50 protein-coding genes and 1 pseudogene (1 of these 51 cut by a window edge) are annotated in these 56,662 nt (G+C 64.3%); 20 read left to right on the top strand and 31 right to left on the bottom strand.

Going from position 1 to position 56,662, the window contains the following annotated elements; translation table 11 throughout:
• Window positions 1-729, top strand: the end of a protein-coding gene (locus AC0L3B_RS32945; protein ID WP_204513107.1) for a tripartite tricarboxylate transporter permease. The gene continues 780 nt to the left of window position 1, outside the view; only the last 729 of its 1,509 coding nucleotides appear in the window; its start codon lies beyond the left edge, outside the window; it ends in the stop codon at window positions 727-729.
• 16 nt (window positions 730-745) lie between these two features.
• Here the strand turns inward: AC0L3B_RS32945 and AC0L3B_RS32940 are convergent, their stop codons facing one another.
• Window positions 746-2,440 carry a bifunctional diguanylate cyclase/phosphodiesterase gene (locus AC0L3B_RS32940; protein WP_026233055.1) on the bottom strand — a complete coding sequence of 565 codons (1,695 nt, stop codon included), beginning with the start codon at window positions 2,438-2,440 and terminating at the stop codon, window positions 746-748.
• A gap of 221 nt (window positions 2,441-2,661) precedes the next feature.
• Between AC0L3B_RS32940 and AC0L3B_RS32935 the strand changes: the two genes are divergently transcribed.
• A complete protein-coding gene (locus AC0L3B_RS32935; protein WP_473381720.1) occupies window positions 2,662-2,922 on the top strand; it encodes a hypothetical protein in 261 nt (86 codons plus the stop codon).
• Window position 2,923: 1 nt separating this feature from the next.
• Here the strand turns inward: AC0L3B_RS32935 and AC0L3B_RS32930 are convergent, their stop codons facing one another.
• The 3 genes from AC0L3B_RS32930 to mtgA all read right to left on the bottom strand — a co-directional run bounded on the left by AC0L3B_RS32930 (window position 2,924) and on the right by mtgA (window position 4,734).
• Complete coding sequence (locus AC0L3B_RS32930; RefSeq protein ID WP_473381719.1) at window positions 2,924-3,565, bottom strand: hypothetical protein; 642 nt, start codon at window positions 3,563-3,565, stop codon at window positions 2,924-2,926.
• 143 nt (window positions 3,566-3,708) lie between these two features.
• Window positions 3,709-3,891, bottom strand: a complete 183-nt coding sequence (rpmF, locus tag AC0L3B_RS32925; RefSeq protein WP_007598106.1) for a 50S ribosomal protein L32 — start codon at window positions 3,889-3,891, stop codon at window positions 3,709-3,711.
• A 168-nt stretch (window positions 3,892-4,059) separates the two neighbouring features.
• Window positions 4,060-4,734 (bottom strand): monofunctional biosynthetic peptidoglycan transglycosylase, encoded by a 675-nt coding sequence (mtgA, locus tag AC0L3B_RS32920; protein ID WP_085385516.1) that lies wholly within the window; start codon window positions 4,732-4,734, stop codon window positions 4,060-4,062.
• Window positions 4,735-4,894: 160 nt separating this feature from the next.
• Here mtgA and AC0L3B_RS32915 point away from each other — a divergent pair, with 160 nt between their 5' ends.
• On the top strand, window positions 4,895-5,818 hold the full coding sequence (locus AC0L3B_RS32915; protein WP_085361935.1) for a polyprenyl synthetase family protein: 924 nt from the start codon (window positions 4,895-4,897) through the stop codon (window positions 5,816-5,818).
• A gap of 7 nt (window positions 5,819-5,825) precedes the next feature.
• Window positions 5,826-6,518 carry a DUF1345 domain-containing protein gene (locus AC0L3B_RS32910; RefSeq protein WP_085349782.1) on the top strand — a complete coding sequence of 231 codons (693 nt, stop codon included), beginning with the start codon at window positions 5,826-5,828 and terminating at the stop codon, window positions 6,516-6,518.
• A 16-nt stretch (window positions 6,519-6,534) separates the two neighbouring features.
• Here the strand turns inward: AC0L3B_RS32910 and AC0L3B_RS32905 are convergent, their stop codons facing one another.
• Window positions 6,535-8,352, bottom strand: coding sequence for a caspase family protein (locus AC0L3B_RS32905; protein WP_085349781.1), 1,818 nt, complete (start codon window positions 8,350-8,352; stop codon window positions 6,535-6,537).
• A 177-nt stretch (window positions 8,353-8,529) separates the two neighbouring features.
• Window positions 8,530-8,958, bottom strand: a complete 429-nt coding sequence (locus AC0L3B_RS32900) for a GFA family protein (protein WP_473381718.1) — start codon at window positions 8,956-8,958, stop codon at window positions 8,530-8,532.
• A 91-nt stretch (window positions 8,959-9,049) separates the two neighbouring features.
• On the opposite strand from AC0L3B_RS32900, the pseudogene AC0L3B_RS32895 reads away from it, so the two are divergent.
• From AC0L3B_RS32895 to AC0L3B_RS32885, 3 genes and pseudogenes are all read left to right on the top strand, one after another.
• Window positions 9,050-9,413: pseudogene (locus tag AC0L3B_RS32895) on the top strand (nuclear transport factor 2 family protein).
• Between the two features lie 191 nt (window positions 9,414-9,604).
• Entirely contained in the window at window positions 9,605-10,474 is an 870-nt protein-coding gene (gene bla, locus AC0L3B_RS32890; RefSeq protein WP_473381728.1) for a class A beta-lactamase, read from the top strand.
• A gap of 49 nt (window positions 10,475-10,523) precedes the next feature.
• Window positions 10,524-12,131: a Na+/H+ antiporter gene (locus AC0L3B_RS32885; RefSeq protein ID WP_085385517.1), complete on the top strand. Its 1,608-nt coding sequence runs from the start codon at window positions 10,524-10,526 to the stop codon at window positions 12,129-12,131.
• 26 nt (window positions 12,132-12,157) lie between these two features.
• Here the strand turns inward: AC0L3B_RS32885 and AC0L3B_RS32880 are convergent, their stop codons facing one another.
• From AC0L3B_RS32880 to AC0L3B_RS32855, 6 genes are all read right to left on the bottom strand, one after another.
• Window positions 12,158-12,979 carry an N-acetylmuramoyl-L-alanine amidase gene (locus tag AC0L3B_RS32880; RefSeq protein WP_473381717.1) on the bottom strand — a complete coding sequence of 274 codons (822 nt, stop codon included), beginning with the start codon at window positions 12,977-12,979 and terminating at the stop codon, window positions 12,158-12,160.
• Window positions 12,980-12,982: 3 nt separating this feature from the next.
• The gene (locus AC0L3B_RS32875; protein WP_377787810.1) at window positions 12,983-14,320 is read right to left on the bottom strand and encodes a Rieske 2Fe-2S domain-containing protein; all 1,338 of its coding nucleotides are present in this window, start codon (window positions 14,318-14,320) and stop codon (window positions 12,983-12,985) included.
• An 86-nt stretch (window positions 14,321-14,406) separates the two neighbouring features.
• Window positions 14,407-15,303: a TauD/TfdA dioxygenase family protein gene (locus AC0L3B_RS32870; RefSeq protein WP_204513101.1), complete on the bottom strand. Its 897-nt coding sequence runs from the start codon at window positions 15,301-15,303 to the stop codon at window positions 14,407-14,409.
• 147 nt (window positions 15,304-15,450) lie between these two features.
• On the bottom strand, window positions 15,451-16,734 hold the full coding sequence (ispG, locus tag AC0L3B_RS32865; protein WP_018455912.1) for a flavodoxin-dependent (E)-4-hydroxy-3-methylbut-2-enyl-diphosphate synthase: 1,284 nt from the start codon (window positions 16,732-16,734) through the stop codon (window positions 15,451-15,453).
• Between the two features lie 12 nt (window positions 16,735-16,746).
• Window positions 16,747-17,700 carry a DMT family transporter gene (locus AC0L3B_RS32860; protein ID WP_007615962.1) on the bottom strand — a complete coding sequence of 318 codons (954 nt, stop codon included), beginning with the start codon at window positions 17,698-17,700 and terminating at the stop codon, window positions 16,747-16,749.
• Between the two features lie 35 nt (window positions 17,701-17,735).
• Window positions 17,736-18,230, bottom strand: a complete 495-nt coding sequence (locus AC0L3B_RS32855) for a Fur family transcriptional regulator (RefSeq protein ID WP_377787807.1) — start codon at window positions 18,228-18,230, stop codon at window positions 17,736-17,738.
• A gap of 157 nt (window positions 18,231-18,387) precedes the next feature.
• Here AC0L3B_RS32855 and AC0L3B_RS32850 point away from each other — a divergent pair, with 157 nt between their 5' ends.
• The 3 genes from AC0L3B_RS32850 to AC0L3B_RS32840 are packed head-to-tail and all read left to right on the top strand — an operon-like array spanning window position 18,388 to window position 21,611.
• On the top strand, window positions 18,388-18,870 hold the full coding sequence (locus AC0L3B_RS32850) for a MarR family winged helix-turn-helix transcriptional regulator (RefSeq protein ID WP_026233050.1): 483 nt from the start codon (window positions 18,388-18,390) through the stop codon (window positions 18,868-18,870).
• A complete protein-coding gene (locus AC0L3B_RS32845; protein ID WP_247475069.1) occupies window positions 18,863-20,038 on the top strand; it encodes an HlyD family secretion protein in 1,176 nt (391 codons plus the stop codon). Before AC0L3B_RS32850 ends, AC0L3B_RS32845 begins: the two co-directional genes overlap by 8 nt.
• 16 nt (window positions 20,039-20,054) lie before the next feature.
• Window positions 20,055-21,611 (top strand): MDR family MFS transporter, encoded by a 1,557-nt coding sequence (locus AC0L3B_RS32840; RefSeq protein WP_473381716.1) that lies wholly within the window; start codon window positions 20,055-20,057, stop codon window positions 21,609-21,611.
• Between the two features lie 38 nt (window positions 21,612-21,649).
• Here the strand turns inward: AC0L3B_RS32840 and AC0L3B_RS32835 are convergent, their stop codons facing one another.
• The 6 genes from AC0L3B_RS32835 to pcaF form a co-directional block, all read right to left on the bottom strand.
• A complete protein-coding gene (locus tag AC0L3B_RS32835) occupies window positions 21,650-22,714 on the bottom strand; it encodes a phosphotransferase (RefSeq protein WP_377787802.1) in 1,065 nt (354 codons plus the stop codon).
• Window positions 22,715-22,790: 76 nt separating this feature from the next.
• Window positions 22,791-24,482, bottom strand: a complete 1,692-nt coding sequence (locus AC0L3B_RS32830) for a methyl-accepting chemotaxis protein (RefSeq protein WP_377787799.1) — start codon at window positions 24,480-24,482, stop codon at window positions 22,791-22,793.
• Between the two features lie 208 nt (window positions 24,483-24,690).
• Complete coding sequence (gene pcaG / locus AC0L3B_RS32825) at window positions 24,691-25,281, bottom strand: protocatechuate 3,4-dioxygenase subunit alpha (RefSeq protein WP_018455904.1); 591 nt, start codon at window positions 25,279-25,281, stop codon at window positions 24,691-24,693.
• Window positions 25,282-25,983 (bottom strand): protocatechuate 3,4-dioxygenase subunit beta, encoded by a 702-nt coding sequence (gene pcaH, locus AC0L3B_RS32820; RefSeq protein WP_018455903.1) that lies wholly within the window; start codon window positions 25,981-25,983, stop codon window positions 25,282-25,284.
• Between the two features lie 91 nt (window positions 25,984-26,074).
• Entirely contained in the window at window positions 26,075-26,968 is an 894-nt protein-coding gene (locus tag AC0L3B_RS32815) for a dioxygenase family protein (RefSeq protein WP_018455902.1), read from the bottom strand.
• A 192-nt stretch (window positions 26,969-27,160) separates the two neighbouring features.
• Entirely contained in the window at window positions 27,161-28,369 is a 1,209-nt protein-coding gene (pcaF, locus tag AC0L3B_RS32810) for a 3-oxoadipyl-CoA thiolase (protein WP_018455901.1), read from the bottom strand.
• A gap of 216 nt (window positions 28,370-28,585) precedes the next feature.
• Between pcaF and mutS the strand changes: the two genes are divergently transcribed.
• Entirely contained in the window at window positions 28,586-31,324 is a 2,739-nt protein-coding gene (gene mutS, locus AC0L3B_RS32805; RefSeq protein WP_473381715.1) for a DNA mismatch repair protein MutS, read from the top strand.
• 101 nt (window positions 31,325-31,425) lie between these two features.
• On the opposite strand, the gene AC0L3B_RS32800 is transcribed toward mutS, so the two are convergent.
• From AC0L3B_RS32800 to AC0L3B_RS32775, 6 genes are all read right to left on the bottom strand, one after another.
• Complete coding sequence (locus tag AC0L3B_RS32800; protein ID WP_473381727.1) at window positions 31,426-33,102, bottom strand: methyl-accepting chemotaxis protein; 1,677 nt, start codon at window positions 33,100-33,102, stop codon at window positions 31,426-31,428.
• Between the two features lie 358 nt (window positions 33,103-33,460).
• Window positions 33,461-34,270 (bottom strand): hypothetical protein, encoded by an 810-nt coding sequence (locus AC0L3B_RS32795; protein ID WP_018455898.1) that lies wholly within the window; start codon window positions 34,268-34,270, stop codon window positions 33,461-33,463.
• A 67-nt stretch (window positions 34,271-34,337) separates the two neighbouring features.
• The gene (locus AC0L3B_RS32790; RefSeq protein WP_027566043.1) at window positions 34,338-34,847 is read right to left on the bottom strand and encodes an OsmC family protein; all 510 of its coding nucleotides are present in this window, start codon (window positions 34,845-34,847) and stop codon (window positions 34,338-34,340) included.
• 69 nt (window positions 34,848-34,916) lie between these two features.
• On the bottom strand, window positions 34,917-35,702 hold the full coding sequence (locus tag AC0L3B_RS32785) for an ABC transporter ATP-binding protein (protein WP_368508913.1): 786 nt from the start codon (window positions 35,700-35,702) through the stop codon (window positions 34,917-34,919).
• A gap of 4 nt (window positions 35,703-35,706) precedes the next feature.
• Window positions 35,707-36,549, bottom strand: coding sequence for an ABC transporter permease (locus AC0L3B_RS32780; RefSeq protein ID WP_204514043.1), 843 nt, complete (start codon window positions 36,547-36,549; stop codon window positions 35,707-35,709).
• A gap of 231 nt (window positions 36,550-36,780) precedes the next feature.
• Complete coding sequence (locus AC0L3B_RS32775) at window positions 36,781-37,752, bottom strand: aliphatic sulfonate ABC transporter substrate-binding protein (protein WP_085349765.1); 972 nt, start codon at window positions 37,750-37,752, stop codon at window positions 36,781-36,783.
• Window positions 37,753-37,939: 187 nt separating this feature from the next.
• Between AC0L3B_RS32775 and AC0L3B_RS32770 the strand changes: the two genes are divergently transcribed.
• Window positions 37,940-40,729, top strand: coding sequence for a [protein-PII] uridylyltransferase (locus AC0L3B_RS32770; RefSeq protein ID WP_085361945.1), 2,790 nt, complete (start codon window positions 37,940-37,942; stop codon window positions 40,727-40,729).
• Between the two features lie 24 nt (window positions 40,730-40,753).
• On the opposite strand, the gene AC0L3B_RS32765 is transcribed toward AC0L3B_RS32770, so the two are convergent.
• Window positions 40,754-41,653: a LysR family transcriptional regulator gene (locus tag AC0L3B_RS32765; protein ID WP_377828574.1), complete on the bottom strand. Its 900-nt coding sequence runs from the start codon at window positions 41,651-41,653 to the stop codon at window positions 40,754-40,756.
• A 189-nt stretch (window positions 41,654-41,842) separates the two neighbouring features.
• Here AC0L3B_RS32765 and AC0L3B_RS32760 point away from each other — a divergent pair, with 189 nt between their 5' ends.
• A complete protein-coding gene (locus tag AC0L3B_RS32760; RefSeq protein ID WP_473381714.1) occupies window positions 41,843-42,211 on the top strand; it encodes a nuclear transport factor 2 family protein in 369 nt (122 codons plus the stop codon).
• Between the two features lie 94 nt (window positions 42,212-42,305).
• Here the strand turns inward: AC0L3B_RS32760 and AC0L3B_RS32755 are convergent, their stop codons facing one another.
• A complete protein-coding gene (locus AC0L3B_RS32755; protein ID WP_018455889.1) occupies window positions 42,306-42,836 on the bottom strand; it encodes a methylated-DNA--[protein]-cysteine S-methyltransferase in 531 nt (176 codons plus the stop codon).
• A gap of 90 nt (window positions 42,837-42,926) precedes the next feature.
• Between AC0L3B_RS32755 and AC0L3B_RS32750 the strand changes: the two genes are divergently transcribed.
• The 3 genes from AC0L3B_RS32750 (at window position 42,927) to AC0L3B_RS32740 (ending at window position 46,109) form a co-directional block, all read left to right on the top strand.
• Window positions 42,927-43,289: a DUF1304 domain-containing protein gene (locus AC0L3B_RS32750; protein ID WP_231189569.1), complete on the top strand. Its 363-nt coding sequence runs from the start codon at window positions 42,927-42,929 to the stop codon at window positions 43,287-43,289.
• A 135-nt stretch (window positions 43,290-43,424) separates the two neighbouring features.
• Window positions 43,425-44,651, top strand: a complete 1,227-nt coding sequence (locus AC0L3B_RS32745) for an ABC transporter substrate-binding protein (protein WP_026233046.1) — start codon at window positions 43,425-43,427, stop codon at window positions 44,649-44,651.
• 231 nt (window positions 44,652-44,882) lie between these two features.
• Complete coding sequence (locus tag AC0L3B_RS32740) at window positions 44,883-46,109, top strand: ABC transporter substrate-binding protein (protein WP_085385519.1); 1,227 nt, start codon at window positions 44,883-44,885, stop codon at window positions 46,107-46,109.
• Window positions 46,110-46,193: 84 nt separating this feature from the next.
• Here AC0L3B_RS32740 and AC0L3B_RS32735 read toward each other — a convergent pair whose 3' ends face one another.
• Window positions 46,194-46,619: a DUF1330 domain-containing protein gene (locus tag AC0L3B_RS32735; RefSeq protein WP_018455884.1), complete on the bottom strand. Its 426-nt coding sequence runs from the start codon at window positions 46,617-46,619 to the stop codon at window positions 46,194-46,196.
• Between the two features lie 167 nt (window positions 46,620-46,786).
• On the opposite strand from AC0L3B_RS32735, the gene AC0L3B_RS32730 reads away from it, so the two are divergent.
• Both AC0L3B_RS32730 and AC0L3B_RS32725 read left to right on the top strand, forming a co-directional pair.
• On the top strand, window positions 46,787-49,000 hold the full coding sequence (locus tag AC0L3B_RS32730; RefSeq protein ID WP_018455883.1) for a transglycosylase domain-containing protein: 2,214 nt from the start codon (window positions 46,787-46,789) through the stop codon (window positions 48,998-49,000).
• A gap of 355 nt (window positions 49,001-49,355) precedes the next feature.
• Window positions 49,356-50,015 carry a hypothetical protein gene (locus tag AC0L3B_RS32725; protein ID WP_456652918.1) on the top strand — a complete coding sequence of 220 codons (660 nt, stop codon included), beginning with the start codon at window positions 49,356-49,358 and terminating at the stop codon, window positions 50,013-50,015.
• A 174-nt stretch (window positions 50,016-50,189) separates the two neighbouring features.
• On the opposite strand, the gene AC0L3B_RS32720 is transcribed toward AC0L3B_RS32725, so the two are convergent.
• The 4 genes from AC0L3B_RS32720 to AC0L3B_RS32705 form a co-directional block, all read right to left on the bottom strand.
• Window positions 50,190-51,029 (bottom strand): M48 family metallopeptidase, encoded by an 840-nt coding sequence (locus AC0L3B_RS32720; protein ID WP_026233044.1) that lies wholly within the window; start codon window positions 51,027-51,029, stop codon window positions 50,190-50,192.
• Window positions 51,030-51,246: 217 nt separating this feature from the next.
• On the bottom strand, window positions 51,247-52,575 hold the full coding sequence (locus tag AC0L3B_RS32715) for a polyhydroxyalkanoate depolymerase (RefSeq protein WP_018455880.1): 1,329 nt from the start codon (window positions 52,573-52,575) through the stop codon (window positions 51,247-51,249).
• A gap of 121 nt (window positions 52,576-52,696) precedes the next feature.
• The gene (locus tag AC0L3B_RS32710; protein WP_018455879.1) at window positions 52,697-53,515 is read right to left on the bottom strand and encodes an ABC transporter permease; all 819 of its coding nucleotides are present in this window, start codon (window positions 53,513-53,515) and stop codon (window positions 52,697-52,699) included.
• 109 nt (window positions 53,516-53,624) lie between these two features.
• The gene (locus AC0L3B_RS32705) at window positions 53,625-54,428 is read right to left on the bottom strand and encodes an ABC transporter ATP-binding protein (RefSeq protein ID WP_085349757.1); all 804 of its coding nucleotides are present in this window, start codon (window positions 54,426-54,428) and stop codon (window positions 53,625-53,627) included.
• 104 nt (window positions 54,429-54,532) lie between these two features.
• Between AC0L3B_RS32705 and AC0L3B_RS32700 the strand changes: the two genes are divergently transcribed.
• The gene (locus AC0L3B_RS32700; protein WP_018455877.1) at window positions 54,533-55,843 is read left to right on the top strand and encodes an ActS/PrrB/RegB family redox-sensitive histidine kinase; all 1,311 of its coding nucleotides are present in this window, start codon (window positions 54,533-54,535) and stop codon (window positions 55,841-55,843) included.
• 103 nt (window positions 55,844-55,946) lie between these two features.
• Window positions 55,947-56,501 (top strand): ActR/PrrA/RegA family redox response regulator transcription factor, encoded by a 555-nt coding sequence (locus tag AC0L3B_RS32695; RefSeq protein ID WP_007598178.1) that lies wholly within the window; start codon window positions 55,947-55,949, stop codon window positions 56,499-56,501.
• Window positions 56,502-56,662 lie beyond the last annotated feature (161 nt).

Raw genomic sequence — 56,662 nt, 5'->3', positions numbered from 1 at the left:
TTCCTGCTCGGCATTCTCCCGGGCGGCGGCGCGGTGGTGGCCTCGTTCGCGTCCTATGCGCTGGAGAAGCGGCTGTCGAAGACGCCGGAGCGCTTCGGCCATGGCGCAATCGAGGGCGTAGCGGGTCCCGAATCCGCCAACAACGCGGCGGCCGGCGGCGCGTTCATTCCGCTGATGACCTTGGGCATCCCGCCGAATGTGGTGATGGCACTGCTGCTCGGCGCCTTCGTCATCCACGGCCTGCAACCGGGGCCGCTACTGATCACGCAAAACCCCGGCCTGTTCTGGGGCATCGTCGCCAGCATGTATATCGGCAACGTCATGCTGCTGATCCTCAATCTGCCGCTGATCGGCATGTGGGTGCAGCTGCTCAAGTTGCCCTACAACATCCTGTTCCCGCTGATTATCCTGTTCACGATCCTGGGCGTTTACTGCTCGAGCAACAATGTGTTCGACGTCTACGTGATGATCGCGTTCGGGATCATCGGCTATTTCATGCGCAAGCTCGGCTTCGAGCCCGCGCCGCTGGTGCTGGCGTTCGTGCTGGGACCGATGATGGAGAACAATCTGCGCAAGTCGCTGATCCTGTCGCAGGGCGACCTCTGGACCTTCGTGCAGCGGCCGATCTCGGCAGCGTGTCTTGCGCTCGCGCTGGTGCTGCTGATGGCGCCGCTATTACCCGCGCTGCGTAAGAAGCGCGAGCTCGTGGCGCTGGATGAGGGCGCGTGAGGGATTGGCAGGTGTCTCAGCCTGCCGCGGGCAGCACGTTATCCGGCGGCGCGCCCCAGGGGCGGTCGGCTGAGGCGAGCCCGATCAGGCGGCCCTGGATGTAGTCGCAGCCCCAGTCGCGCAGCATGTTCGCAGCTTCTTCGTCCTGCACCCATTCGGCCACCGTCTTGATGTCGAGGCGGCGGGCGAGGTCGATCAGGGTCTGCACGAAGGCGCGGTCGTCGGCGGAACGGGTGATGTTCTGCACGAAGGCACCGTCGATCTTCACGATGTCCACGCCCAGCTTGCGCAGATTGCGGAACGAGGTGTAGCCGGCGCCGAAATCGTCGATGGCGATGCGGCTGCCGAAATTCTTCAGCCGGGTGACGAAGCCGCGCACATCGTCGATGTCCTGGATCGCGACGGTTTCGGTGATCTCGACGATCAGCCGCTCGGCAACGCCGGGATGGGCACGCATCAGCGATTCGATTCCCGCCCACCAATCCGGATCCATGGTGGTGTCCGGCGAGATGTTGAGGCTGAGGCAGATGTCCGGCGCGGCCGCGAGCTCGGCGACCACGAGCTCGAGCACCCGGTGATCGACCAGGCGGATCAGGCCGAGGCGTTCCGCAACCGGCACGATGTCGGGCGCGAGCAGCACCTGGCCGTCGCCCTGGTCCATCCGCACCAGGCATTCGTGAAAGGCGCAGTCGCGCGAAAGGGCGGCAACTACCGGCTCATAGGCAAGCTTGATGCGGCGCTCATTCAGTGCGGTGACGATCTCGTCGGTGACGCGGATGTTGACGCGGCGCTGGGCGTCGCGCGCGGCATCCGGGCGCCAGGCTGCGAACGAGCCGACGCGGCGTTGTTTCGCGGTGTCCAGGGTCTCGTGGGCGCGATTGACGGCTTCATCGGCGTTGCGGGCATAGCGCGGCACGCTGACCGCGCCGATCGAGGCGGTGACCGACACCGGTCCGGATTTGGTCGGCACCACCTCGTCGCGAATGCCGGCGAGGAAACGTTCGGCAGCCACGTTCATGTCATCGACGGTGCAGTTCTTCAGGATCAGGCCGAACTTGTTGCCGGAGAAGCGGCCGAGCACGTCGCCGCCGCGCAAGCGCGCGCGAATGCGCGTGGCGACGTCGAGGATCACGGCGTCGGCAACGTCGAAGCCGAAGGCCTCGTTGACACGCGCGAGATGATCGATGCCGACCAGCATGAAGGCCGCGGTCGAGCGGAAACGGGTCGTCTCCTCGATGGCCTCGGCCAGCGCGGCGATCAGATGCGAGCGATTGAGCTCGCCGGTCAGCGGATCGAGCCGGGCCAGCTTCGTCAGTTCCTCGTCGCGGGCATGGCGTTCATTGTTGATGCGGACGGAGCCGATCGCACGCACCGGGCGGCCGTCGGGGCCGGCGAACCAGCGGCCGGTCTCCTCGATCCAGACCATGGGATCGGCGGCGCTCATGCGCACGCCGTACTCGACCCGGTAGGGCGTGCCGTCGGCGCCATGCACGGCTGAGGTCTGCGCCAGCGCGGCGGTCCGCATTGATTGCGCGGGCTCGATCAGCCTGGCGAATTCGGCGCCGGTGGCCAGCCGTTCGGCGGGAATTCCGGGAAAGATGGCGCTGACCTGCTCACCCCAGACGATGGCATCGCTGGCGATGTCCCAGGCGAACACGGCCTGGCCGAGGGCAGCCAGGATGTCGGAGGCTTGCGGCAATGCGGGGGTCAAAATCGCCTCGTTTCGGGACAGCGGGGAGTCCTGAGCCGGCACAGGATAAAGCCAGATTCGCCATTGACCCTAGGCAAAGTTGATAAACAATTTGGAAACCACGTTTCCTCGCTCGCAGGAACCGAAGCGGCTCACCCGGCATAGGCCTTGCGAGTACATGACACGCACCGGCGCCAGCGTCTCGAAACGAGACGATCTTCGCCGGGTCAACGGTGATTGCGATGTTGAGTACCGATCGATCGAACGCGTCGGACAACGGCACGGGCTCGGCCCTGATGCCGCTGATGCCGATTTTGCAGTGGGTGCACAAGGCACCGCTGCCGCGCCCCGATCCCAGCTTCGTCACCCAGCTCATCGCCAACGCCGAGCACCTGCCCCAGGCGAGCCGGCTCCGCCGCGCGTCTTCCGAGGATGCGCAGGTCGCCTATGGCAGCAAGCGCCCGCTTCCGAGCGTTAGCGCGCGCACGCGGCAGGTGGCTTGAATCAGCGCGGCGCGTCGGGAGACGGCTGGGTGCCGTTGCCCGGCTGCAAATGCGGCGAGGGAATTTCCGGCGAGGGCGCACTCACAGGCTTCGGCGCCGGGTGATCCATCAGCACGGATTCGGCGACCGATTGTGCCGTGGGCGCGGGCGGCTCCGCCGGAGCTGGTCGCGGAGCGGACACTGGCTCGAACTTGGGCTCGAACTCATCCGCCGGCGTCTCGGCCTGGCGCGTGGTCTTGCGGGGCGCCGGCACCGTCGTTTCGGCGACATAAGCGACGCGGCGGCGGGTGCGCTGGGCGATGCCGCCCAGGAAATCTGCCATCGCGAGCAGCACCAGAAGGAAATAGGTGGAGTTGCCGAATTTCGGCCACATCACGAATTCGGCCGCAGCCGCGCCGAACACGATCAGCGACAGCAGATGATCCATCAGGAATTTCGAGCCGGGCCGCGCGCCCTTGACCACTTCGAGCAGCAGCAGCACGATACCTAGCGCGAGCATCACGTCGGCGAGCGTGACCGGCCAGGCCTCGCCCGTGATCATCGGCACTTTGAACAGCACGTCCGCAAAGGACACGCTCGGCATCAGGAATGCGATGATGTTGTAGACCGCGAGCGGGATCAGGAGCAGCGGGAAACCGACCATCGGCGAAATGCCTTCTCGATCAAGATATCCAGACAGGACAATGCGGCGGCGATGCATTCGCTCCGCCGCCGTCACTGTCATATCTCATGGGTTGGCCGAAATCAGGCAGGCCCGATCGTCCTGCCCACAGAAAGGTCCCGAACTCAGGACTCTTTCTTCTTCAGGACCTGACGGCCCTTGTACATGCCAGTCTTGAGGTCGAGATGGTGCGGACGACGCAGTTCGCCGGAATCCTTGTCTTCCACATAGGTCGGCTTCTTGATGGCGTCTGCCGAGCGGCGCATGCCACGACGGGACGGCGAGGTTTTTCTTCTCGGAACGGCCATTTCAATATCCTCTAGGGATTGGTGTTTTGGGGCATCGTCCGCGAGGGGACGGCTCAGCACCCGCAAACCGAGGCGAGCTGAATGCCGGTCAAGGCCGGGCTTATAGAGGAAGGCCTGCCTTAAATCTAGGGCTCTGGGCTGGAAAATGCGCCCGAAAAGGACCCGAAATCAGCGGTTCTCCCGCCAGCAGGTCGAAAGCGAGCTCGCCTGCGCTCGCACCACATAGGTCCCGGCCAGCCGCCGGACACCCGGTCCCGGCGTCCTGGCGCTGCGTTTGACCGGATTCGGCAGGATGGAGGCCAGAAGCGCGGCCTCCCGGGGGGAGAGGTTCGCTGCCGACTTGCCGAAGGCATAGGCGCTGGCGGCCTCGGCCCCAAACTGGCTCTGCGGGCCGAGCTCGGCGACGTTGAGGTAAATCTCCAGGATCCGTGCCTTGGGCAGGACGAGATCGATCCACAGCGCCAACGGGAATTCCAGCGCCTTGCGGACGAAGTCCCGCCCCTGCCAGAGGAACAGGTTTTTCGCCACCTGCTGGGTGATGGTGGAAGCGCCCCGGAACGGGGTGCCGTCCTCCTTCGCATCGTCGATCGCCTCACGCAGCGCACCCCAGTCGATGCCGTGATGCTTGCAGAAATGGGCGTCCTCGGCCGCCACCACCGAGCGTGGCAGCGAGGGCGACATCGCTGCCAGATCGATCCATTCCCGCTGCATCGGCGCACCCCGCAGCGAGCGCCAGATCATCAGCGTCGAAACGGGATGGCCGGCACGGTAGAACGGCGCGACGACATAGGGCGCGAGAGCCGCGACCGCGAGCACCAGGAGAAGGGTTTTGACGACGCGCAAATCAACCTTTCCGGCGCAGAACGAAACGCGGCCACGGGCCCGGCATTAAGTCTGTGATAATTCGGGCCTTTTCCAGCACTTTTTAGGCCTTCCAAACGATTGACTGAGGCGGGCGCATAAAGGATTGTCCCGCCGAATTTTAGTTCTGGAGCCCTTCTTGATGACCGGCACGTCCCCGTCCGATTTCGCCAAACGTCTGGACAAGACCGCTGATGACACCGAGGCCCTGCTCGGGCGCCTGCTGTCGGACGACATCCTGCCCGATGAGATCGCCCGGCCCAAGCGACTGATGGACGCAATGCGCTATTCGAGCCTCAACGGCGGCAAGCGCCTCCGGCCCTTCCTGGTGGTCGAGAGCGCGGCCGTGTTCGGCGTGTCCCGCGAAGCCGCGCTGCTCGTCGGTGCGGCGCTCGAATGCATCCACTGCTATTCGCTGATCCATGACGATCTGCCGGCGATGGACAATTCGGACCTGCGCCGCGGCCGCCCGACCCTGCACAAGAAGACCGACGACGCGACCGCGATCCTCGCCGGCGACGGCCTCCTGACACTCGCCTTCGACATCATCACCCGCGACGAGATTCATCGCGACGCCAATGTGAGGCTTTTGCTGACCCGCGCACTCGCGCGCTGCGCCGGCATCGGCGGCATGGTCGGCGGCCAGATTCTCGACCTCGCCGGCGAAGGCCGCTTTGGCGGCAACGAGCCGATCGACGTCGCCCGCATTCAGCAGATGAAGACCGGCGCGCTGCTGCGCTACGGCTGCATCGCCGGCGCGATCCTCGGCCAGGCCTCGCAAAAGGAATATCAGGCGCTCGACGATTACGGCCGCGCGCTCGGCGAAGCCTTCCAGATCGCCGACGACCTGCTCGACGTCGAAGGCGATGCCGCCGCGCTCGGCAAGCCTGCCGGCGCTGATGCAGCGCTCGGCAAGACCACCTTCGTCACCCAGCTCGGCATCGAAGGCGCCAAGCAGCGCGTGCGCGATCTGCTCGCGCGCGCCGACAGCGCCGTGTCGATCTTCGGCGAACGGGCCGCCGTGCTGCAAGCGGCTGCGCGGTTCGTGGCCGAACGGAAGAGCTGATAGCGCGATGGCGGGCGGCAGCAAGGAAGACCCCGCCCTCGCCCGCTTTCGCAAGATGTCGCGGCCGATGCGGCTGATTTATGCGCGTCCGCGGACGTTCATGTCGCTTGCCGTTGGTATTCTCGTCTGCCTCCTCATCCCGGGTTCGCACCGGCTGGTCACGCGGCTTCTGTTCGGCTGGGATGCGTTGATCGCCGTTTATCTGGTGCTGGTCTACGCGATGATGCTGTGCAACGACCACCAGCACATCCGCCGCGCCGCAGCGATGCAGGACGACGGTCGCTTCGTGATCCTGCTGGTGACGGCGATCGGCGCCTTCGCCAGCATCGCCGCGATCGTCTCCGAGCTTGGAACGCCGCATCGCGGCGGCCTGGAGCTGAGCATCGCAATCACCACCATCGTATTGTCATGGGCCGCCGTGCACACAATCTTCGCTCTGCATTACGCGCATGATTATTACCGGCACGCCACGCCGGGCGGCCTTCAGTTTCCCAGCGGCGACAAGGAAGACCACGCAGATTACTGGGACTTCGTCTATTTCTCGTTCGTGATCGGCATGACCGCGCAGGTCTCCGATGTCGGCATCTCCGACAAGACCATCCGCCGCACCGCCACCGCGCACGGCATCGTCTCATTCATCTACAACACGGCCTTGCTGGCGCTGACGGTCAACATCGCGGCGAGCGCGATCTCGACCTGAACTCATTTCCGCAATCCTAGTTACAGACCTCGGCATTGCCATCGTTGCCCGGGCCGCCGCCGCCGCGATATTCGAGATGGCAGCCGCGGTTGACCGCACGACAGCCACTGTTGTTGCAGAATAGCTGTCCGCCACTCGAGCGGCGGCTGGCGCCAGCGGCAGCAGCGATGCCCGCAGCGCCACCAAAGCCGCCGGCCGCTCCGGCAGCCTCACCGCCGGCCTGACGACGCTGCCGTGCGGGACGCTCGTCGCCGTCGTCCCGCTTGGCGGTCGCAGGCTTGGCGGCACGCTGCTTCTCGCACTCGTTGTCGTCGTTGAGCGCATAGCCATCACGGCAGACGATCTTGGTGCATTTGTCGCCGTCGGTCTTGAAGCCGTGCTCGCAAACCAGCGGACAGACGCGCGACTGTTTCGACTTGACCGTGTCGAGTGCATCGGTGCTCGCCACCTTCACGTCGAGCTTGGTGCCGGCATAACGGTTGAACTGCGATAACGACCGCTGCGCGGATGTCGTCCAGTTGCCGTCGGCGGCGCCGGAGAAGCAGCCGACGCGGCCGAGCTCGGTCTGTACCGAGCGGCTGAGATCGGCCGGCGCGATGGCCGGCGTCAGCGAGGCGACGTTGGTGCCGGCGGGGCCCGCCGTGCTGGCGGGCGCTGCACTCGGCGCCGCGGCGGCGAGATTGACGCGCTGCTGCTCGGCAGCGGCCGCCTGCTGCTGCGCCTGCTCCTTGGCCTTTTGCGCCGCAAGCTGTATCTGCTCGGCGGCCTCCGCATCGGCGGCTGCCTTGGCCTGCGTATCCTTCTGCGCGCCAAGTGCGGCAAGACGATCGCGCTCGGCCTCGGCCTGTTTCGCCTTCTCGGTGGCCGCCGCATGAGCCTGCTCGGCGCCGATTTTCTCGAGTTGCAGCTTGGCAAGGCTCGCATAGAAGCCGTCGGGATGCTGGGCGAGAAAGGCCTCCCACGCCGGCCGGTTGCCGACCTGGAGCGCGAGCTCGTAATCGCGGCGGATGTCGGCCTGAGGGTTGGGCGCGGGCGCAGCGGCAGCCGCAGCGGTCACCTTGACCGGCACCAGCGGCACGTCCTCGCCGCCGAGCGAGCCATAGACGAACGGCTCCTGCTTATTACCTGTCGACTTGAGCACGTCGTCGCGCACGAAGCCGAAGGCACGGCGGACGTCGAGGCCGGGCCTCGTCAGATGCTTCGACAGCGCCACCGTAAAGGGGCTGTTCGCACCGTCGCCATCCTGCGCCGTGAAACCGGCCTTGGCCGAATAGGCGATCAGCGTGTTCGAGCTGGTCGGCTCGACCTGGGCGAGGCCGCGGCCGACGCCGCGCGAGGCGATCGTGCGCTTCATGGTCTTGCCGAACGGATTGTCACGGCAGGCATCCAGGATCACCAGGCGAAGCTGCTTAGCCGGTTCGACCGCGACCAGGACGCGGTCGAGGGAGAGCGCCTCATCAAAGACGTCGGTGTCACGCTCCAGCTTGGCGTCGACAGGGATCAGATAGTTCGAGCCTTCGACCTCGAGGCCGTGGCCGGCATAATAGACCACGGCGATATCGGCATCGCGGGTCCGGTCGGCGAATTCGCGCAGCACACGCCGGGTTTCCTGCGCCGTCAGGTCGTGCCGGGAATCGACGATGTCGAACCCGGCCTCCTTCAGCGTCCGGGCCATCACCGAACCGTCATTGACGGGGTTCGTCAGCGACGGCGCATGCTGATAGGCGGAGTTGGCGATCACGAGCGCGACGCGCTTTCCGGCGAAAGCAGGCCCGGCGCCGAATAGCAGCGCGACGGCGAGGAGGACTGGGCAAAGTCTGAGCAATTTGCGCATGACACGAGTTCCGATTTCGGGGCGGTTCGCGCCCTTTGGGACGGCTTTAGCAGGGTCCGTCGCGGACGCTTGTAACGGAGGTCACGAAGATGGCGCCGGCGGCAAGCCGAAAGATCCCTTTGTTCGTTGCGCCAGTCCGGCCGCGATCCGCCGCCAAACAGGTGCGCAGAGGTTCCCTCAGGCATCCCCGATGTGGCCCCGATATTGAGGCAGATTATCCGTAATCTCGTGCCAGGGCGCCTTCGAGCCCACGAAAATGTGGGCGCTCGGTCGGATCGAGGGGGCATCGACCAGGGTTCCCATAGCGACGTGGACCCATTTTCCGTCGCGCACCCGGGAATAAAGCAACGAGCCGCAGCGGGCGCAGTGGGCGTCGTGGGTGGTTTCTTCACCGTAGATGGTGAGCTGGTTCTCGCCTCTGACGATGCGGAGCTTGCCCTGCTCGATGCCGGCGAACGGCTTGAAGGCAGCGCCGGTGGTGCGGCGGCAATTCGAGCAATGGCAGTTCATCGCATAGGAGAACGCGTCCGCTACCTCGTAGCGCACGGCGCGGCAGCAGCATTCGCCGATCAGGAAGGGAGCGTTCGAATTCTCTGATCCGGTCATCACGGCGTCCTAGCAAATGGTACGGACACCATAGCGCATTTTGACGTGTACGACTAAGTTCGCCCTGAGCCATCATTCAAAGGGATGACCCATGAGCCAGAACCGTTCGAGCGTCGAAGCCGTCGTGCAATCTTACTTCGACGGACTTTACGAGGGCGACGCCGAAAAACTCGGCGCCATCTTCCATCCCACCGCCGATTTGCGCTGGGTCGAGAAGGGCGAGCTGCAGGTGCTGACCGTGCCGGACTGGCTCGACCGTGTGCGCAAGCGCCCCTCCGGCAAGGCCGAAGGCAAGGCGCGCGAGGATTTCATCGTCACGATTGACCGTTCGGACGACAAGACCGCCTTCATCAAGGTCCGATGCCAACTGCCGCCGCGTTTTTTCACGGACTATCTGGTGGCTATGAAGCTCGCCGATGGCTGCGAAGTCTTACCGGTATGATCTGCGAGAGTGAGGGGCCTAATCTTCCGCTGCCCGAAATCGGGCACACTCCTCCCACATCCTCCGTCATTGCGAGCGCAGCGAAGCTAGCCAGAGTCTTTCCGCGGAGGAAGACCGGATTGCTTCGCTGCGCTCGCAATGACGATGCGGATGGAGTGCATGCCGCATCTCTCCTCCGCCCCCGTCTCGCTCAAAAGGTCCACCATGCTTCTCGACCGCCGTTCGCTGCTCGCCTCGCTGTACTGGATCGCCGCCTCCCCCGCGCTCGCCGCAGACGCGCAGCCTGAGCTCGAAACCTATGAGCGCGAGAGTGGCGGCCGGATCGGGGTCTATGCCGAGAACCTCGCGACCGGCGCAAGGCTCGCCTGGCGCGCCGACGAACGGTTCGTCATGTGCTCGACATTCAAGGCTTCGCTGGCGGCATGCGTCCTGGCGCGGGTCGATCGTGGCGAGGATCAGCTTGCGGCCATGATCCCGTACGGCAAGGCCGACCTGCTGGAGTACGCACCGGTCGCCAAGCAGAACATTGCCGCCGGCGCAATGTCGGTCACCGAGATGTGCAAGGCGATCGTCGAGCTCAGCGACAACACCTGCGCCAATTTATTGCTGGCGCGGATCGGCGGTCCCGCCGCACTCACCGCGTTCTGGCGGTCGCTCGGCGACACCGCCTCGCGGCTCGACCACAACGAGCCCGAGCTCAACCGCTCACCGCTCGGCGATCCCCGCGACACCACGACGCCGGCGGCGATGGCAGGCAATCTGCGCCGGCTGCTCACGGGCGAGGCGCTGTCGGCCACCTCGCGCGCGCAGCTCACGGAGTGGCTAGTGGGCTGCAAGACCGGTGCGAACCGGCTGCGTGGCGGGCTCCCCGCAAGCTGGAAGATCGGCGACAAGACCGGCAACAACGGCAAGGACGCATCCGGCGACATCGCGGTGGCCTGGCCCAAGCCCGATACGAAGCCCGATGCACCGATCCTGATCGCGGCCTATACCCAGGGCGGCACGCCGAGCGCGGCGCAGATCGAAACCGTGTTCGCACGCATCGGCCGCATGGTGGCCGAACGGCTGGCGTAAAGCCGCACGCATTGACGTTGCGACCGCTTCCGGGTGAAGACAGACCATCATGGAAGCGAAATTTCAGACCTTTCTCATCCTGCTCGCCGTGCTGGCGGGCACCGCGCTTGTCGCGCGCCGCTTCAACATCGCGCCCGCCATTCTGCTGATGCTCTCAGGTGTCGGCCTTGCCTTCGTGCCGGGCATGCCAGCGGTCGAACTGCCGCCGGAACTGGTGCTGCTGATGGTGCTGCCGCCGCTGATCTACTCGGCGAGCGTCGCGATGAGCTGGCGCGAGTTCAAAAAGAATCTTCGCCCGATCGTGCTGCTGGCGGTCGGTGCGGTGATCTTCACCGCGGCGTTGGTCGCAACCGCCACGCATTATTTCATCGGCCTGCCCTGGACGATCGGCTTCCTGCTCGGCGCCATCGTCGCGCCGCCCGACGTGGTGGCGCCGCTCGCGATCGCGCGCCGGCTGCATCTGCCGCGCAGGCTGATGGTCATCCTCGAAGGCGAAGGGCTCGCGAATGATGCCACCGCTCTGATCCTCTACCGCTTCGCGCTCGCCGCAATCATGGTCGGGCAATTCTCGCTGCCTCTGGCAGGCGGCGAGTTCTTGCTCATCGTCGCCGGCGAGATCGCCTTCGGCATCGGCGTCGGTTGGCTCTCCCTGCGGTTCCGCAAATGGTCGGGAGACCCGCAGGTCGAGCTGACACTGTCGCTGATCACGCCCTACGTGTCCTACTGGCTGCCCGAGCATCTCGGCGGCTCCGGCGTGATCGCCACCGTCGCCTGTGGCCTCTATGTGAGCTGGAATGGCCCGCTGCTGATCTCGGCATCGACGCGCCTGCAAGGCATCTTCTTCTGGGACCTCGTGATCTATCTGATCGAGGGCTTGCTGTTCCTGCTCACCGGATTCCAGATGCGCGCACTCTACGAGAAATCGAAGGCGTTCCCGCTCGACGACATCATGATTGCGACTGCCGTGGTGCTGGCGGTGGTCGTGATCGCGCGCTTCGCCTGGCTCTATCCCGCGACCTATCTGCCACGAATGCTCAGCAAGTCGCTGCGTGCGCGCGATCCGTCACCACCATGGCAATGGCCGTTCGTGCTTGCGTTCACCGGCGTGCGCGGCGCGGTGTCGCTGGCGGCAGCACTGGCGCTGCCGTTCACGCTGCCGGGCGGCGAGGCCTTCCCGTTTCGCGACCTGATCCTGTTCGTCGCGTTCGGCGTCATCTTCATCACACTGATCGGCGTCGGCCTCACGCTGCCCCCCGTGGTTCGTTGGCTCGGTGTCGCGGAAGCCGGTCGCAACGAGCATGCCGCCGAGCACGAGGCCGAGATCGCGGCACGGCGCCAGGCCCTCGACGCGGCGCTAAAGTCGCTCGACGCGCTGACCGAGGAAAAGGACGTGTCCGACGAGGTGATGCGGCTCCTGCGCGCCCGCCACGAGATCCGGGTCAACCAGCTGCCGGACTCGCTCGATCCCACCCACCACGACGTCTCCGCCGCCGGCACCGCCCTGACCCGCGGTCTGATCGCCACCGAGCGCAAGTTCATCCACGAGCTGCTGCGCGAGGGCCAGATCACCGACGAGACGCGGCGGCGGATCGAGCGCGATCTGGACCTGGAGGAGGCAAGCTTGGCAAACCGGGAGTACCGGGGTGGGCCGCTATAGATTCCCGTCATTGCTAGGGGCGCGAACTACCGCCTCTCGCAAAATTCCCTCATCGCCACCGCCACGGCGCCCGCAATGATCTCCTGCCGCTCCGGGGAGTTCATCGCCATCTCCTCGTCGCGGTTGATGATGGAGCCCGCTTCGAGCAGCACTGCGGCGCTGCGGGTCTGCGAGAGCACAACGAGCCCGTCATAGCGGTAGACGCCGACATCCTTGTCGAGCAATTGGAGCCGGTAGCGGCCCATCACCGGCAGGGTGTACTGGCTGGCATAGTGCAGGTCCTGCTGCTTCAGCTGCCTGCCGATCATCCGGGCCAGCATCAGGCTGGCGGCGAAGTGCGGATTCCGCTGCGACACGAACAGAGAGTGGCCCGAAAAGCGGTCGCTGAAATAGCTGTTCGCGCCGTCGAACTCCCAGCTCCCGAGCAGCTTGTCCGGCACCGAATCGTGATGGATCGACAGGAAGAGATCGGCCCGGGCGTCATTCGCGGTGCTGACGCGCTTGAACAGGCTCGGCCGCGCCTTGCCGTCCGTGACGAGCAACCGGGTCGCGGCAAAGCCTTCGGCCTTGAGCCTCGCCGTAATCAGACTTGCAAGCCGGAAGTTGAAGCCGAACTCCGTGTCGTTGCGCGCGCTCAACGCGCCGTAGGAGTCCGGGGTGTGCCCGACATCCACGAGGATCCGGAATTTCGACAGCTCACACTTGACCGGCGCGTGCGGCGGCTTGGGTTTCGCGATTTTCCGCGCGATAGCAGCATGACCAGAGTCTGCAGGCGCCAGCGACCATAGCAAGATCGACGCGACCAGCGTCGAGACGAGACTTGCGATGATGCTGCGCGGCTGTCCCAAGTACTACTCCGCTGCCGCTGTTCGCGGCCGGCCGACAAAGCCTGTGACGTCACCGAAACGCTCCAGCATCACCGCGGAAAGGTCCTTGGCCTTGCTGGTGACGCAGGCGCCCGAGCGCACGGCATAGCGATCCTGATGCGCGGCCTGCGGCGGCGGCTCGCCCTGCTGAAGCGCCCGCGCCAGCTCCATCACGACTTTCCGGAAATGCATGATACCGAGATCGGTCGGACCGAGATGCTCGCGGGTGCGGTCGGCGATCGGGCCCTGGCTGTCCTGCACGGCCGCATCCTGTTCGGAGACGCCCTTGATGCCGGTGTAGCTCCTGGTCTTCTGCATCTTGCGGTCGATCAGATAGTCGTTGCCCTTGTGGCGCAGCGGCACGTAATTGTCGCCAACCTCCGCGATCACGCCGTTGCCGCGGTCAAAGACGTCGCGCTCGGCTTGCGTCAGCGGCCGTTCCGGATTCCAGGCATAGGTGTAGATCCAGCAATTGGTGTCGGTGACGGGCACGAAAGTCTGCCCAAAGATGTTCTCACCCGGCATCGCGCTCGGGGCATAGGCGTGGAACGGCATCAGAAATTGCGCAATGCGCCAGTAGATGTTGTCGCCGCCGGTGAGCCGCCCGCCGGCGATGGTGAGGCCCGCTGCGTGCGCGGCGATCTTGATCACAGGGCGCGGATCCTCCGCGATCCAGCGCATGTGATCGCTCGACATCCGCGCGATCGGATTCACGAAATGCTTCTTGATGTCCAGGATCTCGTTCTCCTCCTTGTCGAAGGAGAGATGGGCGAAGGTGAAATGCGCGGTGTCGATCGAGCCTTCCAGCGCCTGCACCCAGTTGCAGTCCTGCCATTTCTTGCTGACATAGCGGTGCGAGGCCGGCAGCAGTGCCATTTCGAGATCGGGCAGCTCGGGCATCGCATCCGCGGGACCCATATAGGCCCAGATCATCTCGCCCCATTCGCGCGCCGGATAGGATTTGATGCGGATGAGATCCTTGGCGTTGAGGTCGGGATAGGAGGTCGGCATATCGACGCAGCGGCCGTCGGTGTCGAACTTCCAGCCGTGATAGACACAGCGGATGCCGCATTCCTCGTTGCGCCCGAGCCAGAGATTGGCGCCGCGATGCGGGCAGTATTGATCGATGATTCCGACAACGCCGCGCGTATCGCGGAAGGCGAGCAGCTCCTCGCCGAGAACGATGATCTTCTTCGGCTCGCCGTCGGGTTCAGGGAGTTCTTCGGACAGCAGCACAGGAATCCAGAACCGGCGCAACAATTCGCCCATGCCCGTACCAGAGCCCGACTCGGTCAGGAATTTGTTGTCCTCGGCGCGGAGCATGGAAAATCCTCCCGACGGTCGTTGTTGCCGGCAAGATTGGCGCGGACGCGGGAAGACGTCAACGCGGAACGCGGCGCGCAGGCCGGTTAAACCGGCCGCTCCCCCTTCACCGTCACGCGCGTGCCGGAGCGCGTGTGCGGCCAGTAATCCCACATCGCGCGGTGCTGGGTGCAGCGGTTGTCCCAGAAGGCGATGGCATTCTCTGTCCAGCGAAAGCGGCACTGGAACAGCGGATTCTCGGCGTGCTGGTAGAGATAGGCAAGCATCGCCTCGCTCTCGTCGCGCGGGATGCCGTTGATGTGGCGGGTGAAGCCGCGGTTGACGTAGAGCGCCTTCTTGCCGGTGACCGGATGCGTGCGCACCACGGGATGCTCGGCACTCGGATAGGACGGGCGGTCGGCGACGCCGTAATTGGCGTAGAGCCCGCGATAGATCGGCTCGCCGTCATGCAACGCAGTCAGCCCGTCGAGATAGGCCTTCATCCGGTCCGACAGCGCCTCGTAGGCCGCATACATGTTGGCGAACAGCGTGTCGCCGCCGCGCGGCGGGCACTGCTTGATGTAGAGGATCGAGCCCATCGGCGGCTCGTGATCGCAGGACACGTCGGAATGCCAGCCCTCGCCATTGGCTCGCGGCGAATTCGCATCCGCATAGATCTTCATCAGGGCCGGGTCTTCATCCTCATGCGGCGCGGCGGGATGGAAATGCAGCTCACCGAACTTGCGGCCGAAGGCGAGATGCTGTTGTGGCGTGATGTGCTGGTCGCGGAAGAAGATGACGAGGTTTTCGGCAAGCGCGCGGTGGACCTCGTCCATCTGCCGGTTGGAGCGCGCATCGTCGGAGACGAGCTTGCCGATGTCGACGCCCGAGATTTCCGCGCCGATGATCGGGGTCAGCTTTTCGACCGCGATGGTCTCGTAAGGCGCGCCGTCGTCCGTCGCGTGGCGATAGCGCGGGCCCTGCTTGCCGGCGAGTGAGCTCATGGCGTGTCTCCCGATGCATTCTTGCTTGGGAGCATCGTAGCAATGTAGGGCGGCTTAGCGAAGCGTAACCCGCCACTTCGCGCCTGCAAAAATAAGGCGGGTTACGCTTTCGCTAACCCGCCCTACGATTCCTGATCTGGAGCAGAACTATTCCGCCGCGGTCACCGGCACCTTGGCGCCCTGGCCGTAGCGCTGCTCGATGTAGTCGATCACGAGTGCTTTGAAGTCGGCGGAGATGGTCGGGCCGCGCAGGGTGCGGAACTTCTTGCCGTCGACGAACACCGGGGCAGCCGGCGCCTCGCCCGTGCCCGGCAGCGAGATGCCGATATTGGCGTGCTTGGATTCGCCGGGGCCGTTGACGATGCAGCCCATCACCGCGACGTTGAGCTCTTCCACGCCGGGATATTTCGTCTTCCAGGTCGGCATCTCGTCGCGGATGAAACCTTGGATCGAGCTGGCCAGTTCCTGGAATGTGGTCGAGGTGGTGCGGCCACAGCCGGGGCACGCCGCAACCAGCGGCACGAATGTGCGGAAACCCATGGTCTGCAAGAGCTCCTGGCCGACCTGCACCTCGCGGGTGCGGTCGCCGCCGGGCTCCGGCGTCAGCGAGATGCGGATGGTGTCGCCGATGCCCTGCTGCAACAGGATGCCGAGCGCGGCCGAGGACGCCACGATGCCCTTGGTGCCCATGCCGGCCTCGGTCAGGCCGAGATGGATCGCGTAGTCGGAACGGCTGGCGAGATCCTGATAGACCGCGATCAGATCCTGCACGGCCGAGACTTTGGCCGAGAGGATGATGCGATTCTTCGGCATGCCGAGTTCCTCGGCGCGCGCGGCCGAGAGCAGCGCGGATTGCACCATGGCCTCGCGCGTCACCGCGCGCACGTCGCGCGGATCGGGGGAGGCGGCGTTCTCGTCCATCAGCTTGGTCAAGAGCTCCTGGTCGAGCGAGCCCCAATTGGCGCCGATGCGCACCGGCTTGTTGTTCTTGTTGGCGATCTCGATGATGTCGGCGAACTGGGTGTCGCGCTTGTCCTTGAAGCCGACATTGCCGGGATTGATGCGATATTTGGCGAGCGCCTCGGCGCAGGCCGGATAGGCGGCGAGCAGCTTGTGGCCGATATAGTGAAAGTCGCCGATCAGCGGCGTGGTGATGCCGCGCTTGAGCAGGCCGTCGCGGATGTGCGGGACGGCAGCGGCGGCCTCCTCGCGGTCCACGGTGATGCGGACCATTTCGGAGCCCGCGCGGGCGAGCGCTGCGACCTGGGCAATGGTGCCGTCGATATCGGCGGTGTCGGTGTTGGTCATTGACTGCACGACGATCGGGGCACCGCCGCCGACGGCAACGTCGCCGACCTTGACCTGGGTAGTCTTGTGCCGGGGCGCGGGGCCCGCAACGTCGGAATCGATGGTTTTTTCGAGCTTGTTCATGGCGTCCAAATATCAGGTTTTGGTGACGTTCAGCAATGCATCGCGCGGCGCCGCAGCGGATTGACTGGGACGGTTAACCAGAAAAAGCCCAGCAATGACAAGGACGGCGGCAGCCCCGAATGTCAGGTTCAGCGTGTCGTGCATGATGAAATAGCTACCCACCACGCCAAACAAAGGGGTGATGAAGGTAAAAGCCGACAATTTGCTGGCCGAATAGGTCTTTACCAGCGCGAACCAAAGCGTGAACGTGGTTCCCACGACCCAGATCGCCTGGAAGGCCATCAGGCCCAGCGACAGCGGCGACGGGGTGTGGGGGATGGTCTCCCCGAAGAGCCAGGCGGCCAGCCCCAGGATCGGGATCGAGGTCGCGACCTGATAGCCCAGCGCCTTCTCGGGCGCCGCGAAGCGCAGCCGCGTGCCCTTGGCAACCAGCGTGGTCGCCGCCCACAGCGCCGCGCCGCCGACGATCATGAGATCGCCGAGCAGAACATGCGAATCGACGTTGGGCTGCGGCACGCCGATCGCGAGCGCGACACCAGCAAAGCTGATGGCGAGCCCCAGCCATTGGGTCCCACCAAGTCGCTCGCCGAGCACTTGGTAGGAGCCGAGCGCGACGAAGAACGGCGCGGTGTAGAGGAACACGACCGCCCGCGACGCCGGCGTGAAGCGCAGGCCCTGGAAGATCAGCACGAACTCGATGCCGAACATCAGTCCGGCGATCACGCCGGGCTTCCAGGTGCCGTCGCGCTCGAAGAATTTAACGCCGCGCAAGCTGCCGATGATGAACAGCACCGGCAGCGCGCCCATCGAGCGGAACGTGGCCTGAAGCATCGGCGGAATGTCCGGCAGCACCAGCTTCACGGCGATCTGGTTGAACCCCCAGGTCAGGCACAGCATGAGCATCAGGGCGATGGCGCCGGCACTGAGGGGACGACCGGCGGACGGTATGGCTTGAGGTGAGGACATTTCTTCCTAAAAACCGGCTTTGCGCCGTTGTTGCTCTATGCGGCTTTCTGACAATGCGCACAAACGCCCGTGATTTCCACCACCGACAATTTGGGAGCGAAGCCTGAGCTGCGCGCGGCGGCGTTGAGGTCCCTGACGAAGGAAGCCGACGGAATCTCACCGACCAGGCCACAGCGCTCGCAGATCAGGAACGTCACCGCAGAAGTCGCGTCGTGATCGTGAGCGGCGCAGGCGAGATAGGCGTTGCGGCTTTCGATCCGGTGCACGAGACCGTTGGCCATCAGGAAATCGAGAGCACGATAGACCGTGATCGGCGCCGGCCGCTGCATCGATTTCGCCAGCTCGTCGATCACCTCATAGGCGCCGAGCGGCCGGTGGCTCGAGAGCAGCGCCCCCAGCACATGGCGGCGTATAGGCGTGAATTTCTGCGCGCGCTCTCCGCAGACGGCCTCGGCATGCGCCAGCGCATCCGCGGTGCAGCGGCCGTGATCGTGGTCGGGCGCGGGAAATGCCGGTCTTGCAAGGGTCATGCGACCGGCGTTCTAGCATTTCGAAAGGGGAACCCAAAGCAGGACCGGCGATGCGGCCAGCAGCCATGCTCGGCCTGCGGGACAGCGTCCCGCAAACCCGCCGTGAAATAATCATAAGCTTGCTTATTATATTCCAAGCTTATTGGAGACCACGCTCATGAGCCCCGGACCCGTGGACCAGAATTTCCTGTTTACACTCGCCGAGCTCTACCGCCTGCTCCGGGTCTATGCCGACAAGGAAGCCTCGCGCTTCGGCATCACCCGCGCGCAATGGGCGGTGCTGGCCAAGGTCGAGCGCAGCGAAGGCATGAAGCAGTCGGAGCTTGCCGAGCTTCTCGAGGTGCAGCCGATCACGCTGACGCGCCTGATCGACAAACTCTGTGACAGCGACTGGATCGAGCGACGCAACGATCCTTCGGATCGCCGCGTCAAGCGGCTGTACCTGAAGAAGGCTGGGCGGCAGTTGCTCGGGCGGATGAGCGGGCTGAAGTCCGAGCTCACGGCCAACGCGCTCGACGGCATCACTCCGGCGGACGCCCATCGCCTCCTCACCCAACTCGAAACAATCAAGGAAAACGTGCGGTCCGCGATCCAGAGCAGCGGAGCGGAACAAGCGCGTAAGGAGCAACGCTATGGCTGATCAGGTTCTCAAGTTCCAGCCCGAGCAGAAAATCGACGGCGGCAAGCCCACCAAGAAAGCCGGCACCGATCCGCGCCGCCGCCTGGTGGCGGGCCTGCGCCGCTATCGCCGCGTGCTGCTCCTGATTGTGCTGCCGCTCGTCGTCGCGGTTGCCGGCTTCACCTTCTATCTCAATGGCGGCCGTTACGTCGGCACTGATGACGCCTATGTCGGCGCGCAGAAAGTGCTGGTGACCCCTGATATCTCCGGCAAAATCCAGAAGGTCGTCGTCAAGGAAGGTCAGGTCGTCAAGCACGGCGACGAGTTGTTCGAGATCGACCCCGCTCCGTTCCGTCATGCGTTGGAAGAAGCCAAAGCGCAACTCGCCCAAGCCCGCATCACCTATGACAATCTTGTTGCCAACATCAAGATCTACGGTGACATGCTCAATCTTGCCCAGCAGGGCATGGACCTGAAGCAGCGCGACGTCGAACGCAAGCAGTCGCTGGTGAAGAACAATTACGGCTCGCAGCTCGATCTCGACAACGCGTCCAATGCACTGGTTACCGCCGGCGCGCAGGCGCAATACATCAAGCAGCAACTCTCCAACGCCAGGACCCAATTGCTGGGGAATCCCGAGTTGCCGCTGGAGCAATTCCCCGCCTACGCGCAGGCGAAAGCCAAGCTGGACGATGCCCAGCGCAACCTCGACCACACCGTGCTGCGCGCGCCGATGGATGGCGTGGCAACACAGGTCGAGCAGATCCAGCTCGGCCGCTACGTCGCCGCCGGCACGCCGGTGTTCTCCATCATCGACGTGGCCCATCCCTGGGTCGACGCCAATCCGAAGGAGAGCGACCTCACCTACGTCACCGAAGGACAGCCGGTCACGCTCGAGGTCGACGCGTTCCCGAACCATATCTTCAAGGGCAAGATCGGCTCGCTCTCGCCCGGCACTGGCGCGCAATTCGCGATCCTGCCGCCGCAGAACGCCAGTGGCAATTTCGTCAAGGTGGTGCAGCGCGTGCCGATCCGCATCTATTTCGACGAGACCGACAAATACGTGCGCAAGCTGAAGGCCGGCATGAGCGTCTACGCCACCATCGACACCGGCCACCAGCGCTCGCTTGCCGGCCTGCTCGGGCTGTCGGCGACCGCGAGCCAAGACAAAGATTCGGACAAAGACTGAGACAGGGACTGACCCGATGTCCGGCCCCAATGCCCATTTGATGGTTCCCGGCCTGCGCCGGAACATGGTGACAATCTGCGCCATGACGGCAACGATCATGCAGGCGCTGGACACCACCATCGCCAACGTCGCCCTGCCCTACATGCAGGGTACGCTGTCGGCTTCGCAGGACCAGATCAACTGGGTGCTGACCTCCTACATCGTCGCCGCCGCGATCATGACGGCACCGGTGGGCTGGATCGCCAACCGCTTCGGCCGCAAGCGCATCTTCATCATCTGCTCGGCCGGCTTCACCATGGCATCGGTGCTGTGCGGGCTTGCGCAGGACATCAACCAGATGGTGCTGTTCCGCCTGCTGCAGGGCGTGTTCGGCGCGGCCCTGGTGCCGTTGTCGCAATCGGTGATGCTCGACTATTACACGCTCCAGGAACGCGCCAAGGCGATGTCGATCTGGGGCATGGGCGTGATGATGGGGCCGATCATGGGTCCCTCGCTCGGCGCCTGGCTGACCGAGACTTATTCCTGGCACTGGGTGTTCTTCGTCAATTTGCCGTTCGGCGCCATCACCGTGATCGGGCTGATCATCTTCATGGACGAGACCCGGAAGGATCTCAGTCTCAAGTTCGACTGGTTCGGCTTCGCGGCGCTGGCGGTCGCGATCGGGTCGCTTCAGCTCGCGCTCGACCGCGGCGAGCAATTGGGCTGGCTCGAATCGGGTGAGATCCTTGCGGAGTTCATCGTCTCGGCCGTCGCCTTCTACTTCTTCATCGCGCATTCCTTCACGACCTCGACACCGTTCATCCGCTTCGGGCTCTTCAAGGACCGCAATTTCGTCACCGGCTGCGTGTTCATGGTCGTGATGGGCCTCGTGCTGTTCTCGACCATGGCGCTGGCCTCCCCCTATATGCAGAACGTGATCGGCTATCCCATCATCACCGCGGGCCTGCTGCTGGCGAGCCGCGGCTTCGGCACCTTCTTCGCCATGATGCTGGTCGGCCGCATGATGCGTTACATCGAAGCCCGCACACTGATCATCACCGGCCTGACGCTGACCGCGGGCTCGCTGTTCCAGATGACCGGCTGGACCGATTTGACCCAGGTGCCGGAGATCGTGACCGTCAGCGTGATCCAGGGCTTCGGCTTCGGCCTCGTCTTCGTGCCGCTTTCGACGGTGGCATTCCTGACCTTGTCGAATGAGCTGCGCACCGACGGCACCGCGATGTTGACCCTGATGCGCAACGTCGCGAGCTCGGTGGGCATTTCCGTCGTCATCGCCCAGCTGACACAAGGCACGCGGCGGACCTACGCGATCCTGTCCGAACACATCAACCCGTTCAACCATGCGCTCCAGATGCCCAGCGTCAGCGGCATGATCAATCTCTCCACCGACGCCGGTCGCGCCATGGCCGATCGCATGGTCAGCGTGCAGGCGCAGATCATCGCCTTCGCGCACGACTACGAGCTGGTGATGTTCTTCATCCTCTGCACCATCCCGCTCGCCCTGCTGATCGGCTCGACCAAGACCACCCTGCGCAAGCAGGCGGCGGGGCCGGAACATGCGGTGATGGAGTGATGCCTTCGCCGGGACGACACCGATGATGTTGCGCGCCTCTACCCCAAAATCTCCTCGCAGCCCAGATCCTCGACCGCCATCATCACCCGCTCCAGATTATTCCACCAGATCACCGGTGGGATGTTGATGCTCCACTGCCAGACTGGCTTGGTGATGTGCCACAGCACCGACCGCCGATAGTCCTGGTCGAGCGCGCCGCGCGTATAGCCGCTGACACCGTGCGCCATCAGCGTGTCGTGGTAATGATTGAGCAGAAGGCGTTCGAACGCCTGCCGGCGTTCCGGATACCAGTGCAGCGCCATCATGTAGGCGAGGTCGTGAGTCGACACGTTGATGTCCCACAAGTCGAAGTCGAAGATGCGGACAGTGTCGGACACGCCGGCGCGCGGCAGCAGAAAATTCCAGATGTGGGCATCGCCATGGGTGATGGTGAGGTGGCGATGCGAATGGTAGCGCAGTGACATCCTGTCGGACCGATCGATGAAGCGGCGGTAGAGCGTGCGGCGCTCTTCACTGAGACGATCGCCGAGCTGATCAGCAAATCGGTCGTAATGGGATGCGAACGTTTCCACATGCCCCGCCGTATCGTCGGTGCTCGCCCAGACCCCGACGGTCTCGCCGAGACCAGCATGGTCCCACCACGCCGCGTGCCAGCGCGCGAGCGCGGCGACGATGGCCATCGCCTGAGCGCGCGATGGCGGCAGCGGCCATTGGGTCGCTATCTCGTGACTATCAGTGAGATCCTCAAGCAGGAGATGCCAGGCGAGGCTCTCCTCGTCGAAATTCCCGTCAAAGCAGCGCGGCACCAGCAGCTCGGGCGTTCTGGGTGCAAGCTGTGTGTAGTAGGCCACCTCATGGCGACCGGCATTCGCCAGCGGCTTGGCAAACGCGGCATGGGGCGTCTTGAGAATCAGTGACTGCGGCGAGCCGGCGGATTCCCCGACATAGCGCAGGCCGAGTCGGGTGATATGCGACACGACCGTATCGCGCTCATGCAGGACCTTGACCTCGCGCACGGCACCGGCGTCCAGTGCGCCAGCCTTGCGCAGCGCCGCGGTTAGATTTGCCGCGTCCGCCACCGCCGGCAATCGTGTATCTTTCATGCGCGCCCGACCCCCGTCGCGTTGCTCCATTCTGTACAACCGCGCTGCCGGGCGCCAGCGGCATCAGCCGCCCGGCTCAAGCCGCAGCGGTCGAGTCACGCACGGTCCTGACGACAATCGACCGGAGCTGCTCGAGATTGGCCGCCATGCCGGCGATCGCCTGCCTGACCTCCGCGGCGCGCTCGTTCACGGAGGCGGCGTCGCGGCTGACATCACCGATCTTGGCCGAGACCTCCTTCGCCGCGGAAGTCGATTCGGAAATCGACCGCGTGATCTCGCGGGTCGCGGCGTCCTGCTCTTCCATCGCGGCGGCAACCGAGGTGGCGACGCCGTCGATCTCGACGATGTGGCCTCCCATGGTTTCGACGGCGTCGACGGCGGCTTGCGTCGAGGCCTGGATCTCGGCGATCAGCCGCGCGATCTCCTCCGTGGATTTGGCGGTCTGGTCGGAGAGGGATTTCACTTCGGCGGCCACCACCGCGAAGCCACGGCCGGCCTCCCCGGCGCGCGCCGCCTCGATCGTGGCGTTGAGTGCCAGCAGATTGGTCTGGCCGGCGATGCCGCCGATGAGGTCGGAGACCTCGGCGATCTTCTTCACCGATCCAGCCAGCGTCTGGATGGTCGAGCGCGCCTGTTCCCGACCGGCGACCGCCGATTTTGTAACCGTGCTGGTCCGCGCGACCTGGGTTGCGATCTCGCGGATCGAAGCACTGAGTTCTTCAGCTGCGGCCGAGACGGTCTGCGAGCTGCCGAGGGCCTGGGTGGAGGCGGCTGCGACCGCCTGCGATTGTGTCGAGAGCGACCTTGCGATCTCGGACAGACTGGAGGCGGCACGCTCCACGCCTTGCGTCGCCGCGCTTGCGGTGTCGACCGAGCGGCCGGTCTCGCGCTCGACGGTTTCGGCCATCTGATGCAGGGCCTCACGCTTGGCGAGCGTCGCCTCCTGCTCCTTCTGCAACTGCTCCTCGCGCAGGCGGAAATTCTCGACCGCGGACTGCTTGAACACCAAGAGCGCACCCGCCATCGAGCCGACCTCGTCCTGCCGGTGCGCGAAAGGAATGTCGGCGGCGAGATCGCCGGTCGCGAGCTTTTGCATCGCGCTGGTCATGCGCACGATCGGGCGCATCACGCCGAAGGCGACGCCGAGCAGGCCCGCCGCAATGAAGGCGAGGACGGCGGCGGAGACGCCGAGGAGGATGTAGAGCATCGAGCTGTCGCGGTCCGCAGCCAGCTTCTCCATGTCGGCATTCTGCTTGTTGGCGCTCTCGACGATGCTGTCGATGACGGCGCGATGCGCGGTATAGGCCTCCTTGAGCTGCGCGTAGGCCCGCTCGGAGACGGCCGTATCCTTGGCCTTGAGGGCGGGGAGGAGCTGGTCGGACAACAGCTTCCAGAACTTCTGCACCTCGGCGTCGGATTTCGACACCAGGGTCGTCTTCAGGTCGGCCGAGAGGCTGGAGGTGACCCAGAATGCCTTGCGCTCGTCGTAATCCTTGCGGAGCTGGGCCAGGCGTTCGGCATGGGCCGCCAGCTGGTCGGGCTCGCGCATGGCGAGCGTGGCCTCGAGGTAGGCCTCGATCACATATTCCGGCGGCGGCAGGATGTCGGCGATGAGATCGTTTCCGAGCTTGATATCAGAATAGAGCGGACCGCCGACCTTGAGCTCTTTCAAGGCGTAGAGGCTGGTCGAGACCACGGCGGTAAAGCCGATGGCCAGAACGATGCCGAAAGCAATGATTGCGGAAGAAAGCGAAAGACGAATTTTCATGGAAAAATCCAATGGGCCGCGCTGAATCCCACGGACCCTAAAGGATTACGGTAAACACGGGATTGCATCGCGCGGAAATTGCATCGCGCGAACTCCGGAAAAATACGGGAAATGGCGTCAGGTCAACAGTTTCGGGCAGCGAAGCTTGGGCCCGTCCTCCGCTGTCGTCCCGGATCGGCGCTCCGCCTGTCCGGGACGGCGCTGGGGGTCACACGTCGAAAAATACCGTTTCGTTGTCGCCCTGGAGCCGCAGGTCGAGCCGGTACACCGGCTTGCCGGCCTCGCGCACGGCCGTCAGCGTGGCGCGACGGTCGGCAGGCACCACCGCCAGCACGGGATCGGCGGCATTGCCGGCCTCGTCACTGAAATAGATGCGGGTATAGAGATGCCGCAGCATGCCGCGACCAAACACCGCAAGCAGGACATGCGGTGCCTGCGGCTTGCCGTCGGGATCGGGCACCACGCCCGGCTTGATGGTTTCAAAGGAATAATTGCCGTCCTTGTCGGTGCCGCAACGGGCAAAGCCGCGGAAGCTCGCATTCGGCAGCGCGCGCTTGTCCTGCGGATCCGCGAAGCGCCCCTGCGCGTCGGCCTGCCAGATCTCCAGCATGGCATCGGGCACAACGACTCCGTCGCCGTCGAACACGCGGCCCTCGATCCGGACGCGATCGCCGGTGACGTCGGGCGTCAGCGTCGAGTTGGTGAACGCATCATTCCAGGCATACTCGCCGGTCGGCGTCAGGCCGTATTTGAAGAACGGGCCGACGGTCTGCGACGGCGTGATCCCATTGTCCTGCACTTAATGGTTCTCCATAGGGGTGGCGTTCTTGCCGCGCAGCACGATGTCAAAGCGGTAACACAGCGCCCATTCGGGCTGGGTGTTCTCGAGATCAAATGACGACACCATCCGCGCCCGCGCCTTCTCGTCCGGCACCGAATTGAAGATCGGATCGAACGGGAACAGCGGATCGGCCGGGAAGTACATCTGCGTCACGAGACGCGTGACGAAGGAATGGCCGAACACAGAGAGATGGATGTGTGCGGGACGCCAGGCGTTATGATGGTTGCCCCAGGGATAGGCGCCAGGCTTGATGGTGACAAAGCGGTAGTAACCGGAGACGTCGCTCACGGTGCGGCCGGCGCCCGTAAAGTTCGGATCGAGCGGAGCCGGATGCTGGTCGCGGACGTGAACGTAACGGCCGCAGGAATTGGCCTGCCAGATCTCGACCAGCGAGTTCGGCACGCCGCGGCCGTCCTCGTCGCGCACATGGCCGTGCACAATAATGCGTTCCCCGAGCGGCTCGCCGGTGTGTTGGGTGGTGAGATCATTGTCGCCCTCGCGAACGGTCTCGTGGCCGTAGACCGGGCCGGTCAGCTCCGACAGCGTATGGCGCATCGGGATCAAGGGTTTGTTCGGCGCACGCTTGACCGAGCTTTTGTACTCGGGCGACAGCGGCAGCGGATGCGCCGTGTTGCTGTCGACGGGATAGATGAATGTCATTGGCGAACTCCTCCCCGGCCCTTTTCCGACCGGTCAACGCTTCCGCCAATCATTATAGGATATAACTAATTGGGGGAAGCGGCTTTGAGCCCTATTTGATCGGCGGACGCGGCAGGACGGCCTCGCCGGCTTCGAGCCGATAGACATGGTCCAGCGAATACCAGGGCGTCGCGACGTCGCGCTCGGTCGGATGTGGCGTGTCATGGCGCAGGAACTTGCCCATCAGCGCTTTGGTCACGCCGAACTGCACGTCACTATCGATATGCGGGTCGGCGGGGTCGTAGACCTGCGAGATCAGCACCTTGAATCCGGGCTTGAAGACCAACGCGTGCAGGTGCGCGGGACGATAGGGATGCCGCTTCTGCGCCTCCAGGAGGCGGCCGACCACGCCGTCGGTCGGAATGGGATAGCCGACCATCATCACGGAGCGGAACGAGAAGGCTCCGTCCTGGTCGGTCGTAAACTTGCCGCGCAGGTTCATGTCGGCCTGCTCGGGGTCCTGGTTTTCATAGAGACCAACCGGCGACGCGTGCCAGACGTCGACCTCGGCGCCGGCGACGGGACGGCCGTCCTTGTCCACGACGCGGCCGTTGACGAACAGCGGCGCGCCTGGGGTCTCGGAGCGGACGATCGATCCGCCATTTTCCACCCGCGGCGAGTTCAGCCGCCAGAATGGTCCGAGCAGCGACTGGTCGGTCTCCGTGTTGCCCTCATCGCCATTATTCAGCAGGCACACCAGCGGCGAGACGCCGAGCGAGCCTGCCATCAGCACGACCTCATTATGCGTGTCGGTCGAGAGCTTGCCGAGTTCGGCGATAACAGCCGTGGCGTCGCGGAATTCCTTCTCGGTCAGGCGAACGTCGCGAACAAAACCGTGCAGATGCTTGACCAGGGAGACCATGATCTGGCGTAGCCGTGGATCGGATGTCTGCTCCATCACCGCCAAGGCCGCGGCCGTGACGTCCTGCTCGCGCGCGATGATCATGGGATGCTCCCTCACCTTGCGTCATGGCCGGGCTTGTCCCGGCCATCCACGACCTTCTTCTCGCGGCACCAAGAACGTGGATGCCCGGGCCTTCGCCTCGCCGAAGAGGCTTCGGCCTCGCAGGCGGGACAAGCCCGGGCATGACGAGTCTGGGGCACCCGGCTCCGGGATGACGGCACGCTGCGCGTCCCGTCAGTTCAGCTTCTCGATGGCGACCGCAACGCCCTGGCCAACGCCGACGCACATGGTGGCGAGCGCGAGTTTGCCGCCGCGCTTCTCCATGCCGTGCACCGCGGTGAGCGCGAGGCGCGCGCCACTCATGCCGAGGGGATGACCGAGCGCAATCGCGCCGCCATGCGGATTGACGAAATCGGCATCGTCGGCAACGCCGAGCTGGCGCATGCAGGCGATACCCTGCGAGGCAAAGGCTTCGTTGAGCTCGATCAGGTCGAAATCGCCGATTTTCTTGCCGAGACGTTCCATCAGCTTGCGGGTGGCCGGCACCGGGCCGATGCCCATGATGCGCGGCGGCACGCCGGCGGAGGCGAGGCCGAGGATGCGCGCGCGCGGCGTCAGGCCGTGCTTCTTCACCGCAGCCTCGGACGCCAGGATCATCGCGGCGGCGCCGTCATTGACGCCGGAGGCGTTGCCCGCGGTCACCGTGCCGGGATTGCGCACGATCGGCCTGAGCTTCGTCAGGGCTTCCAGCGTGGTCTCGGGACGCGGATGCTCGTCCTTGTCGACGGTGACAGGGCCGGCCTTGCCGCCGGGAATGGTGATCGGGGTGATTTCTTCGGCGAAATAGCCGGCCGCAATCGCGGCGCCCGCGCGCTGCTGCGAGCGGATCGCGAAGGCGTCCTGATCCGCGCGCGAGACCTGGAATTCCTCGGCGACGTTCTCGCCGGTCTCGGGCATCGCGTCGACGCCATACTGCGCCTTCAGCAGCGGATTGATGAAGCGCCAGCCGATCGTGGTGTCGAAGATCTCAGCCGAGCGCGAGAACGCTTCCTGCGCCTTGCCCATCACGAAGGGCGCGCGCGTCATGGATTCGACGCCGCCGGCAATCGCAAGCTCGATCTCGCCGGAACGGATAGCGCGGCCGGCCGCACCGACCGCATCGAGACCGGAGGCACAGAGCCGGTTCAGGGTCTGGCCTGGAACGGAATCCGGCAGGCCCGCAAGCAGGAGCGCCATGCGTGCCACGTTGCGGTTGTCCTCGCCGGCCTGGTTGGCACAGCCGAAGAAGACCTCGTCAACCTGTGCCCAATCGAGATTGGGGTGCTTGGCCATCAGCGCCTTGATCGGGGCCGCCGCCAGGTCGTCGGCACGCACCTTGGCGAGCGACCCGCCAAAACGGCCGATCGGGGTCCGCACGGCATCGCAGATAAAGACGTCACGCATGGTTGTTCTCCCTGAATGCCGCGATCCGGCCTAAATTCTTCAATGTCGACGGAGTTTTAGGAGGGCGCCCGCGGCAGGTCAATTGACCGATACGCGCGTGTTCCGACGGGTGTGCACGCGAGTTGCGCATGCCGCGGTGCGGACAACGTGGAAAACCTCCCCTCTCCGCCCAAAGCGATAGGAGCGCGGGGCGAAATTTTGTAGGTTGCGCCGCCCATGACAATGCAACAACCGATCCCTGCACCGCCTCCCGACGATACGCCCGCGCCGCAGGCGGAAGCTGCCGCGCGCGTCACGCCGATGATGGAACAGTACCTTGAAATCAAGGCGGCACATCAGGGCCTTCTGCTGTTCTACCGGATGGGCGACTTTTACGAGCTGTTCTTTGAGGACGCCGAGATCGCCTCCAGGACACTCGGCATCGTCCTGACCAAGCGCGGCAAGCATCAAGGCGCCGATATCCCGATGTGCGGCGTGCCAGTCGAGCGCTCCGAGGACTATTTGCACCGGCTGATCACCGCCGGGCACCGGGTCGCGGTGTGCGAGCAGACCGAGGATCCCGCGGCGGCGAAAGCACGCGGCAACAAGAGCGTCGTGCGCCGCGGCGTGGTGCGCCTGGTCACGCCGGGCACGCTGACCGAGGACACGCTGCTCGACGCGCGCGCCAACAATTACCTGCTGGCGCTCGCGCGCGCGCGCTCATCGGCGGGGGGTGACCGCTTTGGCCTCGCCTGGATCGACATCTCGACCGCCGAGTTCACGGTGACGGAATGTTCGGGCGGCGAACTCGCCGCCACGCTGGCGCGGATCAATCCGAACGAGGTGATCGTCACCGACGCGCTCTATAACGACAGCGAGCTCGGACAGACCCTGCGCGAGCTGCCGGCGGTGACGCCGCTGACCCGCGACGTCTTCGACGGCGCCACTGCCGAGAAGCGGCTGTGCGACTATTTTGCCGTCGCGACCATGGACGGACTGTCCCAGCTCACGCGGCTGGAAGCCACTGCCGCCGCCGCCGCCGTCACCTATGTTGACCGCACCCAGGTCGGCAAACATCCGCCGCTGTCGCCGCCCGCGCGCGAAGCCTCGGGCGCGACCATGGCGATCGATCCCGCCACCCGCGCCAATCTCGAACTGACGCGGACACTCGCCGGCGAACGCCGCGGCTCGCTGCTCGACGCGATCGACTGCACGGTGACCTCGGCCGGCTCGCGCCTGCTGGCGCAGCGGCTTGCCGCGCCGCTGACCGATGCGGCGGCGATTGCGCGGCGGCTCGATGCCGTCGGCAGCTTCGTTGCCGACTCGGCCGCGCGCGAGGACATCCGCAGCATCCTGCGCGGCGCCCCGGACATGTCGCGGGCGCTGGCCCGTATATCCGTCGGCCGCGGCGGTCCGCGTGACCTCGCCGGCCTGCGCGATGGCATCATCGCCGCCGACCAGGTGCTGACGCGGCTTGACGAACTCGACCAGCCGCCGCAGGAGATCGCCGTCGTGATGGCGGCGCTGCAAAAGCCATCGCGCGAGCTCGCGGCGGAATTCGCCAGGGCGCTCGACGATCAACTGCCGCTGATCAAGCGCGACGGCGGGTTCGTTCGCCAGGGCTATGAGCCTGCGCTGGACGAAACGCGAAATCTGCGCGACGCCTCGCGCCTGGTGGTGGCCTCGATGCAGGCGCGCTACGCCGACAACACGGGTGTGAAGGGGCTCAAGATCCGGCACAACAACGTGCTCGGCTATTTCGTCGAGGTCACCGCGCAGCACGGCGACAAGCTGATGTCGGCGCCGCTGAACGCAACCTTCATCCACCGCCAGACGCTGGCCGGCCAGGTCCGCTTCACCACCTCCGAGCTCGGGGAGATCGAAGCCAAGATCGCTAATGCCGGCGACCGCGCACTCGGGCTCGAGCTCGAGATTTTCGAGCGGCTCTGCGCCAAGGCTTTGGCAATCAGCGAGGAGCTGCGCGCCGCCGCCCACGCCTTTGCGCTGCTCGACGTCGCGACGTCGCTTGCCAAGCTGGCGATCGACGAGAACTATGTGCGGCCCGAGGTGGACTCGTCTCTCGGCTTTGCGATCGAGGCGGGCCGCCATCCCGTGGTCGAGCAGGCCTTGAAGCGCAATGGCCAGCCGTTCATCGCCAATGCCTGCGATCTCTCGCCGGGCCCTGCGCAAAAATCCGGCCAGCTCTGGTTGCTGACCGGTCCGAACATGGCGGGTAAGTCGACCTTCCTGCGCCAGAACGCGCTGATTGCGTTGCTCGCCCAGATCGGAAGTTTCGTGCCGGCGACACGCGCGCGGATCGGCATCATCGACCGCCTGTTCTCGCGTGTCGGCGCCGCCGACGATCTCGCCCGCGGCCGTTCCACCTTCATGGTCGAGATGGTCGAGACCGCCGCGATCCTCAACCAGGCCGGCGAGCGTGCGCTCGTGATCCTTGATGAAATCGGCCGCGGCACTGCGACCTTCGACGGCCTCTCGATCGCCTGGGCCGCAATCGAGCACCTGCACGAGAGCAACCGCTGCCGCACGCTGTTCGCGACGCATTACCACGAGCTGACGGCGCTCTCCGCCAAGCTGCCGCGGATGTTCAACGCGACCGTGCGGGTGAAGGAATGGCAGGGCAATGTCGTGTTCCTGCACGAGGTGTTGCCGGGTTCGGCCGACCGCTCTTACGGCATCCAGGTCGCCAAGCTCGCGGGCCTGCCGCCGGCCGTGATCACGCGCGCCAAATCGGTACTGGCGAAGCTGGAAGCCCAGGACCGCGGCCAGACCGCGCGCGCGCTTGCTGACGATCTGCCGCTGTTCGCAGTGCCCTCGCGCGCCGCCGCAGAAGCCACACCGCCGAGCGAGGCCGAACTGCTGATGGACGCGGTGAAGGCGCTGCATCCGGACGAGATGTCGCCACGCGAAGCGCTCGATGCGCTGTATGCGTTGAAGGCCAAGCTGCCGAAGCAGTGACGGTGCCGCAGGGTGGGTTAGCCGAAGGCGTAACCCGCCACCTTTGTCAGCGCGCGAGAAGTGGGGGGACGCTTAGCTAACCCACCCTATGCTTCTGAACGCTACGCCCTCGCCGCGATCGCCGCCGCTTCCGCTGCGGCGCGCTGCATGCTGGTCGACATCTCGTTGGTCACCGTGCTCTGCTCTTCGATTGCCGCGGCCGTCGACGTCACATATTCGCTGACGTTGCTGATGGCCGTCTTGATCGAAGCCAGGGCGGTGACGACGTCTCCAGAGATGCCGTTGAGGCTACCGATCTCAGCGCCGATCTTGTCAGTGGCCTGCTTGGCTTGGTTGGCGAGGCTCTTGACCTCCGAGGCCACCACCGCAAAGCCCCGACCGGCTTCGCCGGCGCGGGCGGATTCGATGGTGGCGTTAAGTGCCAGGAGGTTGATCTGCCCGGTGATGTTGTTGATGAGCTCGACGATCCCGCTCATCGCCAGCGCCGCTTCAGTGAGGCGCTGGGCCTGGGCATCAGCGGACGCGACCTGCTCCACCGCGCTCATCGCCGTCTCGCGCGATTTGGTCATGGCCTCGGAAATCTCCCGCACCGAGGCGTTCAGCTCTTCCGATCCGGCGGCGACCGATTCCATCATGCCGCGGACGCGCTCGTTGCCCATGCGGACCAGCACCTGCTTCGTGACGTCGGTCGCATATTTCACGACCTTGAACGGCTTGCCGTTGAGATCCATGATCGGATTGTAGGAGGCCTGGATATAGACCTTCCTGCCGCCCTTGCCGACGCGCTTGTATTCGGCCGCCTGATACTGGCCGCGGTTGAGCGCCGCCCAGAACTCGCGATAGCCATTGCCATCGCGCTCCGAGGGCTCGACAAACATGCTGTGGTGCTTGCCCTTGATCTCAGCCAGCGAATAGCCGAGGGCGCCGAGGAAATTGGCGTTGGCGGTGATGATCGTGCCGTCCATGTTGAACTCGATCACCGCCTGCGCCTTCTCGATCGCCGAGATCTGGCCCGCAAGGTCGGCATTCTTCAGCTTCTCCGCCGTGACGTCGGTCGCGAACTTGGCGACGCCGAAGGGCTTGCCGTTCTCATCGAGTAGCGGATTGTAGGAGGCGAGAATCCAGACCTCGCGGCCGCCCTTGCCGATGCGCTTGAACTCGCCAGCCTGGTATTCGCCGCGGTTGAGCTTGGCCCAGAACTCGCGATAGGCCGCGCCGTCGCGCTCGGCCTGGGGCATGAAGAGGCTGTGATGCTTGCACTGGATCTCGGTCAGCGAATAGCCAAGCGCGTTGCAGAAATTCTCGTTGGCCGTGACGATGGTGCCGTCGAGCTTGAACTCGATCACGGCCTGGGCGCGGCCGATAGCGGCGATCTTCGAAGACTCCGTCATGCTCCGGATCTTCTTCTCGGTGATTTCGGTCGCAATCTTGGCAACCATCACCGTCTTGCCGTTGCCGTCGAGCACCGGATTGTAGGATGCTTCGATCCAGATCTCACGGCCGCCCTTCGCGATCCGCTTGAACTCGCTTGCCTGATACTCGCCGCGGTTCAATGCAGCCCAGAACGCCTTGTACTCGGCGCCGTCGCGCTGGTCGGCCGGCATGAACATGGCGTGCTTCTTTCCCTTGATTTCGTCGAGGGAATAGCCGAGGGCGTTCAAGAAATTCTGGTTGGCGCTCAGGATCGTGCCGTCCATGGCAAACTCGATCATGGCCTGCGAGCGGCCGATGGCGGCGAGCTTAGCATCCGCGTCGTTGCGGGACTTGCGGCCAAACATCATTGAATCTCCAAAATCATTAAATTGCGAGACGGGATCAGGTGACGTGACGGCGCGGCACACGCGCTGAATTCCAATCGAATTCCGCCGGTAAAACTCGCGTTGCGAAGACCAAGGCGGATACGCAAGATGATTCAGTACCCATAAGATTCGAATAAAGTGCTAACGAATTCTGGGAAAAGCGATCGCCGACAGAGCAGCCTAAAGCTGCACGACGGTAGGCCTTACACGCTGCTCGGTCGGCGCTGTCACTTGAATGCTTGGTCCTTCAGGAGTTTGAAGGAAAGCGTCTCGCGATCGGTCATGGCGAGTTTTGCTACGGAAGTATCCGGCGACGCCGCGCCGCATGTCCGTAGTGTCACGGCGCTTGCCGCGCCTTGTGCTGCGTACGCCGCCCGATCCCCCACAGCGTCAGATTCCAAACAATGCAGGTGGCGAGTGCAAGCCCAAGACCGACGGCGGAGCCGAACCACGCCACCGCCACGTGCAACACCGCGATCGCCATTCCGAATCCGAGCAGCCCCCAGGCCGAATTGGCCAGCACCGCGGCGGTCGGCGGGCCGCCGATTCGCGGATGCAGGATCACCATGATGCTGGAAAACACCACCGGGTACAGCGCGATGATGCCGCTAATCCGGGGGCCGACCCAGCCCGACGTCGAGACGACGATGGCAACCAGGGTCGCGACCAGCGCCGCCCGCATCGGAACGTCGTACCAGCGCCGCGTCACCAGCGGCATCTTCACGTGGCGATAGCCCGCGAGCAGCGGAATACAGATGCCGAACGCGATCAGATTGGCGGCGAGCCCGGCGGTGAGCGGCCAGTCGAACTGCTTGATGATCGAGGCGAACACGATCCAGACCGCGACCGCGCTTCCGCAACTCACCAGAAGGCTGCGCCGCTGCGCCAGCACCACATAGGTGAGACACATGAAGATCGTCGCGGCATTGACCGGCAAGCTCGACAGCGCGCCCTGCGCGATGAAGGCGGCATCGTGGTCGAGCGCGAGGAAGACGTAGGATGGTCCGGCCGAAACCGGCAAGGTCGCGACCAGCGCGCCGATCACCGGCCCTGAACGCTCGGTGATGATCGACGCCGTCACGACGAACGCCGCCGCGACCATCATGCGCAGAACGAGGATGAGGATGAGGTGGAGCTCGGGGGACATTTTTTTCTTTTGTCGTCCCGGGCTTCGCCGAGACGACACGAATTGTTGGGCGAGCGGCCTTCGCTCGCTACATCCGCTGCATCGACACCGAGACCTTCGGGCCGTTCTTGATGGTCTGATAGACCACGCAGTAGCGCTCGGTGAGCTTGAGCAGCAGGTCGAGCTTGTCTTGCGGCGCATCAGTATCGACGTCGAAGCGCAGACGTATCTCGGCGAAGCCGACCGGCGTCTCCTTGTCGACGCCGAGCGTGCCGCGGAAATCGAGATCGCCCTCGGCGTAGACGTTGCCGGTCTTCAAGGGCACCTCGATCGCGGTCGCGACCGATTTCAGCGTGACGCCGGCGCAGGCGACCAGCGCCTCGAGCAGCATGTCGCCCGAGCAGAGCTCCAGGCCGGAGCCGCCAGTCGCGGGATGCAGGCCGGCCATCGCGATTGCGCGGCCGGTCTCGACCTTGCAGGCGATGCCCTCGCTGTCGGTCGAGCCCTTGGCCTTCAACGTGATCATCGCGGTCTTGGGGTCGGTCTTGTAGCGCTCCTTGATCGGGGCCTGCATCTGGCGCAGTGCTGCGGCGTCCATTTTGTCTCTCCCGGGAAAATCGTCTCTACGAAGTACCGGCTTGCGATGTACCGGCTCGGAGCGAAATTGTCACCACCACATGGCCTGACCGGGACCCTGGGTTGCGTCACGGTCGGGCACGTTGCGGTCGAGCGAACGGTCGAGTGACGTCAGCACACTTCGCTTGAAATTCTCGAACAGCGGCGAATTGCGGTCGCGTGGCCTGCCCAGGTTGATCTCGATCTGGTCGAACAGCCGGCCCGGCCGCGGCCGCATCACCAGCACTCGGTCAGCCAGCACCACGGCCTCGTCGACGTCATGGGTGACGAGGATGAGCGTCGGCCGCGTGTCGGCCCAGAGATCGAGCAGATGATCCTGGAGGTCCCTGCGGGTGAAGGCATCGAGCGCCGAGAACGGTTCGTCGAGCAAGAGCACCTCGGGCTGCGGCACCAGTGCGCGGGCAATCGCGACGCGCTGTGCCTGCCCGCCCGAGAGCTCGCGCGGCCAGGCCTGCGCTTTCTCGGCGAGCCCGACACGCTCGAGCGCACGCGCCACCTTTTCACGCCGCTCGGTGGCGGGCCCATCGGCAAGACCAAAGCCGATATTGTCGGCGACGCTGAGCCAGGGCAGCAACCGCGGCTCCTGGAAGATGATGCCGATCTTGGCATGCGGCGAGGCGATCGCCTCGTTGTCGAGCGTCACCGTGCCCGAGCTTGCGCGGTCGAGGCCCGCGATGGCGCGCAGCAGCGTGGACTTGCCGCAGCCCGAGCCGCCAATGATGGCGACGATCTCGCCTTGCCTGATCTCGGCCGAAAAGCGCGCCAGCGCCTGCACGCCGTTGGGATAGGTCTTGCTGACCCGGTCGAGCGCCAGCATCGCCTTATGCTCCCGTCGTACGCCCGAAGGCGTCCTGCCAGCGCAGGAAGGGCGCAGCCGCGATCTCGATCAGCCAATCCGTGAGCTTGCCGAGGATCGCGAAGATCACGATGGCGGCGAGGATCTGCGCGGGCTTGCCGAGCTGCTGGCCGTCGAGCAGGAGATAGCCGAGGCCTTCGGACGCGCCGATCAGCTCGGCCGCCACCACGAACATCCAGCCCAGACCAAGACCGACGCGCAAGGACACGACATAGGCCGGCAGCACCGCGGGCAGCAGGATACGGCGGATCATGGCAGGCCCGGAGAGACGGAATGTGCGACCGACCTCGACGATCTTGCGATCGACGATGAGGATCGCGCCCATCACGCCGAGATAGACCGGAAAGAACACGCCGACCGCGATCAGCGCGATCTTCGAGGTCTCGAAAATGCCGAGCCAGAGGATGAACAGCGGCACCCAGGCCAGCGACGGGATCGCGCGCAGCGCTTGCACGGTCGGGTCGAGCAGCCGCCGCGCCAGCGACCAATAGCCGGATATGGCGCCGAGCAAGGTGCCCGCGACCACCCCGAACGCGAAGCCGAGGCCGACACGCCACAGCGTTGCGGCGATGTGACGGAACAGTTCGCCGGAGCGTGCAAGATCAACGACGGTGGCGAACACGCGCGAGGGCGGCGGCACCAGCCGGCCGTTGGACCAGCCGGACCAGACCACGAGTTCCCAGCCAAGCGCGAGGGTCAGTGGCAACAGCAATCCCAGCGTCGGCCCCGCATAGCGCGACAGCCGCGAGGGCGCGGCGCTCTCGGCCGGTTCCGTAGTCTGTTGCAGCACTGGCGCGTCAGAGATCATGGCCGGTAGGAAGCGCGTCTTGTGCGGGATTGCAAGGGCGCGCGGCATTCTCGGCGTCGTCCCGGACAAGCGCAGCGAAGCCGAGCGCAGATCCGGGACCCATAACCACGGGAAGGCGTGGCTACGGGGGCTTGGAGTTGCCCCTTTGGCGCCAAACCACTTCCTGTGGTTATGGGTCCCGGGCTCGCTTCGCGCCCCGGGACGACGACCGAGTTTGCCGCGCGCCTACCTTTAATTCGTCGGCAGCGGCACCTGATCGTCGATCAGCCCATCCAGCGTCGCCTTCACGTCGACCTTGGCGTCGACGACGCCGGCCTGTTGCAGGGCGAGGCCCGCGGCGAGGATCGATTCGCGCTGGGGCGCGCCGATGCGGCTGTGGGTCAGCTCGGTGCGCTCCTTGAGTTGCTTATCGACGACAGGCTCCGGCAGCTTGGTCACGGCGATGAAGGTCTTCTTGAGCTCGTCGTAATTCGCGAGCGAATATTTGCGCGCCTCTTCGTACACCGCGAGCACGCGGCGGGCGGCGTCCGGATAGTCTTTCAAAAACTGCTCGCGCACATTGAGGATGCCCCAAGTGTTGGCGTCGGCCTTGCGATAGAACAGTTTCGCGCCGTCCTCGACCTCGGCCTGCGCCATCATCGGATCGAGCCCGGCCCACGCATCGACGTCGCCGCGGATCAGCGCGGTCTTGCCGTCGGCGTGCTGGAGCAGCACCGGCGTGATGTCCTTTTCGGTGAGACCTGCGCCAAGCAATGCCCGCACCAGGAAGATGTGCGGATCGGTGCCGCGCGTCACCGCGACCCGCTTGCCCTTGAGATCGGCGACATTAGCAATCTTGGAATCCTTTGATGTCACCAACGCCGTCCATTCGGGACGCGAATAGACGTAGATCGACTTGATCGGGTTGCCGTTGATACGCGCGACCAGCGCCGCCGAGCCCGCGGTCGAGCCGAAGTCGATCGAGCCCGCATTGAGGAATTCGAGCGCCTTGTTGGAGCCGGCCGACTGCACCCAGGTGACGGTGATGCCGTCCTTGGCGAACTCCTTTTCCAGGAGCCCCTTCTGCTTCAGGACCATCGACACCGGATTATAGGTCGCCCAGTCGATACGGATTTCCTTGAGCGGATCCGCCGCCCGCGCCGCGGGGGACATGGCAAGAGCGACCGCTCCCGCCAACAGTATGCGTCGTGTAATCCTGGTCATGCCCGACCTCCTCAAAACTTCATTGTTTTTCAATGAGTTAGATCTAGAAATCAACGAGAAAATCCATCCCTCGAAAGCGCGCCGGCTGAGAACAGCTTTGCCCAAAGCCGCACCTTTCCAGCATGGAACGACTATTGCGAGAGAATGGCGGGTGACAGCGCCGGCCGCCTCTTATATCCGGTGAGACATGGACAGCGTCGCGACTGAACACAAGGCCGAGGTGGACGATCGCTTCGACACCGCGCGGATCACCGCCGCGGTCGATGCGCTTGCCGAGAAGCACCAGGGACGCGAGGACGCGTTCCGCACGGCCATGGCGCAACTGCTCAAGGCCGAGCTGATTGCCTCGCGCGCTGCGGCACAGACGATCCTGCTGAAGGACCGTCACGGCCGGCGCTGCGCCGAGCGACTGTGCCACGTGCAGGACGAGATCATCCGCATCCTGTATTCGGCCGCGACCCGCCATCTCTACCGCTCGCCGATTCCGAGCGGTGCCGAGCGCATGGCAGTGGTGGCGACCGGCGGCTATGGCCGCGGCCTGATGGCCCCCGAGTCCGACATCGATCTGCTCTTCATCCTGCCCTACAAGCAGACCGCCTGGGGCGAGCAGGTCGCCGAGGCCATTCTCTATTGCCTCTGGGACATGGGGCTGAAGGTCGGTCACGCCACGCGCTCGGTCGACGAGTCGATCCGGCAGGCGCGCGGCGACATGACCATCCGCACCGCGATCCTGGAGACGCGCTTCCTTACCGGAGACCGGCCGCTCTATGACGAGCTGGTTGCCCGCTTCGACAAGGAGGTCGTGCAAGGCACCGCGTCCGAGTTCGTCACCGCGAAACTCGCCGAGCGTGAGGAGCGGCATCGCCGCGGCGGCCAATCGCGTTATCTGGTCGAACCCAACGTCAAGGACGGCAAGGGTGCGCTCCGCGACCTGCACACGCTGTTCTGGATCGCGAAGTACGTCTACCGCGTGAGCGACACCGACGAACTGGTCGACCGCGGCGTGTTCGACGCGCAGGAATACCGCACCTTCCGCCGCTGCGCCGACTTCCTCTGGTCGGTGCGCTGCAATCTTCACTTTTACTCCGGTCGCCCTGAAGAGCGCCTCTCCTTCGACCTCCAGCGCGAGATCGCCGTCCGGCTCGGCTACACCTCGCATCCCGGCATGCAGGACGTCGAACGCTTCATGAAGCACTACTTCCTGGTCGCCAAGGAAGTCGGCAACCTCACCGCCATCCTCTGCGCCAAGCTCGAGGACCAGCAGGCCAAGCCCGCGCCGGTGCTGAGCCGGATGATGGCGCGGCTGCGCCCCACCGCGGTGAAGCGGCGAGTGCCCGACAGCGACGACTTCATCGTCGACAACAACCGCATCAACGTCGCCGCGCCCGACGTGTTCAAGCATGATCCGGTCAATTTGATCCGCATCTTCCGTCTGGCGCAGAAGAACAATCTCGCCTTCCACCCGGACGCGATGCGCGACGTGACGCGTTCGCTCGGCCTGATCAACGCGCAGATGCGCGAGAATCCCGAAGCCAACCGGCTGTTGATGGAGATCCTGACATCCGACAACGCGGAAATCGTGCTGCGGCGGATGAACGAGACCGGCGTGCTCGGCCATTTCATCCGTGCCTTCGGCAAGATCGTCTCGATGATGCAGTTCAACATGTATCATCACTACACCGTCGACGAGCATTTGATCCGCTGCGTCGGGTTCCTCCAGGACATCGAACGCGGCGGCATCGAGGAATTCGCGGTGGCGAGCGACCTGATGCGCAAGATCCGGCCGGAGCATCGCTCCGTGATCTACATTGCGACGCTGCTGCACGACGTCGCCAAGGGCCGGCCCGAGGATCACTCGATCGCCGGCGCCAAGGTGGCGCGACGGCTCTGCCCGCGGCTCGGCTTCAGTCCGGCCGACACCGAGCTCGTGGCCTGGCTGATCGAGGAGCATCTGACGATGTCCACGGTCGCACAGTCGCGCGATCTCTCCGACCGCAAGACCATCGAGAATTTCGCCGCCGTGGTGCAGTCGGTCGAGCAGATGAAGCTCTTGACGATCCTGACCACCGCCGACATCCGCGGCGTCGGCCCAGGCGTGTGGAACGGCTGGAAGGCCCAGCTCTTGCGCTCGCTGTACTACGAGACCGAACCGGTGCTGACGGGTGGCTTCTCGGAGGTAGACCGCGGCAAGCGGCTCACGGCCGCGTATGCCGAATTCCGTAACGCCTTCGCGGAATGGCCGGCGGAAGAGCTCGACGCCTATATCGCCCGGCACTATCCGGCCTATTGGCTCAAGGTCGAGCTGCCGCGCAAGATCCGCCACGCGCGCTTCGTCCGTGCCAGCGAGCAGGCGGGCCACAAGCTCGCGATCAATGTCGGCTTCGACGAGGTGCGTGGCGTCACCGAGCTGACCATCTTCGCCGCCGACCATCCCTGGCTGCTGTCGATCATCGCAGGCGCCTGTGCCTCGGCCGGTGCCAACATCGTCGATGCCCAGATCTACACCACGACCGACGGTCGCGCGCTCGACACCATCTCGATTTCCAGGGAATACGACCGCGACGAGGACGAGGGACGGCGCGCCACACGCATCGGCGAGATGATCGAGGACGTGCTGGAAGGCAAGCTGCGTCTGCCCGAAGTGGTGGCCCGGCGCACCGTGCGCGGCAAGGCGCGGCCGTTCGTGATCGAGCCGGAAGTGACCATCAACAACCAATGGTCCGACCGCTACACAGTGATCGAAATGTCCGGCCTCGACCGCCCCGGGCTGCTCTACGAGCTGACCACCGCGATCTCGAAGCTCAACCTCAACATCGCCTCGGCCCATGTCGCGACCTTCGGCGAGCGCGCGCGCGACGTGTTCTACGTCACCGATCTCCTGGGCGCACAGATCAGCGCGCCGACACGTCAGGCCGCGATCAAGAGCGCGCTGACCCACGTGATGGCCGGCGACAAGGCGGTTCAGCCAGCGGCCTGACTTCTCTCGTCATTCCCCGCTGAATCATCGCGCCGACTTTTGTTCGGAGAATCGCAGCGCGTTCACCAGCGCAGACAGCGTCGCCGGTTGATGCCGACGACTGGGATAATACATGAAGAAGCCCGGAATTGGCGGAGTCCAATCCTCCAGCACCCGGACAAGGCGGCGCTTCGCAACATATTCGGCGACCTGCTCTTCATAAGCGAGTCCCACACCAACCCCGGCGAGCGCCGCCTGGATCACCAGGTGGGTATCGTCAATGATGAGTGGGCCGTTCACGTTGATCGTGACCGACTTTCGTCCCTGCTGAAACTCCCACCGATATGGTCCACCCGCAAGACGCAGCGTAATGCACCGATGATCGTTCAGATCCTTTGGTTTCTTGGGGATGCTTCGTGAAGCGAAATAGCTTGGCGAGCCCACTACCGCCAATCGCAGTTCGGGCGTGAGGCGAACCGCGATCATATCCTTTTGAATGTACTCGCCAAGCTGGATACCGGCATCGAACTCGCCTGCAACAAGGTCCACGGGGCCAGTGACGGTAACAACGTCCAGAACGATGTCCGGGTAGGACTCAGCGAAAGCTCTCAACCGCGGCAACAACACCATCACGGCAGCTGATCGTGACATTACGATTCGGAGACGACCTTCGGGTCGCTGCCGAACACTTCGGGTCTTGTCGAGGGCGTGACGAATTTGCTCAAGCGCCGGAGACAAGTCTTCCAAAAGAGCTGCCCCCGCAGCGGTTGGCGCAACGCTCTTGGTTGTTCGAGCGAGCAGCTGCAGCTCAAGCCGTTGCTCAAGCCTCCGGATTGTGTGACTCAAGGCAGACTGAGACACACCCAGCTTTATCGCAGCGCGCGTAAAGCTTCGTTCACTGGCCACGATTGCGAACGTCGCGAGCTCGTTCAATTCGTTTGTCATCGTCTATGAATATCGATCATAAGCCCATGCCGCGCAAGTCGGCTGGCTTCATAAACAACTATGCCGTAGGCTCCCACCCGCAATTCGACGACCTACGGTGCTTTTCTGCACGGGCGCCAGGCTGACGCTCGGCACGGCTGGCCGGGCCGGGCCGCATGAATGCCCGGTGTAACGGCTTTGAGGATGACAATGAATACGGACGTTCCCGCCTTGCACTCCCTTGCGCAAACCTATTTCGATGCTGCCTATGAAATGGATGCCGAGAAATTTGCATCCATATTTCACCCCTTGAGTTCCGTGACGAAGGTCGCCGAGGACGGCAACGTGGGCGTGACGCCGATTGCGACCTGGCTGGCAGCGGTCCGCGACATGAAAGCTCCAAAGCAACAGGGCTTCGAGCGAGACGATCAGATCCTGTCGACGGATGTTGAAGGAGAGCTCGCGCTTTTGAAGGTGAAATTGCGCATCCCGCCGCGTTACTTCACAGACCTGTTGTCGTGCTTGAAGGTGAACGGGACCCGGAAGATCGCGCAGAAAGTAATGACGTCGAACGTCTGATGGATTCGGTCACGGCGGGGGAGAGCGGCCGAAGGCTCGCTCGACGGCCCATCGCCGGCCGCCGCCAATCGCTCAACCGTTGTCAAACAGGCGCTTAGACCGCCACGCCTTCATGCCGCAGCAGCCAGCGCTTGCGCTCGAGGCCGCCGCCATACTTCACCAGAGAACCATCGGCGCCGATCAGGCGGTGGCACGGCAGCACCACGCTGATCGGATTGGAGCCGTTGGCATGGCCGACGGCGCGAATGGCTTTGGGCGTGTCGATCCTTGCGGCGAGCGCGCCGTAACTCATTGTGGTGCCGGCAGGGATTTGCGCCAATGCATTCCAGACCTTCTGCTGGAACGGCGTGCCGGCGATGCGCCAGGCGATGTCTGAGAGCTGGCCGAGATCGCCGTCGAAATAGTCCGACAGCGCAGTCCGCATGGCCGCGGGCGCGGGCTGGTCACTCAGGTCCACCAGACCGTAATGCAGGCGCAAGAGCTCGCGCATGCGGTGCTCGTAATCCTCCCAGTCGAGCGCGCGCAAGGCGCCCTCAGCGTCGGTGATCAGCAGCGCGATCCCGATCGGCGTCGCCAGCCGATCGAGGCCGAAGCTTACAGGCGGTTTGGTCGGTCGCGCGGGCATTGCGGCACCATTGCATCGAAACACGCCATCGCACTTGCCACGCCAGCCGTGCTAGCGTCCACCCGAAAGCTGACGCTGGGGGAGCTCAACTTGATCTGGATCGCGAATATCCTGGTGGCGCTGGTCGCCGCACTGCACGCTTACTTCCTGATCCTGGAGATGTTGCTCTGGGACAAGCCGCAGGGCTTGAAGGTTTTCCGCAACACGCCGGAGAAGGCAGCGATCACCAAGGTGCTGGCCGCGAACCAGGGACTCTATAACGGTTTCCTGGCCGCCGGCCTGGTCTGGGGGCTGGTGCACGGCAATCCGGCCTTCGCGTTCCAGATCAAGGCGTTCTTCCTGCTCTGCGTGATCGTGGCCGGCGCTTATGGCGCGGCGACCGTCAGCACGCGGATCCTGATCGTGCAGGCGCTGCCGGCGGCGCTCGCGCTGTTGGCCTTGTTCCTGACCTGAGATGCCATAGCGCGGCACCGCGATCCTTGCGCGGCGCCTGCCGTTCCTCCACAATCTCCGACAGCGATGGCGACCGTTGGCAATCAACGGGACAAGACCGTCGGTCGGAAATTCCGTCAGGAGGAACAAGCCCACATGAGCAATCGCAGAGCCTTCATCACCGCCACGGCGGCGCTCGCCTTCGCGTTCTCCGCCAACCAAGCTCTCGCCCAGAAGAAATACGACACCGGCGCGAGCGACACCGAGATCAAGATCGGCCAGACCGTGCCGTTCTCCGGGCCCTATTCCGTCTACGCCAATATCGGCAAGACCCAGGCCGCCTACTTCAAGATGATCAACGATCAGGGCGGCATCAACGGCCGCAAGATCAATCTGATCCAGTATGACGACGCCTATTCGCCGCCGAAGACGGTCGAGCAGGTGCGCAAGCTCGTCGAAGGCGACGAGGTGCTGTTCACCTTCCAGATCATCGGCACGGCCGCGAACGCTGCCGTGCAAAAATATCTCAACGGCAAGAAGATCCCGCAACTGCTGGCCTCGACCGGCGCCGCGCGCTTCAACGATCCGCAGAACTATCCCTGGACCATCGCCTATAATCCCAACTACGTGTCCGAGGGACGCATCTACGCCAAGTACATCCTCAAGGAGCATCCGAACGCCAAGATCGGCGTGCTCTACCAGAACGACGACATGGGCCGCGACTATCTCGCCGGCCTCAAGAGCGGTCTCGGCGACAAGGCCGCCAGCATGATCGTCGGCGAGGTGTCCTACGAGGTCACCGATCCGACGGTGGACTCGCAGGTGGTCAAACTGAAGTCGTTGGGCGCCGATCTTTTCTATGATGCCTCGACACCCAAATTCGCGGCGCAGGCGATCAAGAAGGTCGCCGAGCTCGGCTGGACGCCGGTGCACATTCTCGACATCAACGCGAGCCCGATCTCGGCGACGTTGAAGCCGGCCGGTCTCGACATCTCCAAGGGCATCATCTCCACCCAATACGGCAAGGAGCCCGGCGATCCGCAGTGGAAGGACGATCCGGGCGTGAAAGCGTTCTTTGCCTTCATGGACAAGTATTTCCCCGAAGGGGACAAGCTCAATACCGTCAACACCTATGCTTATTCAGTCGCCGAATTGCTGACGCAGGTGCTGAAACAGTGCGGCGACGACCTGTCGCGTGAGAACGTGATGAAGCAGGTCGCTAACATCAAGGACTTCACCCCGAGCTTCGCGCTACCCGGCATCAAGATCAACACCGGGCCGAACGACTACCGCGTCAACAAGCAGATGCAGATGATGAAGTTCAACGGCGAACGCTGGGAGCTGTTCGGCCCGATCATGGAGGATGCGGGTCCAGCGGGTTAGCCTCTCGGATATCTCATAGGGCGGGTTACGCCCGGCGGACTGCACTTCGCGCATCCGCCGGCGCTGCCCACCTTACAAACCTGCTGCGCAGCCGCGCATGCTACGAACTGCGGGCGCACGCCCAAACTTGCGTTGCAACAACGCCTCATCCACTATCGCCGTCAGCGGTGACATCAGGTGCGCACAGGCGCACCTGATTGATCACCGGCAACAAACATTGAGGAAATGCGAATGAGGAATGGAATGCTGCATCTGGCCACGGCAACGGCGCTGACCCTGGCGCTATCGGTCTCGGCGGCCAATGCCCAGAAGAAATATGATCCGGGGGCTAGCGATACCGAGATCAAAGTCGGCCAGACCGTGCCGTTCTCGGGACCGGCATCGGCCTACGCGTCGATCGGCAAGACCCAGGCCGCCTATTTCAAAATGATCAACGACCAGGGCGGCATCAACGGCCGCAAGATCAATCTGATCCAGTATGACGACGCTTACTCGCCGCCAAAAGCAGTGGAGCAGGTGCGCAAGCTGGTCGAGAGCGACGAGGTGCTCTTGACCTTCCAGATCATCGGCACGCCATCGAATGCGGCCGTGCAAAAATATCTCAACTCCAAGAAAGTGCCGCAGCTGTTCGCGGCCACCGGCGCCTCGAAGTTCACGGACCCGAAGAACTTTCCGTGGACGATGGGCTACAACCCTAACTATTTCGTCGAGGGCCGCATCTACGGCCAGTACATCCTGAAGGAATATCCAAACGCCAAAGTCGGCGTGCTCTATCAGAACGATGATCTCGGCAAGGACTATCTGAACGGCATCAAGGCCGGGCTCGGCGACAAGGCCGCCAAGATGATCGTCAACGAGTCCTCCTACGAAGTCTCGGACCCGACCGTCGATTCGCAGATCCTCAAGATCAAGGATGCCGGCGCCGATCTGTTCTTCAGCGCCAGCACGCCGAAGCAAGCGGCGCAGGCGATCAAGAAGATCGGCGAGATCGGCTGGAAGCCGGTGCAGATCGTCGACATCAACGCCACCTCGGTCGGCGCGGTGATGAAGCCTGCCGGTCTCGACGCCGCCAAGGGCGTGATCAGCGTCAATTACGGCAAGGATCCGCTCGATCCGACCTGGAAGGACGATGCCGGCCTGAAGAAGTATTTCGACTTCATGGCGAAGTACTATCCGGACGGCGACAAGGATTCGAACTTCAATACCTACGGCTACGGTACCGCCCAGCTTTTGGCCCACGTGCTGCAGCAGTGCGGCGACAACCTGACGCGCGAAAACGTCATGAAGCAGGCGGCTTCGCTGAAGGACGTGACCAGCGATATCGCCCTGCCCGGCATCAAGGCCAACACCTCGGCGACCGACTACCGCGTCAACAAGCAGCTTCAGATGATGAAGTTCAACGGCGAACGCTGGGAGCTGTTCGGCCCGCTCCTGGAAGATGCGGGTCCGGCGGGTTAGTTCTCTCGGAGCAAGCAGGTGAGGCGTGGATGGCCGAGTCAAGCCCGGCCATCCACCTTGAGGAGGGAGTTCCGCCGACGCCGCTCAGGCCGGCACCTCGCCAAAGTTCTTGCCCACCGGCAGCACCGCGTGCCGAATGAGCCGTGAATCCTCCACGGCGGCCTGCCTGTGCTTAACCGCTTCGCGATAGACGGGATCGCGGATCATCTCGACGAACGCGGCGACGCTTGGGTATTCGGCGATGAAGCAATGGTCCCAGCGCTCAGTCTCGGGGCCGATCAGCATCAACTCGAATTTGCCTTGCCAGACGATGCGGCCGCCGAGGCGTTCGAACACCGGGCCGCTCTCGCGGCCATAGGCCGCATAGGCTTCCGCGCCGCTCGCCTTGCGGCCATCTGGATAGGCTGCCTCCTTGCGTAAGCGCACCAGGTTGAGCATGTGGATCGGGCCGGGACGGTCGTTGTCCCGGAACTGCGCGAAAATCTCCTTGGTTGGATCGATGTGGCCCATCTGAGTTTCCTTTTCTTTTATGCCGGCGATCCTAGCTCTGCCGACCTCCCAGCGGAACTGCGGCCAGCGAATGCCGCACCTCCTAATCGCGCGTTAAGCTCTGGGTAACCGGGCCTTAAACAGCGACCGCTAGCGTGCGGCGGGGCGGGCTGACCGGGCGTTTGCGTATGGGGTTGGGAAAGAAAAAGGGTGGGCGGAAGGAGCCGTTGTTCGGCTTGCCTGCGGCACTCGCCGATCTGCGCCTGACCGCGGCCGACCGCATTCCTGGCGGCGATGAGAAGCCGAAGAAATCAACGAAGTCATCTGCCAAGCGCAAGAGCGAGGATGCCGGCGACGAGCCGCCGCGCGAGCGGAAGGCGCCAGCCGGCCGCGGCAGCCCCAAGCGGCGATCGAAGTCACGCATCGGCGCGAGCCTTGGTCGCCTGGTCTATTGGGGCGCGGTGCTGGGCCTATGGGGCGCCATCGCCGTGATCGGCGTCGTGATCTATGTCGGCGCTCATCTGCCGCCGATCCAGTCGCTGGAAATCCCCAAGCGGCCGCCGACGATCCAGATCGTCGGCATGGACGGCAGCATGCTGGCGCAACGCGGCGAGATGGCCGGCGCCAACGTCTCGCTGAAGGATCTGCCGCAATATCTGCCCAAGGCGTTCATCGCCATCGAGGATCGACGCTTCTATTCGCATTTCGGCATCGATCCCGTGGGCATCCTGCGCGCGCTCGTCACCAACGTGCTCCATCGCGGCGTGTCGCAGGGCGGCTCGACGCTGACGCAGCAATTGGCGAAAAACCTGTTCCTGACCCAGGAGCGCACCATGGCGCGCAAGCTGCAGGAAGCGGAGCTCGCGATCTGGCTGGAGCGCAAGCATTCCAAGAACGAGATCTTGGAGCTCTATCTCAACCGCGTCTATTTCGGCTCCGGCGCCTACGGCGTCGAGGCCGCCGCGCAGCGCTATTTCGGCAAATCGGCCAAGAACGTCACCGTCGCGGAAGCGGCGATGCTGGCCGGTCTCGTCAAATCGCCCTCGCGGCTCGCGCCGAACCGCAACCCTGAGGGCGCAGAAGCGCGCGCGAAAATCGTGCTCACGGCGATGGCGGATGCCAAATTCATCACCGAAGCGCAGGCGCAGGCCTCGATCGGCCAGCCCTCCTACAATGTGAAGCCGGTCGGCGCCGGCACGGTCAATTACGTCGCCGACTGGATCGGCGAGGTGCTGGACGATCTGGTCGGCCAGATCGACGAGAGCATCAAGGTCGAGACCACGATCGATCCGAAGCTCCAGAGCGTGGCGGAAGCCGCCATCATCGACGAGCTCGCGGCCAAGAGCGTGAAATTCAATGTCAGCCAGGGCGCACTGGTGGCGATGACGCCTGACGGCGCGGTTCGCGCCATGGTGGGCGGGCGGAACTATTCCGAGAGCCAGTACAACCGCGCGGTCACCGCCCGGCGCCAGCCGGGCTCCTCGTTCAAGCCGTTCGTGTACCTGACCGCGCTCGAGCAGGGGCTGACGCCCGACACGGTCCGCCAGGACGCGCCGATCGAGGTCAAGGGCTGGAGGCCTGAGAACTACACCCACGAATATTTCGGCGCGGTGACGCTGACCCAGGCGCTCGCGATGTCGCTCAACACGGTCGCCATTCGCCTCGGCCTCGAGGTCGGGCCGAAGAACGTGGTGCGCACCGCGCACCGGCTCGGCATCTCCTCGAAACTCGAGCCCAACGCCTCGATCGCGCTCGGCACCTCCGAAGTCTCGATGGTCGAGCTGGTCGGCGCCTATGCACCCTTCGCCAATGGCGGCTTCACGGCGACGCCGCATGTCGTCACGCGGATCAGGACGCTCAGTGGCAAGCTGCTCTACATGCGCCAGGCGGACGAGCACAACCAGGTGGTCGACCCGCGCTATGTCGGCATGATGAACGCGATGATGCGGGAAACGCTGATCAGCGGCACCGCCAAGAAGGCGGAGATCCCGGGCTGGCCAGCGGCCGGCAAGACCGGCACCAGCCAGGACTACCGCGACGCCTGGTTCATCGGCTACACCGCCAACCTCGTCACCGGCGTGTGGCTCGGCAATGACGACAACTCGCCGACCAAGAAGGCCACCGGCGGCGGCTTGCCGGTCGAAGTCTGGTCGCGCTTCATGCGCACAGCGCACGAGGGCGTGCCGGTAGCAGCCTTGCCGAGCTCTCCAGGTGGCTGGGGCCTGTCGAACCTGGCGCAGGCGACGTCGCAGGTGTCGCCGCCAACAGCGGCAGCGCCCGGACCCGCACCGGCCAGCAACGGCGGCTATCGCCCACCCCCCACGCGCGCCAATGCGCGACCGGAGGCAGCCGCAGGACTCGATGGCTGGCTGATGGACCGGCTGTTCGGCGGGAATCGCTAGCGCCGACCTGAGGTCCGGGTGACCTCAAAACAAAAACAAGCGAAAACAACCCCATGCACAGTAGCCGAGGATAACGAAATCAACGGCTTGCGTGAGTCGCAAGACGGCTGATTCTGACAGCAAAGCCATTTGACACCTCGGGCAAAACAGAACCGTTCCGCCATCATCCCGAACGCGGCCGCTATCTCGGCTCTCCCGGTTCGCCACCGGTGTCGTCTTCGGCAAGTCCTGCCTACCATGGCAAAATCGGCCGATCCCCGCAGCTCCCGGAACGCAAAAACACCAGTCTCTTCAAGCTCCGGTCGGCGGCCCGGGATTTGCTCTCACAGGTTGAGCAAGTATCGGAGAGCGTTCCATGATGTCGGGTGTATCCAGCGCGGCGTTGCCTCATCTGCGACCCGCATCAACGTCCGCTTCGAATAGGACATCGAGTCTTCAGCCGGCGGGACCGGATGCGACTGATGCTGCGACCGACGGCTTTCGGATTGACGTCTCGCAGGTCAAGCCCCTGACAGGCGCCAAGTCGATATCGGCGGCGGACAATCCTCACCTGCGCGACCTCATGGCATCGAACTGGCTGATGACCCATGACACGAGCGCAACTCAGTCGGTCGTCTCGGACGATGCCCCTGAGAACACCTATGCTCAGGTGAAGGTCGACGGCAAGGTGGTCGCCACCCTGTACAATGGCGGGTCCTCAACGATGACCAACGAGGCGGCTGGAAAGATCGGCAAGCTGGAGGATCCACCCGATCTGAGTGGACCGGATCTGGCGCAGTGGCGGGCCGACAGATACGCCGAGCGGCTCGGTGGCACCGTTGAAAAAGCTTCCACCGCGATCACGCAATCGCAATGGACCCCGCGTGAAAGCAGCTCCGCAACCTATAGCCGCGAACAACTCGACGCAGCCTTCCAGGCGATGCTGGCCGAGGGCCAGAAGGCCGGCGTGCAATTGCAGTCATCCTATCTCGCCTCGCGCACGCAGCCGGGGACAAGCGCGGATGTCAGCGCCTGAGCAGAGGGATGAATTGAGTACGCGCGGACGTCGCCGCATTCTCAACTGTCATTCCCGAGAACGCGGCATCCAGTACGCCGCGGCCTCTCGGTTCAATAACAACCGCCTCGGAACACTGGATCGCCCGGTCGAGCCGGGCGATGACAGCGTCAGATGGAGGTTGGCAGCGAGGGCCTAATCCTCGACCCCGTAGCGGTGCAGGTCGTTGCCGTACGTATCGAGCCACTTCTTGGCGCGCTCCATCGACGGGCAGACCTTCCCGCAGACGCGCCAGAACCGCGCTGAGTGGTTCATCTCAACGAGATGGGCGACCTCGTGGGCGGCGAGATAGTCGAGCACGTAGGGCGGCGCGAGGATCAGGCGCCAGGAGAACGACAGCGAGCCGGCCGAGGTGCAGGAGCCCCAACGACTGGATTGATCGCGGATCGAGAGCCGCTTGACCTTGACGCCGAGCTCGGCGGCATAGGATTCCGCCGCACGCTGAAGGTCGCGGCGAGCCTCGCGCTTGAGGAAGTCGCTGATGCGACGGTCCGCATGCTCGACGCCGCCGGCGACGCAGAGAATCCGCTCCCCGCTGTCGCGCACTTCCGTCCACACCGTACCGCGCGTGCCGGCGCGATGAACGATGCGATGGGCCGTGCCGCGAAGTGGTATCACTGTGCCAGGCTGGAACGGCGCGGCCTTCGGCAAACGGCCGAGACGTGCCGCGATCCACGCGCCGTGGCGCTGCGCGAAGTCTTTTGCTTCGGCGAGCGTGCCGCGCGGCGGCATGGTGAGGATGGCTTCGCGATCGCTCGGATGAATTCTGAGCGTGTAACGGCGCGCGCGGCGATGCCGGCGCAGTCGAATCGCAAAATATTGCGATCCATGGGTGATCAGGAGGGTCTTCGGCTCGTGGGGCCGCCGATAGAGGAGTGCGCGAGTGGCCATGTCTGTCAGTCCGGGGGGCAGGAGAGCGCCCGGATTCTGCCATAACCGCCGCCAGGGAAAGCGCTCGGCGCAAAAACAAATCATTTGCCCAATATACAGGGGTCTGGCGTCCGGGAGACCCTACAGACTGGGGTTGGAACCGGCTTTTTTCGCCCCCGTTCGGCGCATGTGGCACCCCCAAGGGGTGAGGTTGGACTCACTCCTACAAAGCTACCTAAATACCGCGAATCTAGCGGGAACTCGCCCCTGTCGGAGCCTCCGACAGGGCGTCGATTTTCAGCGGGAAAGCCGAAAAACGCGATTATTCGGCCGCGAGAGCCTGCAATGAGCTCGGATTCGCCGCCGAGACCATGAAGTCGTGGATGCGCGGCACGATTTCCGATTTGAAGCGCGAGCCATTGAACACGCCGTAATGTCCGACGCCCTTCTGGACGTAATGAACGCGGCGGTGATCGGGAATCGAGCTGCACAATGTGTGCGTTGCTTCGGTCTGACCGATGCCGGAGATGTCGTCGTTCTCGCCTTCGACGGTCATCAACGCGACGCGCGTGACCTTGGAGGGATCGACGCGTGTTCCACGATGGGTCATCTCGCCCTTCGGCAGCGAATGCTTCACGAACACGGTGTCGACGGTCTGCAGGTAATACTCGGCGGAGAGATCCATCACCGCGAGATATTCGTCGTAGAAGTCACGATGCTTGTCGACGAGGTCGCCGTCGCCCTTCACCAGGTTGGCGAATAGCTGCTTGTGGGCATCCATATGCCGGTCGAGATTCATGCTGATGAAGCCGTTGAGCTGCAAGAAGCCCGGATAGACGTCGCGCATCATACCCGGATGCGGGAACGGCACCTTGGTGATGACGTGGTTGCGGAACCAGTCGATGCCGCGCTCCTGGGCCAGGTTGTTCACCGCAGTCGGATTGCGCCGGGTGTCGATCGGGCCGCCCATCAGCGTCATCGAGGTCGGCACAAAGGGATCGCGTAGCGCTTCCATAATCGAAACGGCAGCGACGACGGGAACCGAGGGCTGGCACACCGCCAGCACATGCGTGTTGCCGCCGAGGACATGCAGCATCTCGATGACGTAGTCGATGTAGTCGTCAAGATCGAAGCGGCCGTCGCTGAGCGGCACCATGCGGGCATCGGCCCAATCGGTGATGTAGACCTCATGCGCCGGCAGGAAAGCCTCGACGGTACCGCGGAGGAGCGTCGCGTAATGGCCGGACATCGGAGCGACGATCAGCACGCGTGGATGCGGACTGCGCAGTGGACGGGCGAACTTGCGATCGAAGTAGAGCAGGCGGCAGAACGGCTTTTCCCAGACCGAGCGGACCTCGACGGGAACGCGGATGCCGTTGACCTCGGTGTCGTTGAGGCCCCATTCCGGCTTGCCGTAGCGGCGGGTGGTGCGTTCGAACAATTCGCAGGCCGCGGCAACCGACTTGCCAACCTCGGTGCGTGCCCAGGGGTTCAGCGGATTCTGAAACAGGAGCTTGGTCGCGTCCGTGATCGCACGCGCCGGATTGAGAGAGGCTTGCCCCATCTCGTACATCCAGTACATCGGCGTCGTCAGGACAGGACTGCCTTCGGCCACCAGGGGCGGCGCGCCGCCAAACTCACCAATCGGCATCGCTATATTCCTCTTCGCATCGCAGCATACTGCCGAATGCGTAATATTGCGTCAATGCATGGTTCCGTACATCTACGTGGCCGAGGTGCCCAAACCGGGCAGAATCCACGAGAAAGTGACGTTATTCGCCGCCTGACAGCAGCGAGCCCTGCATCCTGGCGCTGCGCAAAAGGGCAAGGAATGCCCCAAAAGATGCAAGCAACAGCACCGCGTTGATGGCCAACGCGCTCAGCATCAGATCGGTCCTGAAGGTGTTTTCGATCAGCAGCGCGCGCATCCCTTCGAACACGTAGGTCGGCGGCAGCGTCCAGGCGATGTATTGCAACCAGACCGGCAGCACGCTGACGGGATAGTAGACGCAGGCGAGCGGCATGATGCCGAACATCAAGGTCCAGACGATGCTCTCGGCGCCGAGGCCGTTTCGCAGCACCAGTCCGGAGACGAAAATGCCGACCGACCAGCTCGTGAAGATCAGATTGCAGAAGAACGCGATCAGCGGCACGCCGAGCGCATAAACATTGAAGTGAAACAGGAATAACGCGAGCAGCGTCATGGGGATGACGCCGATCGCGAGCCGGATCAGGCTCATGATCATCAGGGACAGCAGAAATTCGATCGGCTTCAACGGGCTCATCATGAGATTGCCGAGGTTGCGCGCCCACATCTCTTCCAGGAACGAGATCGAAAAGCCGAGCTGCCCGCGAAACAGGATGTCCCAGAGAATGACGGCGCCGATCAGGGTGCCGCCGGCACGCGCGAAGAAGTTGGCATTCTGCGCGATGTAAAGCTGCAGAAAGCCCCAGGTGATGACCTGCAGCGCCGGCCAGTAGAGCAGCTCGAGCAGCCGCGGCCAGGACGACAGCAACAGGTACCAATAGCGCAGGATCATCGCGCCAATGCGGTGGACGGAGATGCCGCGGTGGAGGGAGAGTTCGGTCATTGCGGCACCGCGTAGCCCGAATGAGCGAAGCGATATCCGGGACCTTGCTGGCGGCGTTCCCGGGTATCGCTTCGCTCACCCGGGCTACGGTCGCAACATACGGCCTGGCTCATCGTGCCACCTCCTGCGCGCCGTTCACCCTTCCGCGCGCGACGTCCAGAAACACCTCTTCCAGCGTGGTGCGGTTGTAGCGGGCCATGATGGCTTCGGGCGTATCGTCGTCCTCGATACGGCCGCGCTTCATGATGATGACGCGATCGCAGAGCCGCTCGACCTCGAGCATGTTGTGCGACGCCAAGAGGATGGTGGCGTTGTTCGCCATGCGATAACGCTCCAGATGCCCCCGGACCCAGTCGGCGGTGTCGGGATCGAGCGAGGCGGTCGGCTCGTCCAGCAACAGCAGCTCGGGCTGGTTGATCAGCGCCTTGGCGAGCGCAACGCGCGTCTTTTGTCCTGCGGAGAGCTTGCCGTTGGCGCGGTCGATGAACTCGGTGAGATCGAGATCGTCGGCGAGCTCAGCGATGCGATCGGAGAGGTTCTTCACCGCATAGAGCTTGCCGAACACCGTGAGGTTCTGACGCACCGTGAGCCGCATCGGCATGTCGACATAGGGGCTCTCGAAGTTCATCCGACCCAGCACGGACGCGCTGTCCTCCGGCATCCGATGCCCGAGCACCTGCACGCGGCCGGAGGTCGGCAGCACGAGGCCCATGATCGTCGCGATGGTCGTGGTCTTGCCGGCGCCGTTGCCGCCCAGCAGCCCGGTGATGCTGCCGCGCGGAAGCGAAAAGGAGATGTCGTCGACGGCGCGGGTCTGCTTGTAGACCTTGACCAGGTGATCGACCGCGATTGCCGCGGAGAGGCTGCGATCCGCGACAGTCGGCCAGCTTGAAGCCTTGTCATTCTCCGTCATGCTGGGCGTTCTTCTGCTATTGCAGCGGAGAGCGCAAGGCTTGTAATCCGGCGGTTCCGTGAGCCGCGCGCTTGTGATCGAGAAGGCACGCCCCATTGGCCGAAATGACCGAACTTGCCGCTTCCGACTTTCGCCCCGCGCAGCGGCATATCCGCCTGGATACGATCCTGCGACTGCGCTGGCTCGCGGTGCTCGGCCAGCTCGCCGCGATCTTCATCGTGGCGCAGGGGCTGGAATTCAATGTAGAGATCGTTCCCTGCGTCAGCATCATCGCCCTGTCGGCGGCGCTCAATCTGGCGCTCCAGACCGTGTCCAATCCGCTGCAGCGGCTGGAGCCGATGCAGGCGGCCGGACTGCTCGCGCTCAACATCGTGGAGCTGGCGGGTCTCCTGTTCTTCACCGGCGGACTCCAGAACCCGTTCTCGTTCCTGTTCCTCGCGCCCGTGCTGATCTCCGCGACGGCGCTGCCGGCCCGCTTCACCTTCGGCCTCGGCGTGCTGGCTGTCGCCTGCGCCTCGGTCCTGTTCTTCTTCCATCTGCCGCTGCCCTGGGATTCTGATGATCCGCTGGTGCTGCCGCCGATCTATCTCGTCGGCGTCTGGCTCTCGATCGCGCTCGCGATCGGCGTCACCAGCCTCTACTCGTTCCAGGTCACCGAGGAGGCGCGCAAGCTCGCCGACGCGCTGGCCGCGACCGAGCTGGTGCTGACGCGCGAGCAGCATCTGACCCAGCTCGACGGCCTGGCCGCAGCCGCAGCGCACGAGCTCGGCACGCCCCTCGCGACGATCTTCCTGATCTCGCGCGAGCTGGAGAAGACGGTGAAGGAGCCGAACTTTGCCGCCGACCTGAAGACCCTGCGCGAGCAGACGCAGCGTTGCCGCGACATATTGAGCAAGATCACCCAGCTCTCCTCCACCGGCGCGCCGTTCGACCGCATGAAGCTGTCGGAGCTGATCGAGGAGGTGGTGGCGCCGCACCGCGATTTCGGCGTCGATATCAAGGTGCGCATCGCCGTCGCCATCGTGGCCGAACCGGTCGGCTCGCGCAATCCGGCGATCCTCTACGGCGTCGGCAATATCGTCGAGAACGCGGTCGATTTCGCCCGCACCACCGTCGAGGTGAATGCGTGGTGGAACAAGGACACAATCGAGCTCGTGATCTCCGACGATGGTCCCGGGATTCCGCCTGACATCCTGAACCGGATCGGCGAGCCCTATTTGTCGCGGCGGCGCAGCAAGGACGAAGGCGGCGGCCTCGGGCTCGGCGTGTTCATCGCGCGCACCTTGCTGGAGCGCACCGGCGCCAAGGTCTCGTTTACCAACCGGACCTTTCCGGACCATGGCGCAGTGGTCCAGATCACGTGGCCGCGAGACCGTTTTGAGGCTATCGAGACCTTCGAAGAAACAATAGGATAGGCCGCGACCTTGCGTCGCACAACGGGGCCGATCGACCATTGGCGCCCTTGGCACCGCCCGATTGCGCCGCCATATGTAGACGCGCTGGAGAGAGGACGAAACCTTGAACGCCATCGCCGAACTGAACGAACAGACCGACCGCTCGCTGCTGATCGTGGAGGACGACAAGCCGTTTCTGGAGCGGCTGTCGCGCGCCATGGAAACGCGCGGCTTTGCGGTGACGTCATGCGACACCGTCTCGGACGGTCTGGCGCAGATCGGCAAGGCGGCGCCGGCATTCGCCGTGGTCGATCTGCGGCTCGGTGATGGCAACGGTCTCGACGTGGTCTCGGCGCTGAAGAAGAAGCGCCCCGACGCCCGCGCGATCGTGCTGACCGGCTATGGCAACATCGCCACCGCCGTCACCGCGGTGAAGATGGGCGCGGTCGATTATCTCTCGAAACCCGCGGACGCCGACGACGTCGTCGCGGCGCTGCTGTCGACCGGCTCGGACAAGTCCGAGTTGCCGGCGAACCCGATGTCGGCCGACCGCGTGCGCTGGGAACACATCCAGCGCATTTACGAGATGTGCAACCGCAACGTCTCGGAGACGGCACGCAGGCTCAACATGCATCGGCGCACGTTGCAGCGGATTTTGGCCAAGCGCGCGCCGCGATAACGGTGCCGTAGGGTGGGCAAGGCGCAAAGCGCCGTGCCCACCATGTCTGCTTCAATCTTTGACCTGGATGGTGGGCACGCTCCGCTTTGCCCACCCTTGTAATAGCGCGATCAGTTATTCTCGACCTGTTCCGTGAGGAATGGCCTGCCGCGGTTTGCACC

This window comes from Bradyrhizobium sp. Kon56 (assembly GCF_055807635.1).
This window is presented reverse-complemented; position numbering and strand designations above follow the sequence as displayed.

What these genes read in the sequence shown, in the direction of transcription:
- AC0L3B_RS32800 (WP_473381727.1), bottom strand. Translation starts at nt 33,102, where the DNA reads ATGTTTGGCCGCAAGTCCCGCAACGACGCGGATGCTAAGCTCGCCGCC.
- AC0L3B_RS32905 (WP_085349781.1), bottom strand. Translation starts at nt 8,352, where the DNA reads ATGCGCAAATTGCTCAGACTTTGCCCAGTCCTCCTCGCCGTCGCGCTG.
- pcaH (WP_018455903.1), bottom strand. Translation starts at nt 25,983, where the DNA reads ATGACATTCATCTATCCCGTCGACAGCAACACGGCGCATCCGCTGCCG.
- AC0L3B_RS32855 (WP_377787807.1), bottom strand. Translation starts at nt 18,230, where the DNA reads ATGACCCTTGCAAGACCGGCATTTCCCGCGCCCGACCACGATCACGGC.
- AC0L3B_RS32935 (WP_473381720.1), top strand. Translation starts at nt 2,662, where the DNA reads ATGTTGAGTACCGATCGATCGAACGCGTCGGACAACGGCACGGGCTCG.
- AC0L3B_RS32850 (WP_026233050.1), top strand. Translation starts at nt 18,388, where the DNA reads ATGAGCCCCGGACCCGTGGACCAGAATTTCCTGTTTACACTCGCCGAG.
- AC0L3B_RS32720 (WP_026233044.1), bottom strand. Translation starts at nt 51,029, where the DNA reads ATGATTTGTTTTTGCGCCGAGCGCTTTCCCTGGCGGCGGTTATGGCAG.
- AC0L3B_RS32875 (WP_377787810.1), bottom strand. Translation starts at nt 14,320, where the DNA reads ATGCTCCGCGCCGAGGACAACAAATTCCTGACCGAGTCGGGCTCTGGT.
- AC0L3B_RS32700 (WP_018455877.1), top strand. Translation starts at nt 54,533, where the DNA reads ATGACCGAACTTGCCGCTTCCGACTTTCGCCCCGCGCAGCGGCATATC.
- AC0L3B_RS32725 (WP_456652918.1), top strand. Translation starts at nt 49,356, where the DNA reads ATGATGTCGGGTGTATCCAGCGCGGCGTTGCCTCATCTGCGACCCGCA.
- AC0L3B_RS32745 (WP_026233046.1), top strand. Translation starts at nt 43,425, where the DNA reads ATGAGCAATCGCAGAGCCTTCATCACCGCCACGGCGGCGCTCGCCTTC.
- AC0L3B_RS32930 (WP_473381719.1), bottom strand. Translation starts at nt 3,565, where the DNA reads ATGGTCGGTTTCCCGCTGCTCCTGATCCCGCTCGCGGTCTACAACATC.
- AC0L3B_RS32790 (WP_027566043.1), bottom strand. Translation starts at nt 34,847, where the DNA reads ATGGACGCCGCAGCACTGCGCCAGATGCAGGCCCCGATCAAGGAGCGC.
- AC0L3B_RS32715 (WP_018455880.1), bottom strand. Translation starts at nt 52,575, where the DNA reads ATGCCGATTGGTGAGTTTGGCGGCGCGCCGCCCCTGGTGGCCGAAGGC.
- AC0L3B_RS32710 (WP_018455879.1), bottom strand. Translation starts at nt 53,515, where the DNA reads ATGACCGAACTCTCCCTCCACCGCGGCATCTCCGTCCACCGCATTGGC.
- AC0L3B_RS32840 (WP_473381716.1), top strand. Translation starts at nt 20,055, where the DNA reads ATGTCCGGCCCCAATGCCCATTTGATGGTTCCCGGCCTGCGCCGGAAC.
- AC0L3B_RS32915 (WP_085361935.1), top strand. Translation starts at nt 4,895, where the DNA reads ATGACCGGCACGTCCCCGTCCGATTTCGCCAAACGTCTGGACAAGACC.
- AC0L3B_RS32775 (WP_085349765.1), bottom strand. Translation starts at nt 37,752, where the DNA reads ATGACCAGGATTACACGACGCATACTGTTGGCGGGAGCGGTCGCTCTT.
- AC0L3B_RS32835 (WP_377787802.1), bottom strand. Translation starts at nt 22,714, where the DNA reads ATGAAAGATACACGATTGCCGGCGGTGGCGGACGCGGCAAATCTAACC.
- AC0L3B_RS32785 (WP_368508913.1), bottom strand. Translation starts at nt 35,702, where the DNA reads ATGCTGGCGCTCGACCGGGTCAGCAAGACCTATCCCAACGGCGTGCAG.
- rpmF (WP_007598106.1), bottom strand. Translation starts at nt 3,891, where the DNA reads ATGGCCGTTCCGAGAAGAAAAACCTCGCCGTCCCGTCGTGGCATGCGC.
- AC0L3B_RS32705 (WP_085349757.1), bottom strand. Translation starts at nt 54,428, where the DNA reads ATGACGGAGAATGACAAGGCTTCAAGCTGGCCGACTGTCGCGGATCGC.
- AC0L3B_RS32740 (WP_085385519.1), top strand. Translation starts at nt 44,883, where the DNA reads ATGAGGAATGGAATGCTGCATCTGGCCACGGCAACGGCGCTGACCCTG.
- AC0L3B_RS32780 (WP_204514043.1), bottom strand. Translation starts at nt 36,549, where the DNA reads ATGATCTCTGACGCGCCAGTGCTGCAACAGACTACGGAACCGGCCGAG.
- AC0L3B_RS32900 (WP_473381718.1), bottom strand. Translation starts at nt 8,958, where the DNA reads ATGACCGGATCAGAGAATTCGAACGCTCCCTTCCTGATCGGCGAATGC.
- AC0L3B_RS32910 (WP_085349782.1), top strand. Translation starts at nt 5,826, where the DNA reads ATGGCGGGCGGCAGCAAGGAAGACCCCGCCCTCGCCCGCTTTCGCAAG.
- AC0L3B_RS32765 (WP_377828574.1), bottom strand. Translation starts at nt 41,653, where the DNA reads ATGACAAACGAATTGAACGAGCTCGCGACGTTCGCAATCGTGGCCAGT.
- ispG (WP_018455912.1), bottom strand. Translation starts at nt 16,734, where the DNA reads ATGAACAAGCTCGAAAAAACCATCGATTCCGACGTTGCGGGCCCCGCG.
- AC0L3B_RS32795 (WP_018455898.1), bottom strand. Translation starts at nt 34,270, where the DNA reads ATGTCCCCCGAGCTCCACCTCATCCTCATCCTCGTTCTGCGCATGATG.
- AC0L3B_RS32730 (WP_018455883.1), top strand. Translation starts at nt 46,787, where the DNA reads ATGGGGTTGGGAAAGAAAAAGGGTGGGCGGAAGGAGCCGTTGTTCGGC.
- mutS (WP_473381715.1), top strand. Translation starts at nt 28,586, where the DNA reads ATGACAATGCAACAACCGATCCCTGCACCGCCTCCCGACGATACGCCC.
- AC0L3B_RS32755 (WP_018455889.1), bottom strand. Translation starts at nt 42,836, where the DNA reads ATGCCCGCGCGACCGACCAAACCGCCTGTAAGCTTCGGCCTCGATCGG.
- AC0L3B_RS32870 (WP_204513101.1), bottom strand. Translation starts at nt 15,303, where the DNA reads ATGAGCTCACTCGCCGGCAAGCAGGGCCCGCGCTATCGCCACGCGACG.
- AC0L3B_RS32885 (WP_085385517.1), top strand. Translation starts at nt 10,524, where the DNA reads ATGGAAGCGAAATTTCAGACCTTTCTCATCCTGCTCGCCGTGCTGGCG.
- AC0L3B_RS32735 (WP_018455884.1), bottom strand. Translation starts at nt 46,619, where the DNA reads ATGGGCCACATCGATCCAACCAAGGAGATTTTCGCGCAGTTCCGGGAC.
- AC0L3B_RS32760 (WP_473381714.1), top strand. Translation starts at nt 41,843, where the DNA reads ATGAATACGGACGTTCCCGCCTTGCACTCCCTTGCGCAAACCTATTTC.
- pcaF (WP_018455901.1), bottom strand. Translation starts at nt 28,369, where the DNA reads ATGCGTGACGTCTTTATCTGCGATGCCGTGCGGACCCCGATCGGCCGT.
- AC0L3B_RS32860 (WP_007615962.1), bottom strand. Translation starts at nt 17,700, where the DNA reads ATGTCCTCACCTCAAGCCATACCGTCCGCCGGTCGTCCCCTCAGTGCC.
- AC0L3B_RS32815 (WP_018455902.1), bottom strand. Translation starts at nt 26,968, where the DNA reads ATGATCATCGCGCGCGAGCAGGACGTCACGGCCGCGGCCTTGGCGGTG.
- AC0L3B_RS32770 (WP_085361945.1), top strand. Translation starts at nt 37,940, where the DNA reads ATGGACAGCGTCGCGACTGAACACAAGGCCGAGGTGGACGATCGCTTC.
- bla (WP_473381728.1), top strand. Translation starts at nt 9,605, where the DNA reads ATGCTTCTCGACCGCCGTTCGCTGCTCGCCTCGCTGTACTGGATCGCC.
- AC0L3B_RS32845 (WP_247475069.1), top strand. Translation starts at nt 18,863, where the DNA reads ATGGCTGATCAGGTTCTCAAGTTCCAGCCCGAGCAGAAAATCGACGGC.
- AC0L3B_RS32830 (WP_377787799.1), bottom strand. Translation starts at nt 24,482, where the DNA reads ATGAAAATTCGTCTTTCGCTTTCTTCCGCAATCATTGCTTTCGGCATC.